The organism is Microbacterium sp. ZKA21 (assembly GCF_050434165.1).
Classification (GTDB): domain Bacteria; phylum Actinomycetota; class Actinomycetes; order Actinomycetales; family Microbacteriaceae; genus Microbacterium.
The window spans coordinates 1-57402 of sequence record NZ_JBNPVV010000007.1; the positions used below are offsets into that span (position 1 = coordinate 1).

General features: G+C 69.2%; 53 protein-coding genes (1 of these 53 only partly in view). 21 read left to right on the forward strand and 32 right to left on the reverse strand.

From position 1 onward, the window contains the following. Window positions 1–141 precede the first annotated feature (141 nt). From M2317_RS14090 to M2317_RS14105, 4 genes are all read left to right on the forward strand, one after another. On the forward strand, window positions 142–987 hold the full coding sequence (locus M2317_RS14090) for a carbohydrate ABC transporter permease (protein WP_429461590.1): 846 nt from the start codon (window positions 142–144) through the stop codon (window positions 985–987). Between the two features lies 1 nt (window position 988). Further along, a complete protein-coding gene (locus M2317_RS14095; protein ID WP_429461175.1) occupies window positions 989–1882 on the forward strand; it encodes a carbohydrate ABC transporter permease in 894 nt (297 codons plus the stop codon). Window positions 1883–1917: 35 nt separating this feature from the next. Continuing rightward, the gene (locus M2317_RS14100; protein WP_429461177.1) at window positions 1918–4950 is read left to right on the forward strand and encodes an alpha-mannosidase; all 3033 of its coding nucleotides are present in this window, start codon (window positions 1918–1920) and stop codon (window positions 4948–4950) included. A gap of 133 nt (window positions 4951–5083) precedes the next feature. Next, window positions 5084–5356, forward strand: a complete 273-nt coding sequence (locus tag M2317_RS14105) for a GlsB/YeaQ/YmgE family stress response membrane protein (protein ID WP_429461179.1) — start codon at window positions 5084–5086, stop codon at window positions 5354–5356. 36 nt (window positions 5357–5392) lie between these two features. Here M2317_RS14105 and M2317_RS14110 read toward each other — a convergent pair whose 3' ends face one another. Beyond that, a complete protein-coding gene (locus tag M2317_RS14110) occupies window positions 5393–6670 on the reverse strand; it encodes an RNA polymerase sigma factor (protein ID WP_429461181.1) in 1278 nt (425 codons plus the stop codon). Window position 6671: 1 nt separating this feature from the next. Continuing rightward, window positions 6672–7097: a YciI family protein gene (locus M2317_RS14115; protein WP_406246277.1), complete on the reverse strand. Its 426-nt coding sequence runs from the start codon at window positions 7095–7097 to the stop codon at window positions 6672–6674. A 191-nt stretch (window positions 7098–7288) separates the two neighbouring features. Here M2317_RS14115 and M2317_RS14120 point away from each other — a divergent pair, with 191 nt between their 5' ends. Further along, window positions 7289–9256, forward strand: coding sequence for a TPM domain-containing protein (locus M2317_RS14120; RefSeq protein ID WP_429461183.1), 1968 nt, complete (start codon window positions 7289–7291; stop codon window positions 9254–9256). A 156-nt stretch (window positions 9257–9412) separates the two neighbouring features. Here the strand turns inward: M2317_RS14120 and guaA are convergent, their stop codons facing one another. The 6 genes from guaA to M2317_RS14150 form a co-directional block, all read right to left on the reverse strand. Beyond that, on the reverse strand, window positions 9413–10990 hold the full coding sequence (guaA, locus tag M2317_RS14125) for a glutamine-hydrolyzing GMP synthase (protein WP_429461185.1): 1578 nt from the start codon (window positions 10988–10990) through the stop codon (window positions 9413–9415). Continuing rightward, window positions 10987–11514 carry a DUF3817 domain-containing protein gene (locus M2317_RS14130; RefSeq protein ID WP_429461186.1) on the reverse strand — a complete coding sequence of 176 codons (528 nt, stop codon included), beginning with the start codon at window positions 11512–11514 and terminating at the stop codon, window positions 10987–10989. Before M2317_RS14130 ends, guaA begins: the two co-directional genes overlap by 4 nt. Before the next feature lie 62 nt (window positions 11515–11576). Next, window positions 11577–11846 (reverse strand): HPr family phosphocarrier protein, encoded by a 270-nt coding sequence (locus M2317_RS14135; RefSeq protein WP_429461188.1) that lies wholly within the window; start codon window positions 11844–11846, stop codon window positions 11577–11579. Between the two features lie 48 nt (window positions 11847–11894). After that, entirely contained in the window at window positions 11895–13940 is a 2046-nt protein-coding gene (locus M2317_RS14140) for a PTS fructose transporter subunit IIABC (RefSeq protein ID WP_429461190.1), read from the reverse strand. 20 nt (window positions 13941–13960) lie between these two features. Continuing rightward, window positions 13961–14905 carry a 1-phosphofructokinase family hexose kinase gene (locus M2317_RS14145; RefSeq protein ID WP_429461192.1) on the reverse strand — a complete coding sequence of 315 codons (945 nt, stop codon included), beginning with the start codon at window positions 14903–14905 and terminating at the stop codon, window positions 13961–13963. Then, on the reverse strand, window positions 14902–15699 hold the full coding sequence (locus M2317_RS14150) for a DeoR/GlpR family DNA-binding transcription regulator (RefSeq protein ID WP_429461193.1): 798 nt from the start codon (window positions 15697–15699) through the stop codon (window positions 14902–14904). Before M2317_RS14150 ends, M2317_RS14145 begins: the two co-directional genes overlap by 4 nt. A 123-nt stretch (window positions 15700–15822) precedes the next feature. On the opposite strand from M2317_RS14150, the gene M2317_RS14155 reads away from it, so the two are divergent. Beyond that, window positions 15823–16425: a glyoxalase gene (locus M2317_RS14155; protein ID WP_429461195.1), complete on the forward strand. Its 603-nt coding sequence runs from the start codon at window positions 15823–15825 to the stop codon at window positions 16423–16425. Between the two features lie 62 nt (window positions 16426–16487). Here M2317_RS14155 and M2317_RS14160 read toward each other — a convergent pair whose 3' ends face one another. The 3 genes from M2317_RS14160 to M2317_RS14170 form a co-directional block, all read right to left on the reverse strand. After that, window positions 16488–21095 carry an ExeM/NucH family extracellular endonuclease gene (locus tag M2317_RS14160; RefSeq protein WP_429461196.1) on the reverse strand — a complete coding sequence of 1536 codons (4608 nt, stop codon included), beginning with the start codon at window positions 21093–21095 and terminating at the stop codon, window positions 16488–16490. A gap of 207 nt (window positions 21096–21302) precedes the next feature. Continuing rightward, window positions 21303–22058 (reverse strand): SURF1 family protein, encoded by a 756-nt coding sequence (locus M2317_RS14165; protein ID WP_429461591.1) that lies wholly within the window; start codon window positions 22056–22058, stop codon window positions 21303–21305. A 55-nt stretch (window positions 22059–22113) separates the two neighbouring features. Beyond that, the gene (locus M2317_RS14170; protein WP_429461593.1) at window positions 22114–23232 is read right to left on the reverse strand and encodes a GuaB3 family IMP dehydrogenase-related protein; all 1119 of its coding nucleotides are present in this window, start codon (window positions 23230–23232) and stop codon (window positions 22114–22116) included. A 66-nt stretch (window positions 23233–23298) separates the two neighbouring features. Between M2317_RS14170 and M2317_RS14175 the strand changes: the two genes are divergently transcribed. Then, the gene (locus tag M2317_RS14175) at window positions 23299–24384 is read left to right on the forward strand and encodes an FAD-dependent oxidoreductase (RefSeq protein WP_429461198.1); all 1086 of its coding nucleotides are present in this window, start codon (window positions 23299–23301) and stop codon (window positions 24382–24384) included. Window positions 24385–24393: 9 nt separating this feature from the next. On the opposite strand, the gene M2317_RS14180 is transcribed toward M2317_RS14175, so the two are convergent. The 5 genes from M2317_RS14180 to M2317_RS14200 form a co-directional block, all read right to left on the reverse strand. Next, window positions 24394–26082 carry an ABC-F family ATP-binding cassette domain-containing protein gene (locus tag M2317_RS14180; protein WP_429461200.1) on the reverse strand — a complete coding sequence of 563 codons (1689 nt, stop codon included), beginning with the start codon at window positions 26080–26082 and terminating at the stop codon, window positions 24394–24396. 75 nt (window positions 26083–26157) lie between these two features. Then, a complete protein-coding gene (locus M2317_RS14185; protein ID WP_429461202.1) occupies window positions 26158–27615 on the reverse strand; it encodes a pyridoxal phosphate-dependent decarboxylase family protein in 1458 nt (485 codons plus the stop codon). Next, complete coding sequence (locus M2317_RS14190; protein WP_429461204.1) at window positions 27612–28970, reverse strand: MFS transporter; 1359 nt, start codon at window positions 28968–28970, stop codon at window positions 27612–27614. Before M2317_RS14190 ends, M2317_RS14185 begins: the two co-directional genes overlap by 4 nt. A 4-nt stretch (window positions 28971–28974) precedes the next feature. Further along, window positions 28975–29700 (reverse strand): helix-turn-helix domain-containing protein, encoded by a 726-nt coding sequence (locus M2317_RS14195; protein ID WP_429461206.1) that lies wholly within the window; start codon window positions 29698–29700, stop codon window positions 28975–28977. Beyond that, window positions 29697–31178 (reverse strand): APC family permease, encoded by a 1482-nt coding sequence (locus tag M2317_RS14200; RefSeq protein WP_429461208.1) that lies wholly within the window; start codon window positions 31176–31178, stop codon window positions 29697–29699. Before M2317_RS14200 ends, M2317_RS14195 begins: the two co-directional genes overlap by 4 nt. A 261-nt stretch (window positions 31179–31439) precedes the next feature. Between M2317_RS14200 and M2317_RS14205 the strand changes: the two genes are divergently transcribed. From M2317_RS14205 to M2317_RS14240, 8 genes are all read left to right on the forward strand, one after another. Beyond that, window positions 31440–32024, forward strand: a complete 585-nt coding sequence (locus M2317_RS14205) for a MauE/DoxX family redox-associated membrane protein (RefSeq protein ID WP_429461210.1) — start codon at window positions 31440–31442, stop codon at window positions 32022–32024. A 36-nt stretch (window positions 32025–32060) separates the two neighbouring features. Next, entirely contained in the window at window positions 32061–32687 is a 627-nt protein-coding gene (locus tag M2317_RS14210; protein WP_429461212.1) for a redoxin domain-containing protein, read from the forward strand. 65 nt (window positions 32688–32752) lie between these two features. After that, on the forward strand, window positions 32753–33448 hold the full coding sequence (locus M2317_RS14215; RefSeq protein WP_429461214.1) for a methylamine dehydrogenase light chain: 696 nt from the start codon (window positions 32753–32755) through the stop codon (window positions 33446–33448). Further along, window positions 33445–34743 carry a hypothetical protein gene (locus M2317_RS14220; protein ID WP_429461216.1) on the forward strand — a complete coding sequence of 433 codons (1299 nt, stop codon included), beginning with the start codon at window positions 33445–33447 and terminating at the stop codon, window positions 34741–34743. Before M2317_RS14215 ends, M2317_RS14220 begins: the two co-directional genes overlap by 4 nt. Then, window positions 34740–36347 carry a multicopper oxidase family protein gene (locus tag M2317_RS14225; RefSeq protein WP_429461217.1) on the forward strand — a complete coding sequence of 536 codons (1608 nt, stop codon included), beginning with the start codon at window positions 34740–34742 and terminating at the stop codon, window positions 36345–36347. Before M2317_RS14220 ends, M2317_RS14225 begins: the two co-directional genes overlap by 4 nt. 13 nt (window positions 36348–36360) lie before the next feature. Next, on the forward strand, window positions 36361–36732 hold the full coding sequence (locus tag M2317_RS14230) for a plastocyanin/azurin family copper-binding protein (protein ID WP_429461219.1): 372 nt from the start codon (window positions 36361–36363) through the stop codon (window positions 36730–36732). Beyond that, window positions 36729–37079, forward strand: a complete 351-nt coding sequence (locus tag M2317_RS14235; RefSeq protein WP_429461220.1) for a cupredoxin domain-containing protein — start codon at window positions 36729–36731, stop codon at window positions 37077–37079. Before M2317_RS14230 ends, M2317_RS14235 begins: the two co-directional genes overlap by 4 nt. Before the next feature lie 21 nt (window positions 37080–37100). After that, a complete protein-coding gene (locus tag M2317_RS14240) occupies window positions 37101–37964 on the forward strand; it encodes a hypothetical protein (protein WP_429461222.1) in 864 nt (287 codons plus the stop codon). Between the two features lie 36 nt (window positions 37965–38000). Here M2317_RS14240 and M2317_RS14245 read toward each other — a convergent pair whose 3' ends face one another. Then, window positions 38001–38276 carry a DUF2277 domain-containing protein gene (locus M2317_RS14245; protein ID WP_429461223.1) on the reverse strand — a complete coding sequence of 92 codons (276 nt, stop codon included), beginning with the start codon at window positions 38274–38276 and terminating at the stop codon, window positions 38001–38003. A gap of 123 nt (window positions 38277–38399) precedes the next feature. On the opposite strand from M2317_RS14245, the gene M2317_RS14250 reads away from it, so the two are divergent. Next, the gene (locus M2317_RS14250; RefSeq protein WP_429461225.1) at window positions 38400–38786 is read left to right on the forward strand and encodes a DUF4190 domain-containing protein; all 387 of its coding nucleotides are present in this window, start codon (window positions 38400–38402) and stop codon (window positions 38784–38786) included. A 65-nt stretch (window positions 38787–38851) separates the two neighbouring features. Here M2317_RS14250 and guaB read toward each other — a convergent pair whose 3' ends face one another. Further along, complete coding sequence (guaB, locus tag M2317_RS14255) at window positions 38852–40354, reverse strand: IMP dehydrogenase (RefSeq protein WP_429461227.1); 1503 nt, start codon at window positions 40352–40354, stop codon at window positions 38852–38854. A gap of 229 nt (window positions 40355–40583) precedes the next feature. On the opposite strand from guaB, the gene M2317_RS14260 reads away from it, so the two are divergent. Genes M2317_RS14260 through M2317_RS14275 form a run of 4 tightly spaced genes read left to right on the forward strand, consistent with a single transcriptional unit; the run spans window position 40584 to window position 44657 of the window. After that, window positions 40584–41954, forward strand: coding sequence for a branched-chain amino acid ABC transporter permease (locus tag M2317_RS14260; protein ID WP_429461229.1), 1371 nt, complete (start codon window positions 40584–40586; stop codon window positions 41952–41954). Window positions 41955–41957: 3 nt separating this feature from the next. Then, complete coding sequence (locus tag M2317_RS14265; RefSeq protein ID WP_429461231.1) at window positions 41958–42935, forward strand: branched-chain amino acid ABC transporter permease; 978 nt, start codon at window positions 41958–41960, stop codon at window positions 42933–42935. Beyond that, window positions 42925–43917 (forward strand): ABC transporter ATP-binding protein, encoded by a 993-nt coding sequence (locus M2317_RS14270; RefSeq protein WP_429461233.1) that lies wholly within the window; start codon window positions 42925–42927, stop codon window positions 43915–43917. The genes M2317_RS14265 and M2317_RS14270 overlap by 11 nt, the downstream gene beginning before the upstream one ends. Then, on the forward strand, window positions 43914–44657 hold the full coding sequence (locus M2317_RS14275; protein ID WP_429461235.1) for an ABC transporter ATP-binding protein: 744 nt from the start codon (window positions 43914–43916) through the stop codon (window positions 44655–44657). The genes M2317_RS14270 and M2317_RS14275 overlap by 4 nt, the downstream gene beginning before the upstream one ends. Window positions 44658–44716: 59 nt before the next feature. Here the strand turns inward: M2317_RS14275 and M2317_RS14280 are convergent, their stop codons facing one another. The 3 genes from M2317_RS14280 to groES all read right to left on the reverse strand — a co-directional run bounded on the left by M2317_RS14280 (window position 44717) and on the right by groES (window position 47478). Further along, a complete protein-coding gene (locus M2317_RS14280; RefSeq protein ID WP_429461237.1) occupies window positions 44717–45982 on the reverse strand; it encodes an ABC transporter substrate-binding protein in 1266 nt (421 codons plus the stop codon). A 135-nt stretch (window positions 45983–46117) separates the two neighbouring features. Further along, on the reverse strand, window positions 46118–47047 hold the full coding sequence (gene rarD / locus M2317_RS14285; protein ID WP_429461595.1) for an EamA family transporter RarD: 930 nt from the start codon (window positions 47045–47047) through the stop codon (window positions 46118–46120). 134 nt (window positions 47048–47181) lie between these two features. Continuing rightward, window positions 47182–47478 (reverse strand): co-chaperone GroES, encoded by a 297-nt coding sequence (gene groES, locus M2317_RS14290; RefSeq protein ID WP_067242196.1) that lies wholly within the window; start codon window positions 47476–47478, stop codon window positions 47182–47184. Window positions 47479–47637: 159 nt separating this feature from the next. Between groES and M2317_RS14295 the strand changes: the two genes are divergently transcribed. Then, complete coding sequence (locus M2317_RS14295) at window positions 47638–48900, forward strand: class I SAM-dependent methyltransferase (protein ID WP_429461238.1); 1263 nt, start codon at window positions 47638–47640, stop codon at window positions 48898–48900. Between the two features lie 6 nt (window positions 48901–48906). On the opposite strand, the gene M2317_RS14300 is transcribed toward M2317_RS14295, so the two are convergent. The 11 genes from M2317_RS14300 to glmS all read right to left on the reverse strand — a co-directional run. Then, complete coding sequence (locus tag M2317_RS14300; protein ID WP_429461240.1) at window positions 48907–49263, reverse strand: hypothetical protein; 357 nt, start codon at window positions 49261–49263, stop codon at window positions 48907–48909. Between the two features lie 9 nt (window positions 49264–49272). After that, complete coding sequence (locus tag M2317_RS14305) at window positions 49273–50403, reverse strand: hypothetical protein (protein ID WP_429461242.1); 1131 nt, start codon at window positions 50401–50403, stop codon at window positions 49273–49275. Next, on the reverse strand, window positions 50400–51527 hold the full coding sequence (locus M2317_RS14310) for a hypothetical protein (protein WP_429461244.1): 1128 nt from the start codon (window positions 51525–51527) through the stop codon (window positions 50400–50402). Before M2317_RS14310 ends, M2317_RS14305 begins: the two co-directional genes overlap by 4 nt. Before the next feature lie 4 nt (window positions 51528–51531). Next, window positions 51532–51984, reverse strand: coding sequence for a hypothetical protein (locus M2317_RS14315; protein ID WP_429461246.1), 453 nt, complete (start codon window positions 51982–51984; stop codon window positions 51532–51534). Beyond that, on the reverse strand, window positions 51981–53054 hold the full coding sequence (gene tsaD, locus M2317_RS14320; protein ID WP_429461248.1) for a tRNA (adenosine(37)-N6)-threonylcarbamoyltransferase complex transferase subunit TsaD: 1074 nt from the start codon (window positions 53052–53054) through the stop codon (window positions 51981–51983). Before tsaD ends, M2317_RS14315 begins: the two co-directional genes overlap by 4 nt. Continuing rightward, window positions 53051–53626: a ribosomal protein S18-alanine N-acetyltransferase gene (gene rimI, locus M2317_RS14325; protein ID WP_429461250.1), complete on the reverse strand. Its 576-nt coding sequence runs from the start codon at window positions 53624–53626 to the stop codon at window positions 53051–53053. The genes tsaD and rimI overlap by 4 nt, the downstream gene beginning before the upstream one ends. Further along, window positions 53623–54246 carry a tRNA (adenosine(37)-N6)-threonylcarbamoyltransferase complex dimerization subunit type 1 TsaB gene (gene tsaB, locus M2317_RS14330; protein WP_429461251.1) on the reverse strand — a complete coding sequence of 208 codons (624 nt, stop codon included), beginning with the start codon at window positions 54244–54246 and terminating at the stop codon, window positions 53623–53625. Before tsaB ends, rimI begins: the two co-directional genes overlap by 4 nt. A 174-nt stretch (window positions 54247–54420) precedes the next feature. Then, window positions 54421–54903 (reverse strand): tRNA (adenosine(37)-N6)-threonylcarbamoyltransferase complex ATPase subunit type 1 TsaE, encoded by a 483-nt coding sequence (gene tsaE / locus M2317_RS14335; protein WP_429461253.1) that lies wholly within the window; start codon window positions 54901–54903, stop codon window positions 54421–54423. Beyond that, entirely contained in the window at window positions 54900–56006 is a 1107-nt protein-coding gene (gene alr, locus M2317_RS14340) for an alanine racemase (RefSeq protein ID WP_429461255.1), read from the reverse strand. The genes tsaE and alr overlap by 4 nt, the downstream gene beginning before the upstream one ends. Then, window positions 56003–56362 carry a holo-ACP synthase gene (locus tag M2317_RS14345; protein ID WP_429461256.1) on the reverse strand — a complete coding sequence of 120 codons (360 nt, stop codon included), beginning with the start codon at window positions 56360–56362 and terminating at the stop codon, window positions 56003–56005. Before M2317_RS14345 ends, alr begins: the two co-directional genes overlap by 4 nt. Before the next feature lie 149 nt (window positions 56363–56511). Continuing rightward, window positions 56512–57402: the final stretch of a glutamine--fructose-6-phosphate transaminase (isomerizing) gene (glmS, locus tag M2317_RS14350; RefSeq protein WP_429461258.1), read on the reverse strand. Its footprint extends 957 nt past the window's final position; only the last 891 of its 1848 coding nucleotides appear in the window; its start codon lies off the right edge, out of view; it ends in the stop codon at window positions 56512–56514.

Here is a 57402-nt window from a genome sequence, read left to right on the forward strand (position 1 = left end):
CGCCGCCCGCCGGCGCCCCCAAACCCCCCCCCGCGGGGGACTCCCCCCCCCCCCCCCCCCCCCCGGGGGGGGGGGGGGGGGGGGGGGGGGCCCCCCCCCCCCCCCCCCCCCCCCCGCGGCCCCGGCCTCGCCCTCGTCCGCCTGCTGCCGCTCGTTCCCGCCGTGCTGCTGCTGGCCGCCTTCATGCTCGGCCCGATCGTCTATTCGCTGTACGGCTCTCTCACCGACCGCGCATTGACCGGCCCGCGCGCCGCGAACCCGCAGTTCATCGGGCTCGACAACTACATCGAGCTGTTCGGCTCCGCCGACTTCTGGAACGCACTCGTCCTCACGGTCGTGTTCGTCCTCGCATCCGCCGTCATCGGCCAGAACGTGCTCGGGATGCTCCTGGCCGTGCTCATGCGCACCTCTTCGACGGTCGTGCGCTCCCTCGTCAGCGGAATCGTCGTCCTCGCCTGGGTGCTTCCCGAGATCGTCGCGGCATTCGCCCTCTACGCCTTCTTCTCGAAGGACGGCACGCTCAACGCGGCGCTGAGCTGGTTCGGCGCTGAGCAGACCGCTTGGCTCTACCACCTCCCCATGCTGTCGGTCATCATCGCGAACATCTGGCGGGGGACGGCGTTCTCGATGCTCGTGTACAACGCGGCACTCGCCGAGGTGCCGCCCGATCTCATCGAGGCCGCGACCATCGACGGCGCATCCGCCTGGCAGCGATTCACCCAGGTGACGCTGCCTGTGATCCGCCGTTCGATCTCCACCAATCTCCTGCTGACGACACTCCAGACCCTGGGGGTGTTCACCCTCATCTGGGTCATGACCGGTGGCGGCCCCGGCACAGCCTCCGCGACGCTGCCCGTGCTCGCATACCAGGAGGCGTTCAAGTTCGCCCAGGTCGGGTACGGCACGGCGATCGCCACCGTCACCCTCCTCATCGGCGCGGTGTTCTCCATCATCTACATTCGAGTGCTCAAGCCGGAGGTGGACTGATATGGCCTCGCAAGCAATGACGGAGACGCGCACGCTCCTCACCCGAGGGAGCACATCGCTCAGCGTGTCGGCGCCGCGCAAGCGCGCTCAGACGGTGACGATGTCCCTCATCCTGAGCGTCATCGGCGTGCTCTTCCTCGTCCCGCTCCTGTGGGTCGTCTTCGCCTCGTTCGACGCGAATGCCACCGTCTCGATGCGGATCCCGGAGACCTGGACGCTCGAGAACTACACGAGCGTCATGACCTGGGAGCTCGCGTGGCTCCCGCTGCTCAATTCAGTGCTGATATCGCTCGGCACGGCGGTCATCACGGTCATCGTCTCGCTGCTGGCGGCCTATCCGCTCTCGCGGTATGCGGCGCGCTACCAGAAGCCGTTCATGTACGCGATCCTGTTCGGCACTGGCCTGCCGATCACGGCCATGATGGTCCCGGTGTACTCGCTGTTCGTGGCCTTCGGCATCCTCGATTCCACGTGGGGCGTCATCGTCTTCATGTCGGCGACGTCCCTGCCGATGGCGATCTGGATGCTGAAGAACTTCATGGACTCGGTGCCGATCTCCCTCGAGGAGGCGGCCTGGGTCGACGGCGCCAGTTCGATGCAAGCGCTCGCGCGCATCGTCGTTCCCCTCATGAGGCCCGGCATCGGCGTGGTGTTCATCTTCGTGTTCACGGGCGCCTGGGGGAACTTCTTCGTCCCGTTCGTCCTCCTGTTCACGTCGGATCGTTTTCCGGCCGCCGTATCGATCTTCAACTTCTTCGGGCAGTACGGCACGATCGCGTACGGCCAGCTCGCGGCCTACTCCGTGCTGTATGCCGCGCCGATGGTCATCCTGTACGTCATCGTCCAGAAACTGTCCGGCTCGTCCTTCGCACTCGCCGGTTCCGTCAAGGGCTGACCCGGTCCTCTCCTCTCAGAAAGCTCTTCATCCTCATGCATGACCGTTCTCGCCTTGCCCTCCTCCGCGTCGACCGCTTCATCCGCGAGCGACTGCAGCCGCACGTCTATCGCGCATCCGCACCGATTGCGGCGACGCGCTGGGAAGCGGCCGGCGAACCCGTCTCCTTCGCCGAGGCCGCGGAGGGCGTGTACTCTCCGATCGCACCAGGCGATCTCTGGGGGCGCCCCTGGGGGACGACCTGGTTCCGCGTACGCGGTTCCGTACCGGAGTCGTGGCGAGGGCCGGACGGATCCCTGCCTCCGCGTACGCGACCCGAGGTCGTCGTCGACCTCGGATTCACCCAGGGCCAGCCGGGTTTCCAGTGCGAAGCCATGGTGTGGGATGTCGCCGGCCGGCCGGTCCGAGGAATCGCGCCGCTCAACAATGCCGTCGCGGAAGCCGTGGACCAGGCGGGCGATATCGATGTGTACATCGAGGCGGCCTCCAATCCGGATGTCGGGAGCCTCTTCACATTCGATCCGACCCCGGTCGGCGATCTCGCGACCGTCGGCACCGCGCCGATCTACACGCTCCGCGAACTCGACGTGCGCCTGCGCGACCTCGAGGTGACCGACCTGCTTGCCGACACGCTCGCACTGCGCGGTCTCGCCGAGCAGTTGGACGACGGCTCCCCTCGGCGCGCCGAGATCCTCGTCGCACTGGAGCGGATGATCGACCTCGTCGACCCCGATGACGTCACCGGGACCTCGACCTCCGGGCGCGAGGTTCTCGCCCCGGTGCTGGCGAAGCCGGCATCCGCCTCCGCTCACACTTTGCATGCCGTCGGCCACGCGCACATCGATTCCGCCTGGCTGTGGCCGGTGCGCGAAACCGTCCGCAAGGTGTCGCGGACCTTCTCGAACGTCCTGTCGCTCATGGATGAGGACCCCGACTTCGTCTTCGTCGCCTCGAGCGCGCAGCAGTATGCGTGGATCAAGGAGTACTACCCCGACCTGTTCGACCGGATCCGCGCCCGCGTGGCCGAGGGCAGGTTCATCCCGGTGGGAAGCATGTGGGTCGAATCCGACACCAACATGCCCGGCTCCGAGGCGATGGCGCGCCAGTTCGTCGCAGGCAAGTCCTTCTTCCTGCGCGAATTCGGGATCGACACACCAGAGGCATGGCTGCCCGATTCGTTCGGGTACTCGGGTTCGCTGCCGCAGATCGCCAAGGCGGCCGGCATCCGCTGGTTCCTGACCCAGAAGATCTCGTGGAACGAGACGAACAGATTCCCCCACCACACGTTCGACTGGGAGGGGATCGACGGCACGCGGCTCTTCACGCATTTCCCACCTGTCGACACCTACAACTCCCGCGTGACGGCCGATGAGCTCGCCCACGCCGAGCGCAACTTCGCCGACAAGGGGCGCGCCACGGTGTCGCTCCTTCCGTACGGCTACGGCGACGGCGGCGGCGGGCCGACGCGCGAGATGACCGCGGCTGTCTCCCGCACCGCATCGCTCGAAGGATCGCCCCGTGTCGTGCACAGCACCCCACGAGCCTTCTTCGAGGCCGCCCAGGCCGAGTACCCCCGGCCGGAGGTCTGGTCGGGCGAGCTCTACCTGGAGTTCCATCGCGGTACGTACACGAGCCAGCTCGCCACGAAACAAGGCAACCGGCGCAGCGAGCATCTGCTGCGGGAGGCCGAGCTCTGGGCCGCGACGGCGACCGTGCGCCTCGGCATCCCCTATCCCGCGGAGCGGCTGCAGCGGGTCTGGGAGACGGTGCTGCTGCAGCAGTTCCATGACATCCTCCCCGGGTCGTCGATCGCCTGGGTCTACCAGGACGCCGAGCGCAACTACGCGTTCGTGGCGCGTGAGCTCGAGGAGATCATCGACAGCAGCCTGCGCGCTCTTGCCGGGGACGGCGACCGGACGCTCATCGCGAATGCCTCCCCGCACGCCAGACAGGGCGTCCTCGCTCTCGGCGCCGCTGTTGCGGATGGCGGCGAGGACGCTGCGCCGCGCCGCGATGGTGCCGCCGGATGGGTGCTCGACAACGGCATCGTCCGCGCGACGGTGGACGACCGCGGCCTGGTCGTCTCAGCCGTCGACCTTCGCACGGGACGAGACGTCGTCGCCCCTGGTCGGGCCGCCGGCTTGCTTCAGCTGCACCGCGACACTCCGACGCAGTGGGATGCCTGGGACGTGGACGTCCACTATCGCAACACCGTCACCGACCTGACGGAGGCCGTGTCGATCGCGGTCGAGGGCTCGGCCATCGTCGTCGAGCGCCGGTTCGGTGCGTCGACGGTGATCGAGCGGATCAGTCTGCGCTCCGGCTCGCGCGTCCTGTCGTTCGCCCTGGAGCTGGACTGGCACGAGAAGCAGAAGATGCTCAAGTTCGCCTTCCCGCTCGACCTGCACACCGACCGCGCCACGTCCGAGATCCAGTTCGGACACATCGAGCGGGCGACGCATACGAACACATCGTGGGATGCCGCACGGTTCGAGACCGTCGCGCACCGGTGGATCCGTGTCGCCGAGCCGGACTTCGGGGCGGCGATCGTCAACGACTCGACCTACGGCCACGACATCACCCGCGAACAGCGCGACGAGCGCGGCGGCACGATCACGATCGCCCGACTGTCGCTCATCCGCTCCGCACTGTTCCCCGACCCGACGCAGGACGAGGGCTCCCACGTGGTGCGGGTCGGCCTCGTGATCGGCGCGGATGTCGCCACGTCGGTCGCCGAGGGCTACCACATCAATCTTCCCCCGCGTCGTGTCGCGGATGCCGGGGTCGATGCGATCGAGCCGCTCATGCGCGTCGACAACCCCGGAGTCGTCGTCGAGGCGGTCAAGCTCGCCGAGGACGGCAGCGGTGACGTGGTCGTGCGCCTGTACGAGGCGCTCGGCACCCGGGCGCACGCGACTCTGACCGCCGGATTCTCCTTCACGGATGCGCGGCAGACCGACCTGCTCGAGCGCGACGTCAGCGCCGACGGCTCCGCTGTCGCCGATGACGGCGTGCGGCTCGACCTGCGCCCCTTCCAGATCGTCACCATCCGCTTCAGCCGCGCCTGAGCCCGACACGGCTCTCGGCGAAGCATCGAACGGCCCGTCCCCTCGGAGGCGGGTCGTTCACGTTGTCAAGGGGTTGCCGTGAAGTCGCGCCCCCGCGAGTCTGGGGACACCGACTACAGAAAAGGAGCACACCATGAGCTTCCTCGGATTCCTCCTGCTCGGACTCATCGCTGGCGCGATCGCGAAGCTGATCCTGCCCGGCAAGCAGGGCGGTGGCTGGTTCGTCACTCTTCTCCTCGGCGTCGTCGGAGCGATCCTCGGCGGTTGGCTGGGCAGTCTGCTGCTGAATCGCCCGCTGACCGAGTTCTGGGATCTCGGCACCTGGTTGCTCGCCATCGGCGGCGCGATCATCGTGCTGCTGATCTACGGGCTCATCGTCGGCCGCGGCCAGAAGGTCAACGACTGACCCAAGCCCGACGCACGGGACGGACTGCGCTATCGCTCAGCCGTGTGCTTTGGCCTCCAGAATGGCGCGTTCGCGGTCGTTGCCCGCCAGTCGGGCGGCGACCGCGAACTCCGCGCGCGCCTCGGCATCCCTTCCCATCCGCCGCAGGAGTTCGCCCCGGGTGGCCGGCAGCAGGTGGTAGCCCTTCAGAGCTCCGGATGCCGCGAGCCGGTCGATCTCGCGCAACGCGGATGCGGGGCCCGTGGCCATCGCGATCGCGGCGGCGCGGTTGAGATCGACCACCGGTGACGGCGCGATCCGGCCGAGGGCCTCGTAGAGCACGACGATGCCGTCCCAGTCCGTCTCGTCGATGGATGCGGCGACGGCATGGCACTCCGCAATGGCCGCCTGCAGGCCGTATGCGGTGCGGGCGCCGAGAGCATCCGCGCGGGCGAGCGCCGTACGACCGGCTGCGATGCGCCCTCGGTCCCAGCGGCGGCGGTCCTGATCGGCGAGCAGCACCGGATCGCCCTTCGCGTCCACGCGTGCGGGGAAGCGCGCCGCGGTGAGCTCCATGAGAGCGAGGACGCTGTGCGCATCGCGGTGCTTCGGCAGCAGTGCCACGAGGACGCGCGCAAGACGGATCGCCTCGAAGCTGAGCTCCGGGCGCATCCAATCCGGACCACTCGACGCCGAATGCCCCTCGTTGAAGATGAGGTAGAGCACGGCGAGCACGGCGCCCAGGCGCGCGGGCTGCTCTTCCCGCGCGGGCACCTCGAACGGCACGTTCGCGGCAGCCAGGGTCTTCTTCGCCCGAACGATGCGCTGCTGCACGGTCGCGGTCGGGATCATGAACGCGCGCGCGATCTCCTCGCTCGACAGCCCGGCGACGACGCGGAGCGTCAACGCCACCTGCGCCTCACGCGAGAGTACCGGGTGGCACGAGATGAAGACGAGCCGGAGCACGTCGTCATCGATCTCGTCCGGGTCCCAGGGGTCGGCGTCGACGGCATCCGCCTGTTCGCGCTCGAGGTCGTGCGCGATCGCGGCGACGCGGTCGTCGAAGCGCTCCTGTCGACGCCAGGCATCGATCGCCCGTCGCTTCGCCACGGCCGTGAGCCAGGCCGCCGGGTTGCGCGGGACCCCCTCGGACGGCCACTGCTTGAGCGCCTCGACGAGCGCCTCCTGAGCAAGGTCCTCGGCCAGCGAGAAATCCCCGACCATGCGGGTGAGGGTCGCGGTGATCTTGGCGGACTCGATCCGCCACACGGCGGCGAGGGCGCGCTCCACGTTCTCCGCGGAGTGCGCCCTCGGCGCGAGCGAGCTGTCGGACATGTCAGCCCTGGGCGCGCTGCGCCTGCTCCTCGCGCCAGCCCTCTTCCTTCTGGATCCATTCGTTGTCCTCGGGGAAATCGCTCATCTCGGTGACGCGACGCACCTCGAGGAACGCGCCGGCTCCGAGCGGTGCGCGCTTGGCCCACTCGACGGCCTCTTCGCGAGACGAGACCTCGATGATCCAGAAGCCGTTGAACAGCTCCTTGGTCTCGCCGTAGGGGCCGTCCGTGACGAGCGGCGTCTCGGCGGAGTAGTCGACGACGAAGCCCTCGGCGGCATCGGTCAGGCCTTCGCCCGCGACGAGCACTCCCGCCTTCATCATCGACTCGTTGTACTTCCCCATGGCCTCGATGATCTGCTCGAAGGGGATCTCCTGATACGCCTCGACGCCGGAGTCGTCCGCGCGCATGATCAGCATGTACTTCATGATGGTTCTCCTCGATCGTGGGGCCGTGTTCCGACCCTCTCACTGAAGACGTCGAACGGGAAGACGCCGGATCGACACGGCATCCGAAAAACTTCTGAGATGTGTCAGACCTCACGCGCGCCGAGCGCGACGCAGCCCCGTGGCATGATTGCCCGGAGCCGAATTGCCGAGGGGATGCGATGAAGAATCGGATGCGACGTTCGACTGTCGTGGGACTGGCCGCCGTGCTGAGCGGGTGCCTCATCGGCGGTGCCGCCGCCGCACACGCCGAAACGCCTCTCGACCTCGACGACGGGCACATCACGGACGTGTCCGGCGTGCTCAGCGATGCGGATGAGGCCCGACTCGAACAGCGGCTCGGCGAGCTCGCGGCCGCCGATGACCGCCCGGAGCTCTTCGTCGTCCTCGTTCCGGACTTCTCGGATCCGGGCAACGCCCTGACCTGGGCGGACGAGACAGCGCTGCGCAACAACCTCGCGCCGGACCAGTATCTGCTGGCGATCGCCACGGACGGCCGCAGCCTCGCCATATCGGCGGAGTACGGCGACGGCGGCCCCGAAGCAGGACCGCTTTCCGAGGCGCGCGTGCTCGACATCGAGGACGAACTCGGCGCTTCCCACCTCGCCGACGAGGACTGGGCGGGGGGAATCGATTACGTCGCCGACGAGTTCGACACGGTCCCCTGGCCGTGGTGGGTCTGGTTGCTCGGGCTCGCCGGGCTCGCGCTGATCATCTTCCTCGTGACGCAGCTCGTCCTGTTCCTGCGACGCCGTGCGGCCCTGGCGGCTGAGCTGCGGACGCTGGAGGGCCAGAAGAAGCGCGCCGCGCGTCAGCTGGTGCAGACCGATGAGGCGGTGCGCACGAGCGAACAGGAGCTCGGCTTCGTGACGGCGGAGTTCGGTGAGGAGACGACGGCCGAGTTCGCCGCCGTTCTGACCGACTGCCGGTCCCGGCTGCAAGAGGCCTTCCAACTGCTCGAGAAGCTTCAGGATGCCGAGGAGGACAGCACTTCCGAGACCCGCTCCTGGACGGACACGATCATCCGGTTGTGCCGCGAGGTGGACAGCGCCCTCGAGGGGCGCAAGCGGGAGCTGGCATCGCTTCGGGCCCTGGCGGACGGAGCGGCGGAGACACTGGCCCGGCTGAGGTCCGAACGGGAAGCCGCCGCGGCCTTCGCGGGCGAAGCGACCGATCGTCTCGCTTCTCTCGCAACGGCGTTCACTGCCGCCGAACTCGCCGGTGTGGCGGACAATCCTGACGAGATCAGCGCTCGGCTGAATGCGGCCGACGTCCAGCTCGACGCTCTGCGGAAGGCCGTCGAATCCCGCAGACCGAAGGCCATCACCCCGGCCGTGCACGAGATCGAACGGCTGCTCGCCGAGGCGAAGGATCTTCGGGATGCCGTCGGCGCCGAGGCGGACGCGCTCGCCGCGCGGGCCGGGGCGCCGACAGGGACCAGCGCGATGGATGCTCCGGCAGAAGGCGCTGTCGAGTCACCAGCGTCGATGCTCGACAGGGCGAAGGCGGCCGTGAGAGCCGCCGAGCTCTCGGTGCAGGCCAGGCCGGGCCAGGTGGGCTCGTTCCCACTGAGCCGCCTGTACTTCGCCCAGCGGCAGCTGAGCGAAGCGCTCGCGGCCGGCGGAACCGATGACGCGGAGATTCGCGCGGCATCCGCTCTCGCGGCCGCGGAGCAGGTGCAGAGCCTCGTCGCCTCTCCCGTCGCCGCCGAGAGCCGACGGTTCGCCCGGTCCTCGCCGTCCACCGAGCGCACGGCCGTCATGTACGATCCCCCGTCCTCCGACACGAGCGGACGATCGGAATGGAAGCGCACGTACGCCTACGAGGAGGATGAGGGCCGTGGCGGGAAGGCCGTCTGGGGCGGCGTGGGCGGCGGGGCCGTCGGACTGGTCAGCAGCCTGAGCATCGCCGGCGACGAACCAGGGCTCGTCGTGATGTTCGTCATCGGCGGCGTCGTACTCGGCGCTCTCTCCGGCGCGTTCGGGCGCGGGGGCGATGGCGGCGGCAGCTCGTCCGGATGGGGCGGCTCGTCGCGTTCCTCGTCCTCGCGCTCCTCGTGGGGCGGGTCCTCGCGCTCGTCCTCGAGCCGTTCGTCCGGCGGAAGCCGCTCCTCCGGGCGCTCGGGCGGCCGCCGCTTCTAGACGTGTGCGGGCATCCCCGGATCGGATAAGCACCCGACGTCGGACGCAATTCCATCCACGCGTCCGACCCACGGGATCTCTCCGACGCCCGGGTTGCGCACGGGACGCGAAAACGACACAGGAGCGGATGCCGAGGCATCCGCTCCTGTGATCAGATCACTCCCACTCGATGGTCCCCGGCGGCTTCGACGTGACGTCGAGCACGACCCGGTTGACCTCGCGCACCTCGTTGGTGATGCGGTTGGAGATCTTCGAGAGCACGTCGTAGGGCAGGCGCGTCCAGTCGGCGGTCATGGCGTCCTCGCTGGACACCGGACGCAGCACGATCGGGTGGCCGTACGTGCGGCCGTCGCCCTGGACGCCGACCGAGCGGACGTCGGCGAGCAGCACCACGGGGCACTGCCAGATCTGCTGGTCCAGCCCCGCTTTGGTCAGCTCCTCGCGCGCGATGGCGTCGGCCTCACGCAGAAGCTCGAGGCGGTCAGCGGTGACCTCACCCACGATGCGGATGCCGAGGCCGGGGCCCGGAAACGGCTGGCGGCCGACGATCGCCTCGGGGAGTCCCAGGTCGCGTCCGATCTGACGCACCTCGTCCTTGAACAGGGTGCGCAGCGGCTCGATGAGCTCGAAGTCGAGGTCGTCGGGGAGGCCGCCGACGTTGTGGTGCGACTTGATGTTCGCGGTGCCCGTGCCGCCGCCGGACTCGACGACGTCCGGGTAGAGCGTCCCCTGCACGAGGAACTTGACCGGCTCGCCGGATGCCGCAGCCTCTGCGACGAGCTCGCGCTGCACCTTCTCGAACGCGCGGATGAACTCGCGCCCGATGATCTTGCGCTTCTCCTCGGGATCGGTGACCCCTGCGAGGAAGCCGAGGAAAGTGTCCGCGGCATCCACCGTGATCAGACGGACACCGGTCGAGGCGACGTAGTCCTGTTCGACCTGCTCGCGCTCGCCCTTGCGCAGCAGCCCGTGGTCGACGAAGACCGCGGTCAGCTGGTCGCCGATCGCCCTGTGCACGAGCGCGGTCGAGACGGCGGAGTCGACGCCGCCGGAGAGCGCCGAGATGACACGGGCAGAGCCGACCTGCTCGCGGATGCGTGCGACCTGCTCCTCGATGACGTTGCCGCTGTTCCAATCGGCGGCGAGACCCGCGGCCTTGTGCAGGAAGTTCTCGATGACCTCCTGGCCGTGATCGGAGTGCTTGACCTCGGGGTGCCACTGCACGCCGTAGAAGCACTTCTCCGTGTTGGCGAAGGCGGCGACGGGCGTCGCGTCCGTGGAGGCCAGCACCTCGAAGCCCTCCGGAGCCTTGGCGACCTGATCGCCGTGACTCATCCAGACGTTCTGCGTGTTCGGCTGTCCGCCGAGCAGGACTCCCCCGTCTCCGGTGAGCGCGGCATCCGTGGCGCCGTACTCGCGCAGGCCGGTGTTCGCGACCTCGCCGCCCAGCGCGCGCGCCATGATCTGGAAGCCGTAGCAGATGCCGAGGGTCGGGATGCCGAGGTCGAAGATGCCGCCGTCCAGTGCCGGCGCCCCTTCCTCGTATACCGACGACGGGCCGCCGGACAGGATCAGCGCAACCGGGTTCTGCGCCGCGATCTCGGAAGCCGTGACCGTGTGCGGGACGATCTCGCTGTACACGCCCGCTTCGCGGACGCGGCGGGCGATCAGCTGGGCGTACTGGGCGCCGAAGTCGACGACGAGCACGGGACGCTGGGCGGTGTCAGCGCTCATCGCGCGGCCTCCTGGGTTTCTGAGGTCGAGGCGGCGATGGCCGCCTCACGGGAAGCGAGGTAGATCTTCACCTCACGGGAGACCTTGGCCTCCATGAAGAACGACAGCAGCGGCACGATGCCGCCGAGTGCGAGCAGGATGAACCGCGGGAAGGCCCAGCGCATCAGACTCCACACCCGGAAGCACGCGAACAGGTACACGACGTAGAACCAGCCGTGCGCGACGAGCACGAACAGCGAGAGGTTCACTCCCCCGGCGGTCTGACCGGTGGATTCGAGGTCGCACCCCATGCCGCCGGGAACGAACAGCGAGTACCACTGGCATCCGTCGCCGACGATGACCGGTGCGAACCAGAGGAAGCCGCCCGAACCGCCGGCGAAGAGCTCGACATGGGTGGGGCTGTATTTGAGGATCATCTCGGCGAGCAGCAGCAGGAGCATGACACCGGTGATGATCGACGCGATCTGGTAGAACTTCAGCGCCCCGCGGATCTTCGGGAAGGAGGCGGCTTTCGGTTCGGGCATGGCGTCCAGTCTACCCGGGGACGGACGGGCATCCGGCGCGCCGGACACCCGCCCTCCGGCGGTCACTCCGCGTCGTGATCCGTCTCGAGCAGCGCCACGAGCTCATCGAGCGCCTGCTCCGCCCCATCGGCATCCGAGCGCAGCGTCACGACGGATCCCTGCGACGCGCCGAGGCCCATCAACGACAGGATGCTCCCGGCATTCAGCTCGGCGCCGCCGGCGGCGGAGATCGTGATCGGGATGCCCTTCTCCTGGACAGCCGCCACGAAGAGCTTCGCGGGGCGGGCGTGCAGTCCCTGGCTGCTGGCGATGGTGGCCTGTCGTTCGGTCATGTCAGTTCTCCTTCGGTGAATCGGTGATGGTTCAGTGGGTGCTGATGGTCAGGCGGCGACGGGCGCGGCCGTCGCCTCGCTGAGTTCTTTGGGCGCCACGAAGCGCTTCAGACCGACGACGGCGAGCGCGCTCACGATCGTCCCCGCAGCGAGCGCGATCAGGAAGCCCCAGATCGGATTGATCGCGAAGAACACGAAGATGCCGCCGTGCGGTGCGAGCGACTGCACGCCGAACAGCATGCTCAGCGCTCCGGTGATCGCTCCGCCCAGCATCGAGGCTGGGATGACGCGCAGCGGATCCGCCGCCGCGAAGGGGATCGCGCCTTCGCTGATGAACGAGGCCCCGAGCAGCCAGGCGGCGACGCCGTTCTCGCGTTCGACCGTCGTGAACAGCTTCCGATCGAGCACGGTCGATGCCAGCGCCATCGCAAGCGGGGGCACCATTCCGGAGCACATCACGGCCGCCATGATCAGGTACGGCGTCGGATTGTCCGCGGATGCCGCGGCGAGCCCCGCGGTCGCGAAGGCGTACGCCGTCTTGTTGACGGGTCCGCCGAGGTCGAAGCACATCATGAGACCGAGGATGACGCCGACGACCACGATGCCCGAGGTGCCGGCGAGACCGGTCAGCCAATCGTTGAGCAGCTGCATCAGCGATGCGATGGGGCGCCCCAGGAACAGCAGCATCAGCCCGGATGCCACGATCGACGCGACCAGCGGGATGATCACGACGGGCATCAGGCCGCGCAGCCAGCGCGGCGCGTCGATGCGCCCGATCGCCCACGCGACGTATCCCGCGAGGAGGCCGCCGATGATGCCGCCGATGAAACCGGCGTTCATGAGCACGGCCACGGCACCGGCGACGAATCCCGGCGCGATGCCCGGCCGGTCGGCGATCGCGAACGCGATGTATCCGGCGAGCGCCGAGACGAGGAAGCCCATCGAGGTGGCGCCGATGACGTACAGCACCGAACCGATGTACTGCCCGAGCCCGCCGGCCGGAAGCGTCCACAGTGCGTTCTCGAGGACGACTGTGAACGCCTGATTGTCCTGGTTGACCTCGTAGCCGCCGAACAGGAACCCGAGAGCGATCAGCAGACCGCCGCCCGCGACGAACGGGATCATGTAGCTGACGCCGGTCAGCAGGATCCGCTGGATCCGGGCCGCGGCCGACTGCGGAGCGGCCGCGGATGCCGAGGCCGTGCGTGCGCCGCTGGCCGCGGAGACGCGGGCGGCCGACGGGTCCTTCGATGCGGCGATGGCCTCGGCGATGAGCTGCTTCGGCTCTTCGATGCCGCGCTTCACGCCGGAGCGCACGACCGGCTTGCCTGCGAAGCGGTCCTGCTCGCGCACGTCCACATCGACTGCGAAGATCACGGCGTCGGCCTCCTCGATCACATTCTGCGGCAGCGCCTTGTACCCGCTCGAACCCTGCGGCTCGACGACCAGGTCGACGCCTTCCGCGCGTCCGGCGGCAGTGAGCGCATCCGCAGCCATGAAGGTGTGCGCGATGCCGGTGGCGCACGCGGTGACGGCGACGATGCGCGCCCTCGGTGCGGTGACGGCCGTGGCGGCGGCCTTCGGCGCGGTCGGGGCTTCGGCTGCGTCGGCGGGCTGAGCGGCGGCGGCCGCGGCATCCGGATCATCGCCGATGGCGGCGTCGACGATCGCGACGACGTCCTGCGGCGTCCCTGCGGCGCGCAACGCGCCGGTGAAGTCGTCCTGCATGAGACTGCGTGCGAGCTTCGAGAGCATCGCCAGGTGCGCCTCGGCGGCGGTGTCGGGCGCCGCGATCAGGAAGACGAGGTCGGCCGGCCCGTCCGGTGCCCCGAAATCGACCCCGGGACGCAGCCGGGCGAACGCCAGCGACGGGGTCGTCACCGTCGCGCTCTTGGCGTGCGGGATGGCGATGCCACCGGGCAGGCCGGTCTCGTCCTTCTCCTCGCGCGCCCAGGCATCGGCGAACAGCTGCTCGGCGCTGCCCGCGCGGCCCTGCGCGCTCACGAGTTCGGCGAGAGCGCGGATGACGGCGGCTTTGTCTGCGCCGAGGTCAGCGTCGATGCTGACGAGTTCGGCGGTGATGGTCTCGGACACGATGACCTCCAGTGGTGGGATTACAGGGATCGGACAGGGATGGCATCCGTGCCGAGATCGGCAGGTGCCGGTGCTTGCGTGCCGCCCAGGGATGCGGCAGCGGCTCCGTAGCGGATCGCGGAGCGCAGGCGATCCGCGGCATCCGCGCCGGACGCGTCGGCGATGAGGTAGCCGGCGAGGGAACTGTCGCCTGCGCCGACTGTGCTCGCGACGCGGATACGGGGGGCGCCGGCGGACCAGGTGCCATCGGCCGTGGCCAGCACGGCGCCGGCACCGCCGAGCGTCACGAGCGCCGCGGCGACGCGGTCGGGGACGATCCTGCGCGCCGAGACGTGCGCGGACGCGATGAGATCCTTCTCCGCGGGCTTGGTGGTGCCGGTCAACTCGGCGAGCTCGTCCTCATTCGGCTTGATGAGGTCCGCTGCCCCGTGCGCGACCACCGCGCGCAGGGCTCCGCCGGACGTGTCGACCGCGATGCGCGGTGCGTCCGTCGCCCACCGCGCCCGAACCGCCGCGATCACGTCGACGTAGAACGTGTCGGCGACGCCGGCCGGAAGCGAGCCGGCGAGCACGAGCCAGTCCGCCTCGCCGCTCGCCTCGACGACCGCGGCGATCAGTGCGTCCGCCTCATCAGCGGTGAGCGCGGCACCGGGCAGATTGAGCTTGGTCGTCTCTCCGAGCGGGTCGGTGATCGCCGTGTTGGTGCGCACATGGTGCGCCACGAGGACGGCGCGGATCGGGATGCCGGAGGCCTGCAGGACTCCGCGGTACGGGTCATCCGCCGCGATCGGCAGGACGGCGACCGTGTCGAGCCCTGCGGCGGCGATGGCACGCGAGACGTTGACGCCCTTGCCGCCGGCATCCTCGCGCAGCGCCAGCGCCTGCTGCACTTCGCCCGGCCGAAGCGCGGCGGCGAGCGTGATCGTCCGATCGAGTGCGGGGTTCGCGGTCAGGGTGACGATCATGCGAGCCACACCTCGACTCCGGCATCCCGGAGCGCCGCGGCGAGCTCGCCGGGCGGGTCGGCGTCCGTGACGAGAACGTCGATGTCGCTCAATGCGGCGAAGCTGACCAGCAGATCGGTCTCGTGCTTGCTCGCGTCGGCGACCACGATCACGCGGCGGGCGGCGCGCACGATGGCGGACTTGACGGATGCCTCGTCCGGATCCGGCGTGCTGAGACCGAAGGCAGCGGAGACGCCGTTCGTTCCGACGAACGCCACATCCGGACGCAGCCGTCCGATCGCGGCGACGGTGTCCGCACCGACGGCTGCGGCTGTGATGCCGCGGATGCGTCCACCGATCACGCTCAGCGAGACGCCGTCGGCCGCCGCGAGCGTCGGGGCGATCGTCAGCGAGTGGGTGACAGCCTCGATACGCTCCTGCGCATCGCCGTGGCGGGTGCCGAGCCGTCGGGCCAGCTCGTCGGCGACGGCGGCGGTGGTCGTACCCGCGTCGATGAACACCGACCCTCGGAAGTCTTCGCCCAATGCGGTCAGTGCCCGCGCGGCGATGGCGCTCTTCGCCTGGCCCCGGCTGCCGGCCCGCTCGAGGACCGTCGATTCGCGCATGCTGTCGGCGCCCTTCGCGACGGCGCCGCCGTGCACTCGGACGAGAACGCCGGTCTCCTCGAGCGCTGCGAGGTCCCGCCGGACGGTCTCGGTCGTGACGTCGAATCGACGAGCGAGATCGACCACGGCGATCCGTCCCTCAGCGAGGAGGATCTGCTCGATCGCCTGCTGGCGCTCCATTGCGTACATATCGACTCCATTGCCCGTGAACGATTCCCACAGAGTACAACACAAACCAACATAAACACAACCAGCACGATGGGTCAGGAATCGAGAAGCGCACCTCCGCCTCGCGCTCGTAGCGTGAAGCACATGAACAGCATCGACACCCTCACCCTCGAAGTCGCCGACCTCGCGGCGGCTCAGAACTTCTACTCGCGCGTCTTCGGCCTCGGAGATCGCCTCCGCCTGCGCGAATCGGATGCCGCGACCGCCGGGTTCCGCGGATTCACGCTCTCGCTGATCGTCGCCCAGCCCGCCGACGCCGTGCTGCTGCTGGATGACGCGATCGCCGCCGGCGCCACGGTCCTCAAGCCGGCCGCGAAGTCGCTCTGGGGCTTCGGCGGTTCCGTGCAGGCTCCGGACGGCGCCGTGTGGAACATCGCGACCTCGAGCAAGAAGGACGTGAAGCCTGCGAGCCGGACCATCGACGACATCGTCCTGCTGCTCGGCGCCGAGAACGTCGCCGAGAGCAAGCGGTTCTATACCGAACGCGGCTTCGCCGTGAAGAAGAGCTTCGGCAGCTACGTGGACTTCGACACTCCGGAGGGCTCGATCGGCCTGGGCCTGTACAAGCGCGCAGCTCTCGCGAAGTCGGCGGGGATCGCCGCCGATGGCGGCGGCTCGCATCGCCTGGTGATCAACGGGACCGACGCCGAGATCACCGATCCGGACGGTTTCGCCTGGGCCGTCTGACCCTGGTGCACGACGGAGGCCGCCGGGATCGCTCCCGACGGCCTCCGTTGCGGTTCAGGGGATCAGAACCAACCGGTGATCAGATCCCAGATCCAGTCCAGGATGTCGCGCACCGCGCCGCCGCCCCGGTTGACGGTGACGGTCGCCGTCGCGCTGTCACCATCGGCCTGCGAGACCTCGACGGTGTACTTGCCCGGCTGAGTGCCCTTCGGCACGGTGACGGATGCCTGGAACGATCCGTCCTCGCCCACGACGACCTCGCCGAGGTCGATCGCCGCGCCCTTCTTGGGCTGCAGTCGGACCGTGACCGTCTCCCCCGGCTCGAAGTCGGCACCGGAGATGCTGAGCTTCTTGCCCACCGAGACCTTCTTGGGCGCCTCGATGGTGCCGGCGAACTCGACCGGCTCGGAGCCTGCGATCGTGAACGGCACCTGGACGCTCGTTCCGGTGTCGGCGACGGATACGGTGAGCGACTGCTCGCCGAACACCCCATCCGGCACCGTGAACGTCAGGCTCGCCCGGCCGACCTCGTCGGTCGTGTCGACGATCGTCGGATCGATCTGCCCCGACACGAGTGCGGTCTCGCCGAGCGACACCGCGACCTCGGCCCCGTTCGCCTCGCCCGCGCTGAAGTTCAGCGAGGAGAGAGCGATCGTCACCTGGTCGCCGGCGCTGTAGCCGTCCGCATCCGCGGGGCTCAGCGTCACGCCGACCGCACGCTGGGCGAGATCGGGCGCGGCAGTGCCGTTCGCGTCGAACCAGTCGACCATCGACGCGAGATCGACCTTGCCGGTGTCGGCCTTGTTCGTTCCGTCGGCGAACGTGGCGAAGTTGTCTCCGCCGGCCGCGAGGAACGAGTTCGCCGCCACCGTGTACGTCGCCGCCGGGTCGATCGGCGTTCCGTCGAGCGTGATCGACATGATCCGCGCCCCCGCCGCCGCGGTCGGGTCGTACGTGTACGCCAGACCCTTCGAGACGCCGAGCTTGAGGAACGGACGACTCGCCCCTGCGGGCTGCCACTGCTCTTCGAGCACGGCCTTCAGCTGAGCTCCGGTGAGATCAAGCGTGACGAGCGTGTTGGCGAACGGCTGCACCGTCGCCGCCTCGCGGAAGGTGACGTTGCCGTCGGGGTCCGCCGCACCGGCACTCGCGTAGGCGAGGTTGGCCCGGATTCCACCCGGGTTCATCAGGGCGATGTCGGCTCCGGTGGCCCACTTCTGCACGTCGGCGACGAAGTTGCCGATCGTGGACTCGCCACCGCGGTTCTCGGAACCGGTCGACTGGCGAGCGCGGTTGAAGTCCGCCGTGATCTCGCCGACCTTCTCGGCACCGAGCACGTCGGCCTCGGCCTTGGCCGCGTCCACGATCGCCTGCACGTCGGTGACAGCCGGGTACAGCGGCTTGCCGGCCTCGGTGAGGGGCTTGATCTCGTTCGTGATCGAGACGAGCTCCTTCGTCTCGGCATCCACCTGCAGATTCATCAGACCGAAGTTCTCGCCGTACTGACCGGCCGAGACGACGGGCCGACCGTCGATCACGTGGTTGTACGCGAGGTGCGTGTGGGCCGAGACGATCGCGCTCACGCTGTCGTCCACACCGGCGACGATCTCGCCCAGAGCGGATTCCGGAGTGATGCTCGCGACGTCCGTGCTGGTCGCCCCCTCGTGGACGAGGAGGATCAGCACATCGGCCTCGCCGTTCGCGGCCTCACCGTCGGTGAGGTCATCAGCGACGGCGTTGACCGAGTCGGCGATGCTGCGCACCTCGAGCTCGGCGATGCCGTCCGGCGACACGAGGGAATCGAGTTCCTCGGTGACAGCCCCGATGAAGCCCACCTTGACGCCGTCCAGCTCGGCGACCCAGGCCGGAGCGAGCGCGGGCTCGCCCGTCTCGGTCACGAACACGTTGGCGCTGATGTACTCCCAGTCCGCACGGTCCTGGATGCGGCCCTCGAGGTCCTCCCAGCCCTGATCGAACTCGTGGTTGCCCGCGGCGCTGACATCCAGCCCCGCAGCGTTGAGCGCGTCGATCGTCGGGTTGTCATCCTGGATGAACGACGTGAACGTCGAGGCGCCGACCAGGTCTCCCGCTGCGGCGAACACCGTGTTCGGGTTCGCTTCGCGCTGCTGCTGCACCGCACCGGCGAGCACGGCGGCACCCGCCGCTGCACCGTCCGCCTCGATCCGACCGTGGAAGTCGTTGATCGTGACGATGTCGATCGACACCGGCGGAATCTCGCTCGAGATGCCGACGATGACCGGGTCGTGATCGCTGGAGCGGAACGGCGTACCCGCCTCGGTGGCGCCGAACGCGTAGCCGCGGTCGCTCCACTCCGGCGAGTTGATGCCCCACACCGCTGTGCCGGTCACGGATGCCGTCAGAGACGGGGACGCGATCGCGTGGTCGAGCGAGCCGAGCTCGCCGTCGAACGTGTAGGTGTGCTGGCCTGCGGCCTTCGCCGGAACCAGGTCGGTCCAGCCGGCCTGCGCGAACACGTCGATCGGGTCCTCCTGGCCGTACGCGTTGAAGTCGCCGAGCAGCAGGATGTCATCGCTGCCGCTCGTCTCGGCGATGGTCTGGGTGAAGGCCAGGAGCGACTGCGCCTGTGCAACACGGTCTGCGTTGAAGAAGCCCTGCCCGTCCGCCGGCTCCGCCCCTCCGCCGGTGGGCGGCGACTTCGACTTGAAGTGGTTCGCGACGACCGAGAAGATCTTGCCGTCCGCGTCGAACGTCTGCGAGATCGGCTCGCGGGCATTGCCCCAGACGGTCTCGTCGACGACAGTGGCGCTGTCGCCGACCGGCGTCACGGCGTCCTTCTTGTAGATGATCGCATTCGTGATCACGTCGGTGTCGGTCTCGAGCAGCGCGGACGGCGTCGGCACGTACGCCCACACCTCGGAACCGGCATCCGCGTTGAGACCGTCGACGAGATCGGCCAGCGCCGAATCCGCCGGCTTGCCGAAGTGGATCGAGTTCTCGATCTCCATCAGCGAGACGACGTCCGCACCCAGCGCATTGATCGCGGTGACGATCTTCGACTTCTGGATCGCGAACTCCTCGGCCGTCTCGGCGCCGCGGGCATCCGGGTTCTCGCCGGACAGCGTCGTGAAGTAGTTGTAGACGTTGAAGGCGCCGACCTGCACGTCTCCGCCGACCTCCGGCGCGGCATCCGTGCGGGGGTTCTGCGCCGTGAAGCTCGCCTTGTAGCCCGCGTCGCTCGCGTCGTCGATCGGGATGACCGGCTGCAGCCTCCAGTCATCGAAACCGTACTGCAGCACGTAGCCGGCATCCGCGAAGTCGACGGCGTCGCCGTTGCGGACCACCGTGTCTGCCGTGAAGTACGGCTGCTCGCCCGGGTGCGCGTTGCTGGTGACCTGGGCGGACCATCCGTCGTCGAGGAGGATGCGCTCGGCCCGGTTCTCGGCGGCGATCGCATTCGCGGCGTCGCCGGGGCGCGTGGTCTCGGTGCTCTTGACGTTCAGCTCGCCCGGGTTCAGCCACAGCGTGCCGTAGTTGTACAGCTGGTGGCTGGAGGCGAGCAGGTACGACCCCGTCGGCGCGACGAGCATGTTCTCGTACGCCTCACGGTCGGCGCCCGTGACGGTGTCCGCGAGCGGGGTCGCGGCCGGCACGCCCGCACCGGCGGTGACGACGGCGACGTCCGACACGGATGCCGGGTTGATCTGCGTCTGCCCGTAGTACTCGCTGACCGTGCCGGTGACGGAGACGAGATCGCCGATCGCGAGCGTCGGAGCGAGCGCGTTCAGGTACACGAAGACGCCGTCCGAGACACCAGGAGTCGCGTCGGCGTCGCCGCCGGACCCCGGAGTCTGGATCGAGACGCCCTTGTATCCGCCGGTGCGGTAATCGCCCGTGACGACACCCTCGACCGTGACGTTCTGTCCGTTCAACGGCGAGACGTCGGCCTGGCCCTGCACCTCGGCGATCGAGACGGCCGTGGGCTCTTCGGGCTCCTCCGGCTCCGTGGCGCCGGAGTTCTGCGGAGTGATGGTCGCTGACAGGGCGAAGTCGGCGCTGTTGTCGTCGGTGTCGGCGGCGTTCGTGCGGTTGAGCGACTTGACGTCGGTGTTCCCGGCCGGCGGTGTGGCGGCAGCGGTCTCGAACGTGTTCGAGGTGCCGTAGCCGAGCAGGTCGACGACGCCGTCGACGCCGGCGACCGAACCGGTCGCGAGGCTCACTGCCGCGGTTCCCTCGACGAGCGCAAGCGTGCCGTTCGTGCCGCTCGGGTTCAGGTTGCCGACGGCATCCGCTGCGGGCAGCGCCTGGCCGTTGGCGCCGTTGCTGCCGCCCTGCACGAGATAGTGGCCGCCCGCGGGGATGACGCCGGTGAGCGGCACGACGCCGTTGAAGGCAGCCATCCCGGTGGCCGAGCGGTACTGCAGCGACAGACCGTCCAGGGTGACGGGTTCGCTCGTCGGGTTGTACAGCTCCACGAACTTGTTCGTGAACTGCGCACCGGCGCTGCCGCCGGACAGGTACGCCTCGTTGATGACGACCGCTGTTCCGGTCGTGTTCGCGAGGGCAGGGGTCGCGACCAGTGCGCCGGCGCCCAGGGCGGCGACGCAGGTCACGGCGAGGACGCGGATGCGCCCCCGACTGCGGAAGGACGCCGGAACCGTGCGGTTCCCGGCATCAGGGGCTGGCATCATCGTTGCTGTCTCCTCGGTCGGGTGGTGCGCCGGCTTTCGTGAATCCGTCGCCGCGGGCGCTCTCAGCGCACGCACATAATCGGGAGCTTAGGGAGGGCCGGGGACAGGATCAACGGTGTTCGCCGAATCGTCATCCTCTGCTCACACAATCGCCTCAGAAACGCTCAGATGCGCATCGCGGCACGCTCAGATGCGCGCCGAAGCGGGTCAGGATGCCGTCGCGGCCGCGTCCTCGATGTCCTCGACCTCGCGCTCCCAGGCATCCTTCGCGAGGCGGTACCAGATGTAGAAGGCGAAGCCGGCGAAGATCGCCCATTCGGCCGCATAGAAGACGTTCAGCCAATTGACCGGGGACTGCTCCTCCGGTGCGGGCGACGAGATGTCCACGAGTCCGTCCGGAGCCTCGGCGCTGGCGAGATACGGCCGGTAGACCGCCAGCCGATCCGCATCGTGCCAGTGGTTCAGCAGCGCCGCCGGCGACATCCGGTCCAGGCGCTGAGGGTCGTCAGCCGGCGGCACCTGCACGCCTTCGTCCGAGATGAGACGGCCGGTGATCGTGACGTCGACGCCGGGGGCGGTCTGCTCGAGAGCGGTCGCCGCGGCATCCGCATCGTCCCGGTCCTGCGCCCAGCCCAGCGCGACCGCGATCGACACGCCATCCGCGACGCGAAGCTGCCCGGTCACCCAGTAGCCTTCGACGTCATCGTTGTACCGCGACGAGACGACGAGGAAGTCTCCGCCGATCCAGGTGCCGGTGGCCTCGGTGCGCTGGCCGACGTACGGCTCCGGAAGGTACTCGCCGGGGACCACGACGTCGTCCAGCGGGCGGACGTCCTCGGTCACGCCGGCCGGCACAGGGTCGGTCTCGATCGCGCGACCGAGCTGCCACTGACCGAGGAACGCGAAGACCCCAGCCACGAGCAGGCACAACGCGAGCACGCCGATCCAGCGCGGCCGCAGCATCACCTCGCGCAGCGTCGGCGGGAAGACCTCTGGTGTCGTCACGGCAGGCGGATGCTCAGCCCTGCTCGTACGGAGCGAGCACGACCTCGACGCGCTGGAACTCCTTCAGGTCGGAGTATCCGGTCGTCGCCATGGACTTGCGCAGAGCGCCGATGAGATTCGCCGTGCCGTCGGCGACGGGGGCGGGTCCGAAGAGGATCTCCTCCAGCGGCGCGATGGCGTCGACGGCCACCCGGCGGCCGCGCGGAAGCTTGGCGTGGTGCGCCTCAGGCCCCCAGTGGAAGCCGCGGCCCGGCGCATCGGTCGCGCGGGCCAGTGCGACGCCCAGCATGACCGCATCCGCGCCCATCGCGAGCGCCTTGACGACGTCGCCAGAGGTGCCGACGCCGCCGTCGGCGATCACGTGCACGTAGCGTCCGCCGGACTCGTCGAGGTAGTCGCGGCGGGCGGCGGCGACATCCGAGACGGCGGTCGCCATCGGCGCGTGGATGCCGAGGGTCGCGCGCGTCGTCGACGCCGCTCCCCCACCGAAGCCGACGAGCACACCGGCGGCACCGGTGCGCATGAGGTGCAGAGCCGCGGTGTACGTCGCTGCGCCGCCGACGATCACCGGCACATCGAGGTCGTAGATGAACTTCTTCAGGTTCAGGGGCTCGGCGGCACTGGAGACGTGCTCGGCCGAAACCGTCGTGCCGCGGATCACGAACAGGTCGACACCGGCGGCGACGACCGTCTCGTACAGCTCCTGGGTGCGCTGCGGAGTGAGCGACCCCGCCACCGTGACGCCACCGGCACGGATCTCCGCGAGGCGCGCCTTGATCAGCTCCGGCTTGATGGGCTCGCTGTACAGCTGCTGCATGCGCTGAGTCGCCTGCTCTGACGCGAGTCCGGCGATCTCCTCGAGCAGCGGCTCGGGGTTCTCGTACCGCGTCCAGAGACCCTCGAGGTCGAGCACGCCGAGACCACCGAGCTGGCCGAGCCTGATGGCCGTCGCAGGGCTCACGACCGAGTCCATCGGCGCGCCGAGCACCGGGATGTCGAAGCCGTAGGCGTCGATGGTCCACGCGGTCGAGACGTCTTCGGGGTTGCGCGTGCGCCGTGAGGGCACCACCGCGATGTCGTCGAACGTGTACGCGCGACGCGCACGCTTGCCCCGGCCGAGTTCGATGTCCATGCTCACCCGTCCAGCCTACCCGGGGCGGCCGCGGCTGAGAGACTGGTCGGGATCGGGAGGTGCGGGATGGCGCAGGATGCCGTGGACATCGCCGTCGTGGGCGGCGGCGTCATGGGACTGGCGACGGCATGGCAGCTCGTGCGGCGCGGTCTCCGACCCGTCGTCCTGGAGCGATTCGCGCGCGGCCACGCGCAAGGCGCATCCCACGGCGCCACGCGCAACTTCAACAACGCCTATGCCGAGGAGCACTACCTCGACCTGCTGGAGCGCTCGCGCGCCGGTTGGGACGCGCTCGGCGCTGTGGACGGCGCCCCGCTGCTGCGCCTGCACGGCCTGGTCACGCACGGCGACGTCGACGTCGCGTCGGTGCAGACGGGACTCGCGCGTCGCGGCATCCCGGCCGACCTGCTGACGGCGGCGGAGGCGCACCGGCGGTGGCCGGGGATGCGCTTCGCGTCGGACGTGCTGTGGTCCGCGGATGCCGGCGTCATCCGCGCCGCCGACGCCCTCCGCGAGCTGGAGCGGCGGATCGTCGCCGGCGGTGGCACGGTCCACTGGGAGACCCCGGTCGAGCGCATCGGCCAGGACCCGGCGAGCGCTCTGCTCGCTCTGGCCGATGGGACCACCCTGCGCGCGGACACCGTGATCGTGACAGCCGGCGCATGGACCTCGACCCTGCTCGGCGGCATCGGGCTGCCGCGGCTGCGTGTCACGGAGGAGACGCCGGCGCACTTCCAACCCGTGACGGATGCCGCATGGCCGTCCTTCAACCACTACGTCGCACCGAGCGACTACCCCGCGACGGTCTACGGCATGCCCACGCCGGGCGAGGGCGTCAAAGTGGGCTTCCACCAGGTCGGCGACGAGGTCGACCCCGACGCACGTCCGCACCGCACGACGCACGCGGACGCACTCCGCTCCTATGTGCGCGAGTGGATGCCGGGGCTGGATGCCGATTCCGCGCTGCACCTGAGCTGCACGTACACGTCGACCGACGACAGCGATTTCGTGCTCGACCGGCGAGGGCGGTTCGTGATCGGCGCCGGCTTCTCCGGACACGGCTTCAAGTTCGCGCCCGGCGTCGGCGCCGTGCTGGCCGATCTCGCGCTCGATCCGGCGGCGCGCGCCGCCGCACCGTTCCGTCTCGGCTGATCGAGCGTCTCAGCGGGCGCGCATGACACGGCGTTCGTCCCACACCGGTTCGTCGGCCGCGTACACCTCGCCGTCCGAGCCGAACACGAGGAACCGATCGAACGATCGGGCGAACCAGCGGTCGTGCGTCACCGCCAGGACTGTGCCGTCGAAGCGGGTCAGCGCGTCTTCCAGTGCCTCGGCCGACTCCAGGTCGAGGTTGTCCGTCGGCTCGTCGAGCAGCAGCAGCGTCGCTCCCGAGAGCTCGAGCAGCAGCACTTGGAAGCGGGCCTGCTGACCGCCCGAGAGCGAGTCGAAACTCTGCTGCGCCTGCCGGACGAGCCCGTAGCGGTCCAGGGCGCTGCTCGCGGCATCCCGCGGCATCCCGGCCCGACGATCGTCTCCGCGGTGCAGGATCTCGAGCAGCGTGCGGCCGACGAACTCCGGGTGCGCGTGCGTCTGCGCGAAAAGCCCTGGCACCACTCGGGCGCCCAGGATCGCGCGGCCCGTGTGCGGGACCTCCGTCACCAGCTCGCCCGTCGACGTCACGTGCCCGAGCGTCGGATCGGGGTCGGTGCCTCCTCTGGCGAGCAGCCGCAGGAAGTGCGACTTGCCCGAACCGTTGGAGCCGAGCACGCCGATGCGGTCACCGAACCAGATCTCGGCGTCGAACGGTCGCATCAGGCCGGTCAGCTCCAGCCGCTCGGCGACCACGGCGCGCTTGCCGGTCCGCGCTCCCCGCAGGCGCATGTCGAAGTCCTGCGCCGGTGGGCGCTCTTCGGGCGGCCCGGCCTCCTCGAACTTGCGCAGCCGCGTCTGCGCCGCCCGATAGCGCGACGCGAACCCGTCGTTCGCCTCGGCCTTCACCTTGAGCGTCGCGACGAGCGTGCGCAGCTTCTCGTGCTGCTCGTCCCAGCGCCGGCGCAACTCGTCCAGGCGATCCATCCGGTCCTCGCGCGCCTGGTGATACGTGGCGAAGCCGCCGCCGTGCACCCATGCGGTGGCACCGGCGCCACCCGGTTCGAGCGTGATGATCCGGTCGGCCGCTCTCGCGAGCAGCTCCCGGTCGTGCGAGACGAGCAGCACCGTCTTCGGCGTCTGCCGCAGCTGCTCCTCCAGCCAGCGCTTGGCCGGGACGTCCAGATAGTTGTCCGGCTCGTCCAGCAGCAGGACGTCGTCCGGTCCCCGCAGCAGCGTTTCGAGGGCGAGCCGCTTCTGCTCGCCTCCGGACAGCGTGACGAGCTCGCGATATCTGGCCCGTTCGTACGGCACACCGAGAGCGGCGACCGTGCACTGGTCCCAGACGGTCTCGTGCTCGTACCCGCCGGCATCCGCGTACTCGGCGATCGCCGCGGCGTACGCCATCTGGGTGTCGTGCTCATCGCGTTCGATGAGCGCGTTCTCCGCCGACTCCAGTGCCTCAGCGGCGGCACGGATGCGGCGCGGAGCGACTCTCGTCAGCAGGTCCTGCACGGTCTCACCGGCCTCGCCATGGCCGACGAACTGGTCCATGACGCCGAGGCCGCCGTCGATCGTGACGACGCCGGAGTCCGCCGCCGTGTCCGCGCGGATGATCCGCAGCAGCGTGGTCTTGCCCGCGCCGTTCGGCCCGATCAGGGCGCTGGTGGAGCCGGCTCCGACGCGGAACGTCACCTCGTCGAGGAGGGGCCTGCCATCGGGCAGGGTCAGCGAGATCGCCGAGACATCGATGTAGCCCACGGTGGGTCGTCCTTCCGCCCACCGCACCCGTCGTGAAGCAAGCCGACCAGGCTATCAGCATCCGCCCCTGGTGGGTCAGCGCGGCTCCGACATCCGCGCGAGCAGTTCGGTGAGCAGCGCCTCCGCCACCGGCGCCGGCAGTTCCTCGATCAGCGCAAGCAGAGTCGCCATCGGCCGGTCCGACGCGATCCTGCCCGCCCCGGCCAGACGCAGCAGTCGCCACGATGCCGCAGGCCCCGGCACCCGATCGGCGCCGTATCCGAGCGCGCGAACAGCGCCCGCGAGGACGCGGCCGTCAGCGGGCCGGCGCCCTCGCACGGCATCGGCCGCCCGCCCGAGTGCGCGCCGGAATTCGGTCAGCGATCGCTCCAGGACCGGCGTCAGCGTGAGATGGGCGCTGCGCGGCAGACGCGTTCCGTCGGACTGCACGAACCCCGGCTGATGCTGGATGCGCCAGCCGTGGCGCGCCAGCTCGTCGGCGAGCCGATGCGGGTCCACCCGCAGCTCCCGCGGCGCGTCGGCGTCGGCGACCAGCGCGATCGCCGGGCCGATCGGGTGGCCCATCACTGCGAGCCCGGGGATGCGCTCGACCTCGTCGCGGATGCCGTCGGCGACCCGAGCGATCGACGCTGTCAGATCGGTGTAGCCGGAATCGCCCAGTCGTTGCACGATCGCCCACGCCGCGGCCAGAGGCGACGCGGATCGCGTGCCCAGCAGCGTCGGATTCACGACCGGGTAGCCCGGCCAGCGGGTCGTGGCGAAGAACTGCGCACGATGCTGCCGCCTCCCTCGATGCAGCAGCACCGAGACGCCCTTGGGCGCGTAGCCGAACTTGTGCAGATCGGCCGACATGCTCGTCACACCGCGCACCCGGAAGTCCCAGTCCGGCACATCGCGCCACCACGGCAGCACGAGCCCGCCGAAGCAGGCATCGACGTGGCACCGGATGCCGCGGGCACGAGCAGCCGCGGCGACGACACGGATCGGATCGAGCGCGCCCGAGGGATACGCCGGCGCGGACACGACGACCAGCGCGACGTCGCCCGCCAGACGTGCGACGAGCGCATCGGCGACCACGACTCCGTCGGACCCGCACGGGACCGGATCGAAGTCCAGATCGAACAGTCGTGCGGCCTTCTGGAACGCGGCGTGCACGGTCACCGGCGCGAGCAGTCGCGGTCGCACGCCGGCGGCCACGGCATCCGGATGCTCTGCTCGCCACAGCTCGCGCGCGGTCTTCACGGCGAGCAGGCAGCTCTCGGTTCCGCCGCTGGTCACGGAGCCCGTGACGTCGCGCCCGCCGTGCACGGCTCGCCGCACGAAACGGATCACTTCGCGCTCCATGGCGGCCACGGAGGGGAAGACGGTCGGGTCGAGTCCGTTGACCGGACGGGCGAGGGATGCCGCGGCATCCGCCAGTTCGTCCAGCTCCGGCATCCCCGAGTCGTAGACGTAGGCGAGCACGTGCCCGCCGTGCGTCGGCGCGTCGGCCGCGCGCAGTCGGCGCAACCGTTCCAGGATGCCGTCGTTCACGCCATCGACCCTGCGATGTCGCGCTCGCGGAGCCGGTAACGCGCGAGCGTCACGAGGCTCAGCGCCATGAGCGCGGCAGGGAGGACGCTGAACGCCACGGCGATGCCGGCGATGGCCGCCGGCGGCTGTGCGATCACGACGCCGGCGGTGGACTCGAGGTAGCCGGTGGCGGCGAGCACGATCGACAGGACGGTCGCGCCGAGGGCCATTCCCGTGGTCTCCCCCGCGGTCCAGACTCCGCTGAACACGCCGGCTCGATTCGCGCCGGCGTGTTCGGACCGATCGTGCGCCATCACGTCCGGGAGCATCGCCATCGGCAGCGTCTGCATGCCTGCGTACGCCGCTCCGGCGAGCGCGACGGGCGCGAGGATCCACCAGCCGGGCAGCCAGGTCATGGCGACGAGGACGAGAGTCGCGAGCAGAAACACGAGGCTCGCGAGTCGGAACGCGCGTTCCTTGCCGACACGATCGGCGATGCGCTTCCAGACCGGAGCCATCAGCAGCGCCGGCGCGATCAACGAGGCGAACAGCGGCGTGACGGCGCCCTCGTCCTTCAGGATCCAGCGCGCGACGAACTGGGCGCCCGCCAGCATGAGACCCGTCGCCAGCCCCTGCAACATGAAGGTGACCAGCAGTGCGCGGAACGGCTGGCTCTCGCGCAGCACGCGGATGCCGGCGCGGTAGTGCGCACCGATGGACATCCCCGCGACGACCGGCAGCGGAGGGCGCTGCGGGGCGACCGACGCGGACACGAGCATCCCGACGGCCAGCACGATGCCGGCGACGAGCGCCATCACGAGGTAGCCGCGCAGCGGGTCATCCGGGAAGAGACCGCGCAGCTCCGGACCGCCCGCGCCGAACAGCAGGATCGCGATGGTCAGCACCACCACGCGCCAGCTGAGCAGGCGAGTGCGTTCGCGATAACTGTCCGTCAGCTCAGCCGGCAACGCGATGTAGGGCACCTGGAACAGGCTGAAGCAGGTCGCCGCGAGCATGAAGGCGATCAGCACCCACAGCGCGGACGCGAGCGGCCCGAGCCCGCCGGGCACGGCGAACGTCAGCACGAACGCGACCGGCAGACCGATGCCGCCGAGAATCATGAAACGGCGCCTCGAGCCCGCTTGCGCGTAGGACCGGTCGCTGAGCCCGCCTATGACAGGGTCGATCAGCACATCCCAGATCTTCGCCGCCGTCACGATCGCCCCGGCGGCGAGCGCCGCGACGCCGAGCGAATCCGTGAGGTAGTAGACCAGCACCAGACCCGGCAGTGTGGCGAAGCCGCCGGTGCCGAGCGAACCGATCGCGTAACGGGCGACCTGGCTCCTGGTCAGCGCCGAACTCCCCGGTGAATCCATGCGCTCACTCTAGTGGCGCACGAGCGGGCGGTCCGGCGTGCTCGACCCACAGAGCGGCGACCTCCTCGGCCGCCGATCGCAGCCGCGGCACGTGGCGCGCTGCTGCGGATATCGCGCTCGGCGCATCGGCGAACGCGATCGCGCCGACGCGCCGCGGCCCGGCATGGACGGGAACGGCCATGCAGGCACGATCCGCCGAGAGCAGGCCGACCTGCTGCGCGTATCCCCTGGCACGGGTCGCATCCGCCAGCGCGCCGGCGCTCGGCGGCACGCTGAGGCCCTGCTCGATGCGCTCGAGGAGCAGCAGCTGTCCGGCCGCCGAGCGCTCCGAAGAAGCGAGGAAACCGCGCATGTCTGAGATCGGATGCAGCGGGTCCTCGTCCATCAGCTCCAATCGGTCGCCGACGAAACGAACGAGGTGGATGGCACCGGCGGTGTCCTGTCGGAGTCTCGCCAGGATCACGTCGTGCCGCCCGGTGCGACGCCCCGTGACATGGCGAGCGAGCTCGACGACACGCACGCCGAGGATGAAGCCCGTCAGGTCCGGCCTGCGGACGAGAAACTCCTGCCGGACCAACGTGTTCAGGACGCGGTACATCGACGAACGCGGGATGTCGAGCGCCGATGCCAGGTCGTTCGCCGAGATGCCGGTGCGATGCTGGGCGACGAGTTCGAGCACCTCCATGGCCAGCTCCAGGCGGTCGCCGCCACCGCCCGGCGTCCGGTTCATGGCGTGGCATCCGCTCTGGGCGGCTGGTTCGCAGCGGTCGCCGGTGTTCCTCCGATCGTGTCGGCGGCGACCGGCAGGTCGTAGATCCCGAGGCGATGCAGCACAGCGGAGCGGCGCTGAGCGTGCAGCATCAGGGTGATGGCCAGCATGGCGATGGACCCGATGGCGACCAGCACGAAGACGATCCGTTCGGTGGGCACCGCTGCCACGTAGTGCCCCAAGGTCACCGCGAGGACGAGGACGACGATGAATGCCGGCAGAGCCGACACCCATCGGAACTCGCCGATGCGCAGGAGGAACAGCGGGGCTGCCGCCGCCACCAGCAGGTAGACGGAGACGTAACCCAGGATCGCCGCCGCGTCGGCGATCTGTCTGACCGCGTTCGAAGCGTCCGGCACCGCTGCGCCCGCCAGAGCGATCGCACCCACGGCCGCAGCAACCAGTGCACCGCCGGCCGCAGGCGTCCCTCGCGCCCCCGTCCGGCCGAAGACGTCTCCGACCAGACCCTCCCGGCTCATCACGAACAGCAGCCGCACGAGCGCTGTGGTCGTCGCCAGCGCGCACGCGAGGAAGGAGAGGATGATGATGACCTCGACGAACGCCGTCAGTCCGTGCAGGCCCAAGCCTGTCGCCGCCATCTCCGAGATCTCGCCGCTGCTGTGGAACGGCGCCTGACCGGCGAGCTGGGCGGTCGCCGCGAGCAGATAGCTGAGCGAAACGGCGAGCACGGTCCAGCCGAGCGCACGCGTCACGGATGCCAGGGGGCGCCGGGTCTCCGGCCCCAGAGCGATCCCGGACTCGAATCCGACGAAGGCGATCAACCCGACGGCGACGCCGGCGAGTACCGCGTGCATATCGAGTCCGACGACCGGTTGCGCCGCGGGGAGCCTGCCGTGCGAACCGACGAGAACCGCGACGGCGATGACCGACACTGTGACCACGGCGAGCGCTTCAACGATCAAGAGCACCCGCGTCGAGATCCGCACCCCCAGTGCGTTCACGGCGGCGATGAGCACGACCGTCGTCACGACGACGAGGATCGCCGCCCCGACGCCGCCACCGGACATGCGTTGCACGCGCGCAGCAGCATCGACGATGCAGACGATGGCGATGCTGCCGTAACCGACACCGAGACAGGCACCCGCGACCACACCGGCGCGCGGGCCGAGCCCGCGGACCACGAATGTATAGAGCGATCCGGCACTCGCGATTCGGCGGGTGAACTGACTCATCACGAAGGCGAGGAGAACGACGACCAGGACCGTCGTGATCACCGAGGCGAGGGCGTACGGCCCCGCCTGCCGGCTGACCGTCCCCGGATTCATCAACGCGACACCAGCCGGCGCGACGGCGGCGAACGACTGCGCGGCGACGTCCATCGGGCCGATGCGTCGACGGCGCAGGCCGTGCAACGGCGAAACGGATGCGATTCCCTCGACGGGAACGCGTTCGGCGATCGCCCGTTCCAGTGCGCGCACTGAGCCTCCTGCTCGCTTTCGCCGTGTCGCCGCCGGCGAGTGCGGCCGGTCGGCACAGCGAATCTAGGCGCGCGCGATTGCGATCTCACGTCGTCCGAGTTTCCGTCGTGTGACGAGAGGTGAGATGCGATGCAGACCACGTCCCACGACATGTCCGTGAAGCGTTACGGCACGGACGCACCACGGAAAAGCCGTTGCGCGAGCATCGCTGTCATCGGTTCCCGCACCCTGTGGGGCCGGAAGATGACGAGGAGCGGACCCATGATCCCCACCGCTGTCTCCGCACTGCTGGGGGGCATGCTGCTGCTGGCAGGCATCCCGAAGCTCCGCGACCGCCGCGGCATGCTCCAGGCCGTGCAGGGCTATCGACTGCTGCCGGCACCGCTGGAACGGCTCGCCGCCGCGGTGCTGCCGCTGGCAGAGGTCCTGCTCGGCGCGTTCCTGGTCGCGGGCGTTCCCGCACCCGTCGTCCCCGCCTGCGCCGCTGCATTGTTCCTGATGTTCTTCGCGGCGCTCGCCTTGAACCTGCTGAGGGGGCGACGCGAACTGGATTGCGGATGCTTCGCCTTCCGGTCCGAGAGCCACACGCCGCGGATCTCCTGGTTCCACGCGATCCGTGCACTGCTGCTCGCGGCGACGGCGGCGGGACTCGCGCTCGTCCCCGGCGGTTACGGAATCGCGGTGACCCCGCTTCCCGAGCAGGCGCTCGGGCTGGCGCTCGCGGCGCTCGTCTTCACGGCGGTTCTCGGCGCGCTGGCCGTCCACGCCGTGATCAATCCGGGGCGCCGCTCCCTCGACTCCCACCTCGCATACGCGCAGCACGAGCTGCGCTCCCCCTCCCGCTGACATCGCCCCCCGCCACGCTCGACAGAAGGAATCCACATGACGCTCTTCCTCTTCATCTCGGTGATCGTCCTGATCGTCGCGGTCGCCTTTCTGTTCCTGACGAACCTCGCCCTGGCACGAGAACTCGGACGCATCCAGGTGCGCTTGGGACCGCTCGGCGCACGGATGATGGACTCCGGGCCGAAGGTGGCCGAAGTCGGCCCGTCGTTCGAGGGGCTCACCGATCATCTCGGACGGACCATCAGCATCGGCGGGCATCGTGAGCGCCCTCAGCTGCTCATGTTCACAGGCCCCAAGTGCTCGACGTGCAAGAGCCTGCTCCCCGGGATCAAGGCCCTCGCGAAGGCCGAGCGCCGCCACCTCGACGTGGTCATGGTGTCCGACGGAACCCCGGCGGAGCACGAAGCCTTCCTCGCCGGTGCCGACATCCGCGACGAACTCGCGTACGTCGACGCCCGTGACGTCGGCATCGCCTACCAGGTGGGGACGACCCCGTACGGCGTCGTCCTCGACGCGCACGGCCGGATCCGCGGCAAGGGTCTGTGCAACCAGCTTGCTCACGTCGAGAGCCTGCTGAACGCGCTGGACACCGGCAGCCCTTCGCTGCAGCACCTGCATGAGCAGTCCCAGACCCGTGTGCCCGGCGGACTCGCCGCGCATTGACCCCCGAGCCGGCGTTCGATTCCTCGCTACGCCGCTGACAGGACGACAGAAAGGAGACCGACCTCATGACTGAGAACCAATACCCGATCGATGAGTCGGCCATGCAGGAGCAGGCCGATTGGATGGCCGGCCGAGGCGGAAGCTGGATCAGCCGTCTCGGACGTCGCCTGAGTGAGACGACCAGTCGGCGATCGATGCTCGGAACCCTCGGACGCGTGGGCATCGGTGCCGCTGGCGTGGCCGTGATCGGGGCGCTCCCGGTGAGCCGAGCCCTCGCCGCGACGAATGCCGAACCGGCATCCGCGGGCCCCGCCTCCCACCCGGCCGCGCTGCCCGATGGCGAGCTGTTCCCCGCATTCGATCAGACCGGGGACTCGTCGACCTGCGAGTACTGGCGCTGGTGCAACATGGACGGCACCCCGTGCACATCCTGCGCCGGGGGCGGAATGACCACCTGCTCGCCCGGGTCCAAGCCCGGCGCCGAGTTCTGGGTCGGCTGCTGCACCAACCCGGACGACGACAAGACCTATCTGATCGCCTACTACGACTGCTGCGGAGCGAGCGGATGCTCGAACACGTTCTGCGGACAGCCCGACAACCAGGCCATCATGTACAACCCGGTATCGGGATCCTTCGATCAGGAGATCATCTGGTGCGTCTCCGACGAGTCGCAGTCGTACACGTGCACCATGGCGCCGATCATCGGCACGGACTGCCAGGTGCGACCCGCTGTGCGTCCCAAGGTGGGGGCCGGATCGTGACGGCGTCGCGGAGGCGGACGATTCGTGCCGCGTCGTTGGTGGCCGCCGCCCTGGCGCTCGCCGGATGCACTGCCGACCCGGCTCCCGCCGAAACCCCTGCGGGCTTCGTCGAACTGCCCGATCAGCCGTGGACCGCCGCCGACGAGGAGACCACGCTCGGGTCCTCGGACGAGGAGATCCCGGATGCCGACGGGATCCCGCAGCCATTGCACGTCGGCTCGATCGACCCCATCGGATCCGACGAAGTCCTGCTGGTCGGGGAGACCTGGAACCTCGAGGTCTCCTCGCAGGTCATCGACCCGGCGACCGGTGAGGCGACCGCCAAGTTCGCCACCGGACCGGGCATCTGGGACGCCGTGATCCATCCCTTCGTCGGCGCTGACGCCGAGGACCCGGCGGTTCTCGCCCAGGAGGTGTGGCGTCCGCGCGGTACCCGAGGCGCTGCGGACTTCACGATCTCCACGTATTCGGGGAATCTCCTCGAACCGGACGAGATCGAGATGGCGGACTACACCCGCGCTCATTCGCGGTGGGGCTCGAGCGTCGTCACCGACGATGGTCGATACTTCGCCTTCTGGGACGACGCGCTCTACGGCATCCGGGTCTACGACCTCGAGACGGGCGAGGAGACCGGCGCCCTGCAGCTGCTCGGCTGCGGCCCGTTCACCTGGGCCGTGGGGCACGACATCTTCTCGGTGTGCGAGGACGAGCGGCAGATCATCCAGCTCTCGATCGGAAAGGACGGCGGGATCGAGGATGCCGGCCGCGCCGATGTGCTGCCCGAGGACTTCGTCAGCAACCGGTACGCGAGTCAGGCGTTCGATGCCGGGCAGTCCCTTCTCGTCTCGGCGAACGGCGACGTCTTCGTGTTCGACCTCGCCGACGGTCTTCCCGCGGACCCGATCGCGCCGATCGGCAACGCCGGCCAGGACTCCGGGAGGTTCGCGCAGTCCTTCATCAACAACCCGGCGACGAGCATGGTGATCAGTTACACCGACTCGGCGATCCACCCGCATTCTGTCGACAGCGGCGATGAGGTGAAGCTCATCCTCTCGGACCCCGCAGACTTCACCACGCTGGCGACGCTGGAGCTGGCCGGAATGGGCCTGACCTCCCTCGATGCCTTCGGATACTCGGTCGACGGCAAGACGCTGCACGTCGTCGGATCCGGCGCGGACGAGTCGCTCACGATCGTCGGCTTCGATGCGCGCACCGGTGCCGAGACGTCCAGAGCGGTCATCGACGACTTCACCGACTCGCCGTCGCGTCTGCTCACCCCGCAGGTGATCGGATGAACCGGCCCGGGTCCGCCCTGCGCGTCGAGACCTCTCGTCGGGCGTTCCTCCGACTCGGCGTCGCGAGCGCCGGCGTCGTCGGTGCGGGAATGCTCGGGTTCGCCGGGTGCGCGGTGGCCGCCCGACCGCAGACCTCGCAGACCGGACCCGGGTACGACTACATCAAGCCGAACGACCCGGAGGTGGCGCAGGCGGAGCGGGACCGCGCCGCCTCCGGCCGGGTCGCCGCCTTCTCCCTCGCCGCCGCACCAGCCGTCGTGGACCTCGCCGGAAGGCAGGTGTCGACGTGGGCGTACGGCGGGGAAGCGGTGGCTCCCGTGCTCCGCGTCGGGCGCGGCGATCGCATGCAGGTCGCCGTGAGCAACGGGCTGCCCGCCGAGACCACTCTGCACTGGCACGGCATCCGGATCCGCAACGACATGGACGGTGCTGCGCCGACGACGCAGCGCCCGATCGCTGCGAACGGTGGAGAGCACGCCTACGACTTCGTCGTCCCCGACCCCGGCACGCACTGGTACCACTCGCACTCCGGCCTGCAGGCCGACCGCGGCCTGTTCGGAGCCCTGATCGTCGAGGACCCCGATGACGCCACCGGCGCGGATGCGGACGTCGTGCTCGTGCTGGACGATTGGCTCGACGGGCTCGGCAGCACCCCGGACGCCGTGCTGCTCGCGCTCAATCCCGCACTCGCAGGCGCTCACGGTCACCACGGCGGCGAGACTCCGGCCGCGACCAGCACGTCCGCCACGGCCTCGGACGACGAGTACGCCGCGGCGCAGAAGCTCATCGCCGACGGACACGGCGAATCCGAGTCGCTGGGTGGAATGACGCAGCACATCGCGTATCCGATGCACCTGATCAACGGGAGACCACCGGCCGATCCGCAGCCGATCGAAGCTCTCGCCGGCCAGCGACTGCGGCTGCGCGTCATCAACGCCGCCGCGGAGACGCCGTACCGTTTCGCCGTCGCAGGCCACGAGCTGACCGTGGTCGCCGTGGACGGATTCGACACGGAGCCCGCCACCGCCGACGCTGTCATCATCGGCATGGCGCAGCGGGTCGACGTCCTGATCACCGCCTCGTCCGGCGCGTGGCCGGTGGTCGCCGCGGTCGAGGGACGGGAGGGACACGCCGCCACGGTGCTCCGCACGGCTGATGCCGCAGTGTCCGCCGGACCGCTGCCGGCCCGGCTCCCAGAGCACGACCGCCGGCTCGTTCTCGAGAGCGAGCTGCGTCCGGCCCAGAGCACCGTCCTCGACGTCCGCGAGCCCGACCGCGACTACCGCGTCGAACTCATCGTCGCCGGCGACCGCTACGCGTGGGGCATGGTCGGCGACGCCGGTGAACTGGTCATGAAACAGGGCGAACGCGTGCGGATCACGATGGCGAACAGCACGCCGATGTGGCATCCGATGCACACCCACGGCCACACCTTCGCCATCCCCGGGTACGGCGGCCTGCGCCGCGACACGGTCAACGTCCTACCGGGGCAGGAGCTGGCGATCGAGTTCGACGCCGACAACCCCGGCGAGTGGATGTTCCACTGCCACAACGCGTACCACTTCGAAGCCGGGATGACCGCGAACCTGCGGTACATCCGATGAGAGGAGCACATCGATGATCACCCGAACCCGCCTTGCCGGTGCCGCACTGGCGGCGAGCCTGGCACTGGCCGCCCTTCTGACCGGCTGCAGCAGCGGAACCGACTCGGCCGCGTCCGCCGCAGGTGACGTGGTGACGGTCACGGTCAAGGACATGTCGTATCAGCCCGCTGAAGTCACCATCCATCCCGGCGACACCGTCGAGTGGATCTTCGACGACGGCGGCATGCCGCACGATGTGTCCGGAGAGGGCGATCTGGAAGGGCTCCTGCAGAGCGAGCTCCTCACCGAGGGCACGTACTCCTACACGTTCGACGAGGCCGGCACCTACGACTACTCGTGCACCCCGCACCCGATGATGGTCGGCACCGTCATCGTCGAGGAATGATCGGGCGCCGGACCATGCCGTTCGCCGCACCGGTGCTGCTCGCCGCCGGGCTCCTCGCGACCGGGTGCTCGCCCACCGAGGCGTCGCCGGCACCGCGCACCGTCGACGTGGAGATCCGCGATCTGCAGTTCGTGCCCGGCGAGGTGGAGGTCTCGGTCGGCGACACCGTGCGGTGGGTGTTCGACGACGGCGGGATGTTCCACCACGTCGAAGCGACAGACGGCTCGTTCGACAGCGAGATCGTCGGCGAAGGGATGTTCAGCGTGACCTTCTCCGAAGCCGGAACCCATCCCTATGCCTGCTCCATCCATCCATATATGACCGGGACCGTCACGGTCTCGGAGTAACCGATCACCATTGGAGGAACCATGACCACCATCGATGCGCCGCTCCGCGAAGCCCTGGCTCATCCCGCACTCGCCGACGATGCGCCGCAACTGCGTCCGACCGTCGGCGAAGCCGTATCCCGCCGCGCCCGGCTGCTCCTGCCCGTGACCGCTGCGGCCGCGGGCATCGGCGCTGCAGTTGCTCTGGCCCCCGCCAGCAGCGGTTTCGCGATGACGGCATCCATCGTCGGTGCCGGTGCGCTGACCGCGATCGCCGCCAACTGGTCGACCTGCGGCATGTCCGTCGCCGGTGTGGTCGCCGCACCCAAGCAGCCAGGACGCAGAGGGACCTCGACCCCCGCCCGCCGGCTCGGATGGCACGCGTTCGGCTCCATCCTCACCGGAACGCCCACCGGCGCGCTCATCGGCGGGATCGGGATGCTGGTCGGCGGCTTCCTGAGCGTCGGGATCGCGCTCGGCATCTGGGCTCTGACCGCCGTGCTCTACGGTCTGCACGAGCTCGGCATGCTGCGCATGCCGACGCCCATGCGTCGCCGGCAGCTCCCCCGGCGGCTTCGCCGCACCATGGAACCGTGGAAGGTGTCGTTCCTGTTCGGCACGATGATCGGACCCGGATTCATGATCTTCATCCGCTCCAGCGCCTACTACCTGCTGGTTCTGGGCCTGATGCTCGCCGGGAATCCGCTGCTCGGTGCAGCGCTGTTCACGCTCGTGTCGCTGGGGCGTTGCCTGCCGAGTCTGGCCGCGATCATCCACACGCGGGCCGGCGGCACGATGCCAGGGTTCCTCTCGGCGATGTGCCTGATCGACCGTCGCGTTCAGGCGATCACCGGCGCCGGTCTGGTCGGCCTTGCGGCATTCGCCGCGGTGGCGATCATCGTCTGACGTTCGGCGATCCGACGGCTTGTCCGTCCCACGCGATCAGGCGGCGTAGCGCCCAGAGGCGATCGCGCGGGCGCGCTTCTTCTCCGCCTCCTGCTCGCGGTTCTTCGGCGGGGTCGTGGCGACGAGATCGTCGAGCAGGTGCTGCGTGATGTGCGCGATCTCGGCGACGGCACGATCGAACGCATCCTGATTCGCTTTGGACGGTTTGGTCGTCCCGGCGATCTTGCGGACGTACTGCAGCGCGGCCGCCTGCACTTCGTCAGAGCTCGCGGCCGGTTCGAAGTTGTGAAGGGTGTGGATGCTTCGGCACATACCGGCACGCTACGCCCGAGCACCGACAGGAGGGAAGAGGTACCCATGTCACGCGGTGGCGCGGCACGCACCGGCTCACTACCCTCGAGAAGGTCACTGCCGTCCGCGAGAAGGAGAGAAACCATGACCGACCCCACGCAGCCCGACTACACTCCTCCTGCCGCTCAGCAGCCGGCGCCGGGGTACCCCGCGCCCGCCTACCCCGGGGCGGCCGCCGCGCCGGCACCCGTTCCCGGTCGCGGCCTGGCGATCACCGGCTTCGTCCTCGCGTTCCTGTTGCCGCTCATCGGCATGATCATCAGCATCATCGCGACCGTGAAGCTGGGCAAGATCGGTGCACCGCGCGGACTCTCGATCGCCGGAATCATCATCGGCGCGATCCTCACGGTCCTCTGGATCGTCATCGCGATCTCGGTCGCCGCAGCCGTGTTCGGCGGCCTCGCCGTCATCTGCTCAGAGCTCGGCCCCGGTGTCTGGGACGTCGACGGCGTCACCTACACCTGCGGCTGAGCCCGCAGTCACAACGACGACGAGGGGGACGGATGCCGCGGCATCCGTCCCCCTCGTCGTACCGTCTACTTCTTGTAGTTGGGTGCTTCGACGACGATCTGCACGTCGTGCGGGTGCGATTCCTTGAGTCCGGCCGCGGTGATGCGGACGAACTTGCCGCGGGTCTTGAGCTCTTCGATCGTGCGCGCACCGACGTAGAACATCGACTGACGCAGGCCGCCGATGAGCTGGTACGCGACGGCCGACACCGGGCCGCGGTACGGGACCTGGCCCTCGATGCCCTCGGGGATGAGCTTGTCGTCACTCGGGACATCCGCCTGGAAGTAGCGGTCCTTCGAGTACGAGGTCTGCTTGCCACGCGTCTGCATCGCGCCCAGCGAGCCCATGCCGCGGTACTGCTTGAACTGCTTGCCGCTCTGGAAGACGATCTCACCCGGCGACTCGTCGGTTCCGGCCAGCAGCGAGCCGAGCATCACGGCATCCGCACCGGCGACGAGCGCCTTCGCGATGTCGCCCGAGTACTGCAGGCCGCCATCGGCGATCACCGGGATCCCGGCCGGACGTGCGGCGAGCGACGCCTCGTAGACCGCCGTCACCTGCGGCACGCCGACACCTGCCACGACGCGGGTCGTGCAGATGGACCCCGGTCCGACGCCGACCTTGACGGCGTCGGCTCCGGCATCGATGAGCGCCTGTGCGCCCTCACGGGTCGCGATGTTCCCGCCGATGATGTCGATGTGCTCGAACGAGGCGTCCGCCTTCAGGCGACGGATCAGATCGATGACGCCCTGCGACTGTCCATTCGCGGTGTCGACCACGAGCAGGTCGACCCCGGCATCCCGCAGCGCCTCGGCGCGCTCCCACGCGTCGCCGAAGAACCCGATCGCCGCGCCGACGCGCAGTCGTCCCTGCTCGTCCTTGGTGGCGAGCGGGTACTTCTCGCTCTTGTCGAAGTCCTTGATCGTGATGAGGCCCGCGAGCTTGCCGTTCTCGTCGATGAGCGGCAGCTTCTCGACGCGGTGCTTCGCGAACAGCGCGATGACCTCACCAGCGGCCACGCCGACCGGAGCGGTCACGAGCCCCTCGCTGGTCATGACGTCCTTCACGAACGTCGTCTGACGCTCGAAACCGGAGACGAAGCGCATGTCGCGGTTCGTGATGATGCCGACGAGCTTGCCGTCCGGGTCGACCACCGGAAGACCCGAGATGCGGTACTTCGCGCACAGCGCGTCGACCTCTTCGACCGTCGCGTCCGGCGTCGTCGTGATCGGATCGGTGATCATGCCCGACTCGCTGCGCTTGACCCGGTCGACGTGCGCGGCCTGATCCGCGATCGACAGGTTGCGGTGCAGGATGCCGATGCCGCCCTCCCGCGCCATCGCGATCGCCATGCGCGACTCCGTGACGGTGTCCATCGCACTCGACAGCAACGGCGTCGCCACCGAGATCCGCCGCGAGATCCGCGACGAGGTGTCCGCCTCGCTCGGAATGACGTCGGTGTGCCCCGGCAGGAGCAGCACGTCGTCATAAGTGAGTCCGACGAAACCGAACGGGTCGTGCTGGTCCATGGATGATCCTCCTGGGGGTGGCGGGGCGCGGCGCGGGGTGTACCAATTCTAAGCGCCGGAGGCCCCCGTGCTATTCCCGCGCGCGAGCCCGGCCCGTGCGGCAATCACCGACAGATCGTGAGCAGATCGTGCATTGGCCGAAACAGAATCGACACACTACGCTCATACCGTCGTACATCAGGGCCGATGCACAACTCCGTCTTGGCCTGTGTACTGGACGGGAGGTTCTGTGAGTCCGACGATCTCGGCGAAACGGAGCGGAATCCGATGGGCGATCGCCCTGATCGGAACGCTCTTCGCTTTCGCCTTCCTGGCCCTCCAGGCGCCGTCGCCCGCCGCCGCCGTCTCATCGGCATCCGCGGAGGAGACCGACGACGGCCAGGAGGTCACCGACTTCTATCTCGCCGGCGTCATCACCTTCGACGACGAACCCGTCGCCGACGTCACCATGTCGGTGGAGGGCGAGGACTTCGAGGCCGAGACCGAGACGGATGCCGAGGGCCGATGGCGCCTCTACGTCCCCGAAGCCGCGACCTACGTGCTCACGGTCGACGAGGACACCCTCCCCGACGGCGTGATCGTCGACGCGACCCAGTTGCCCGAGGGCATGCAGCCCCTCTCAGGGACGACGGCGTCGTTCGAGGTCGAGTTCGGTCTCACCGGGACGAAGATCGTCAACCTGTTCCTCGGCGAAGGCGTCCGGGAGACGACCTCGTTCATCGACCAGCTGCTGTCGCGCATGGTCGGCGGGTTGAACTTCGGTCTGCTGCTGGGACTCGCCTCCATGGGAGCCGCGCTCATCTACGGCACCACGAAGCTGTCGAACTTCGCGCACGGCGAGATGGTCACCTGGGGCGCCGTCGTCGCTCTGCTGGTCACCTCGTTCTGGCATCTTCCGATGTGGCTCGGCATCATCGCCGCGATCGTCGCCGGGGGGCTGCTCGGATGGGCCCTGGATGCCGGGCTCTGGCGTCCGCTCCGACGCCGCGGCCTCGGGGTCGTCCAGCTCATGATCGTCAGCATCGGGCTGTCGCTCGCGCTGCGCTACGCCCTGCAGTACATGATCGGCGGTGGCACCTACCAGCTGCCGGGCGCCAGCCCCACGCCGATCAAGCTCGGTCCTGTGTCGCTGTCGTACATCGACATGATCGCGATGGGTGTGAGCCTCGTCGCGATCCTCGGCGTCGCGTTCTTCCTCACCCGGACCAGAGTCGGCAAGGCCACCCGCGCGATCTCGGACAACCCGCAGTTGGCCGCGGCATCCGGAATCGACGTCGACAAGGTGATCCGCATCGTCTGGATCGTCGCAGGAATCCTGGCGGCGATCTCGGGCATCCTGTGGGCGTACTTCCGCCCCGGCGTGAAGTGGGACATGGGCATGCAGATGCTGCTGCTGATCTTCTGCGCGATCACGCTCGGCGGCCTCGGATCTGCGATCGGCGCCCTGATCGGATCGATCATCGTGGGTCTCGCGGTCGAGGTGTCGACGCTGCTCGGTGTCCCGAGCGACCTCAAGTACGCCAGCGCCCTCGTCGCGCTGATCGTGATCCTGCTGGTACGGCCTCAGGGCCTGCTCGGCCGCAAGGAAAGGTTGGGCTGACGCATGGACTTCGGCAACATCTTCGGCAACACCGCCGCGTATCTGTTCAGCCCGACCACGATGGCGTACGCCCTGGCGGCGACCGGGCTCGCCGTGCACTTCGGGTACACCGGCCTGCTGAACTTCGGCATGGCCGCGTTCATGGCTGTGGGCGGCTACGGCTACGCGATCTCGATCCTCAGCTTCGGTCTGCCCTGGTGGATCGGCATGCTGATCGGCCTCATCGGCGGAGCGCTGTTCGCGTTGATCCTCGGCATCCCGACCCTCCGTCTGCGCGCCGACTATCTCGCCATCGCGACCATCGCGGCGGCCGAGGTCGTCCGGCTGCTGTTCCTCACCGAGCTGTTCAAGGAGTGGACGAACTCGGCCGGTGGACTTTCCGGATATCACCAGAGCTTCCGCGACATCAATCCGTTCCCGCCCGGAACCTACGGCTTCGGCCCGTGGACGTACAACGCGAACGACCTGTGGGTGCGCGTGTTCGGACTCATCATGCTCGCGATCGCCGTCCTGCTGGTGTGGGCGCTCATGCGCAGCCCGTGGGGGCGCGTGCTCAAGGGAATCCGCGAGGACGAGGACGCGGTGCGCTCGCTGGGCAAGAACGTGTTCGCATACAAGATGCAGGCGCTCGTCGTCGGAGGCGTGCTCGGGGCCCTCGGCGGCATCGTGTTCGTGCTGCCGTCCGCGGTGATCCCCGGCAGCTACTCCACGTCACTGACGTTCTTCCTGTGGACGATCCTGCTCCTCGGAGGAGCGGCGACCGTGCTGGGCCCGACGCTCGGCGCCGTGCTGTTCTGGGTCGTGTTCGCCTTCCTCGGCAGCCTTCTTCCGGCCATGGCGGATGCCGGGATGCTGCCGATGACCGCCGCTCAGGCCGACATGGTGCGGTACATCCTGATCGGCGTGGTGCTGATGCTGATCGTGATCTTCCGGCCGCAGGGCATCCTCGGGAACAAGAGGGAGATGACCTTTGTCAAGTGAAACGAACGCCGCGCAGCCGGCCACGCCGGCACCGCGCGCGAAGACCACGGGGCTCGCGAAGGGCCCTGCCGCTCCCGGCGTCGAGAAGGTCGACCCGATCCTCGTCGCCGATCATGTCACCCGCCGCTTCGGCGGCCTGACGGCCGTCGACGTCGATCACCTCGAGATCCCGCGCGGCGCGATCACCGCACTGATCGGGCCGAACGGCGCCGGCAAGACGACGCTCTTCAACCTGCTCTGCGGGTTCGACCGCCCGAACTCGGGCACGTGGTCGTTCGACGGGAAGAATCTCTCGGGAGTCCCCTCATTCAAGGTCGCGCAGCTGGGGCAGGTGCGCACGTTCCAGCTCACCAAGTCGCTGTCCCTGCTGACCGTCCTCGAGAACATGAAGCTCGGCGCGCCGAACCAGCGCGGTGAGGGGTTCTGGGCGAGCCTGTTCCCCTTCCTCTGGCGCCAGCAGGAGGCCGAGATCGAGCAGCGCGCCCGCGAGCTGCTCGCGCGCTTCAAGCTGGACGCCAAGGAGAAGGACTTCGCGGCATCCCTGTCCGGCGGCCAGCGCAAGCTGCTCGAGATGGCACGCGCGCTCATGAGCGACCCCACGCTCGTGATGCTCGACGAGCCGATGGCCGGCGTCAACCCGGCGCTGACCCAGTCGCTCCTCGAGCACATCCTGAGCCTCAAGGACCTCGGCATGACGGTACTGTTCGTCGAGCACGACATGCACATGGTGCGGCACATCGCCGACTGGGTGGTCGTGATGGCCGAGGGACGCGTCGTCGCCGAGGGCCCGCCGGATCAGGTGATGGCGGACCCCGCGGTCGTGGACGCCTATCTCGGCGCTCACCAGGACGTCGACCTCGGCGCGGTCACGGGTCGCATCCCCGTGGTGTCGGATGCCGCGGCCGAGCGTCTGCGCACTCAGATCGAGACCGAGGCCGAGGCGGAGATCGCGTCCGACGAGCCCCAGGAGGAGAAGCCATGACCGAGGACACCCGCGACGTCGTCGTCGAACTGACCGACGTGCATGCCGGATACCTGCCGGGGGTCAACATCCTCAACGGGGCGCACCTGATCGCCCGCAAGGGCGAGCTCATCGGCATCATCGGCCCGAACGGCGCCGGCAAGTCGACGCTGCTGAAGTCGATCTTCGGCATGGTGCAGGTGCGCCAGGGCGACATCACCGTGAACGGCGAGAGCATCGTCGGACTCAAGGCCGACAAGCTCGTCGCCCGCGGTGTCGGCTTCGTGCCGCAGACGAACAACGTGTTCCCCTCGCTCACGATCGAGGAGAACCTGCAGATGGGGCTCTATCAGAACCCCAAGGCCTTCGCGGAGCGCCTGGAGTTCGTCACCGGGATCTTCGCCGAGCTCGGCAAGCGGCTCAAGCAGCGGGCGGGGTCGCTGTCCGGCGGCGAACGCCAGATGGTCGCGATGTCGCGTGCGCTCATGATGGATCCGTCGGTGCTGCTGCTGGACGAGCCGTCCGCCGGTCTGTCACCGGTGCGCCAGGATGACGCGTTAATCCGGGTGTCCGACATCAACAAGGCGGGCGTGACGACGATCATGGTCGAGCAGAACGCCCGGCGCTGCCTGCAGATCTGCGACCGCGGCTACGTGCTCGATCAGGGCCGCGACGCGTACGAGGGATCCGGTCGCGATCTGCTGAACGACCCCAAGGTCATCGGCCTGTACCTGGGCACGCTGGGCACCGACGCCGCGTAGGTCTCGCGCACGAAAAGGGCTCCGGATGCCGCGGCATCCGGAGCCCTTTCGTGTGCGACTTACTTGATGCGGGTCTGCACGTTCTCGGCGTCGAACTCGTAGATGCCGATGTCAGCACCCTTCGGGTCGTTGTTCTCGTCGAAGGTCACCTTGCCCGAGTAACCGTCGTAGTCCGGCGTGCCGCCGGCGTTGATGATCTCGGCGCAGTCGGCGAAGCTCGTGCACGGCTCGCCATCGCCCTCTCCACCGGACACCGTGCGCATGGCGCCGGCGATGTCCTCGCCCTCGACGGAGACCGCGTACAGAGCCGACAGCGCGATGAGCGTCGCTGCGTCGTACGCCTCAGCCGAGTAGGTCAGCGCGTCGATGGGCTCGTTGCCCTCGGCGGTCCAGACCTCGTTGAGCTGGTCGATGAAGTCGTCCGGCAGCTCGGCGCCGGCACGGGTGCCCTTCGAGCCCTCGAGGCTGACGGGCAGGTCCGGCCAGTCCTTGAGGTTGCCGTCGACGAGGTAGAACGAACCGGTGTCGATGCCCGCGTTGCCCAGCAGCGGCGCGATGGTCGCGAACTGGTCGTACGAGACGATGGCCACGGCATCCGGCTTCTCGGCCGCGATCGTCTGCACCTGAGCGTTGAACTGGCCATCGCCCTGGTTGTAGGAGGCGTCGGCGACGACCTCGCCACCGGTGCTCTCGAACGTGCTCTTGATCGCCTCGAACAGGCCGGTGCCGTACGGGTCGTTCTGGTAGATGATGCCGAGCGTCTTGTGCCCGTCCTCGGCGATCTGGTTGCCCAGGACCTCACCCTGCAGCAGGTCGCTCGGCGCCGTGCGGAAGTACAGCGGGTTGATCCCGGAGAAGTCCGGCGAGGTGTTGGACGGCGAGACGGTGAGGATGCCCGCACCGGCGTTGCCGTCGAGGATCAGCTTCGTGACGCTCGAGGATGCCGCACCCACCATGGCCGTGATGCCGGCGCTCTGGAGGTTGGTGATCGAGGTCTCGTACGCCTTGTTGTCGAGGTCGCCCTCGTCCTCACTGGTCAGCTCGACCTGGATGCCGGCATCCGCCTCGTTGATCTGCGCGACCGCGAGCTGAACACCCGCCTCCATCGGGGCGCCGAGGAAGGCGAGAGTACCCGTAGCGGGAAGAAGCGAGCCCAGCTTCAGCGTCAGGTCGACGTTCTCCGGACGCTCGTTGGTCGTCCCCGATCCCTCGGAGGACTCGGGGGCGGGCGGGGTCGTGCTGCATCCCGCGATGACCAGCGCCGATGCTCCCAGCAGGGCGATTCCTGCCAGAAGCTTGGGGCGCGAACCCTGCAAACCGTTCATATTGCTCCTTCGACAACAGCGAACACGGCGACACCGCGCTCGGGTGCTCTAACCCTATGACCGGGCCCGATACCCGCGGGTATCGGTGCGCTAACGATCTTGTTTCGCGTTGATGACGGCGCCCGCCCTGGCCGCTCAGACGAGCTCGGGAGCCGGAGTCCGACGGTGTCGCCGCGCCGCGAGGAGCAGGTCGACGACGAACACGGCGACCGCCACCCAGACGAGGATGAAACCGATCCAGCGTTCGGTCGGCATGGGCTCGTGGAGGATCACCACGCCGATGAGGAACTGCATGATCGGCGTGATGAACTGGATCATCCCGATCACAGTGAGGTTGATCCGGCGAGCGCCGGAGGCGAACAGCAGCAGCGGCACCGCGGTCGCGACACCGGCGAAGCAGAGCAGCACGGTGTGCCACACGCCGTTGTTGCCGATCGTGATGCCGGTGGTCATCCCGACGGCGACGAGCTGGACGACCGCGATCGGGATGAGCCAGAAGGACTCGAGGGTCAGTCCGCTGACGGCATCCACCGATGGACCGATCTTCTTCTTGATCAGGCCGTAGACGCCGAAAGAGAGCGTGAGCGTCAGGGCGATCCACGGGACCGTGTGGTAGGCGACGATGATCACGACGACCGCGAGCGCGGCGATCCCGACGGCCACCCACTGCAGTCGTCGCATCCGCTCGTGCAGGACGAAGACGCCGAGCAGCACGGTCGTGATCGGGTTGATGAAGTACCCCAGCGATGTCTCGACGACCTTGTCGTCGAGCGTGCCGATGAGGAACGCCTGCCAGTTGACGTAGATGAGGAGCCCTGCGAGCGCGGTGAGCCCGAGCAGCCGCGGCTGGCGGACGATGGCCCAGAGCCGCTGCCATCCGCGCGTGATCGCGAGCAGGACCACGCAGAACGCGAGGGAGAAGAGCACTCGCCACGCGACGACCTCCCACGGCCCCGTCGGCACGAGCAGGAGGAAGTACAGCGGAAGGACGCCCCAGAGCAGGTACGCCCCGAGGGCGTAGAGGACCCCGGCCGTCTGCTCGGTGCGTGGTGGGGTCTGCGTGATCACTGATCAACCCTACGACCGGGGTCGGACAGCGGAGGACGCGATCCGCCACCTTGGCAGGAAACGCACGATGCGTGACGCACGAAGGCCCGGATGCCTGAGCATCCGGGCCTTCGAAGCGAAGGTCGCTGAGATCAGCGAACGACGACGGCGAGGACGTCGCGGGCCGACAGGACGAGGTACTCGTCTGCGCCGAACTTCACCTCGGTGCCGCCGTACTTGCTGTAGAGCACGCGGTCGCCGACGGCGACGTCGAGCGGAACACGGTTGCCGTTGTCGTCGATGCGGCCGGGGCCCACGGCCACGACCTCGCCCTCCTGGGGCTTCTCCTTGGCGGTGTCGGGGATGACCAGTCCACTCGCGGTGGTCTGCTCGGCCTCGACCTGCTGGATGACGATGCGGTCCTCGAGCGGCTTGATGGAAACCGACACGGTCTACCTCTTCTTTCTTGACGCTGACACGAAAGACTCGTTCGCACTCTCAACCCGAGAGTGCTAATGCCAGTGTAGGACGTCGGCTGGCACTCACGCAATGCGAGTGCCAGTGAGGCGTAACGCGCTGGGCGAACAGCCGCCGCGTAGGCTGAACCGGTGGAGATGACCGAGCTCGCCGCCCTGCTCACCCCGGGCGGACTGCGTCTGCTCGACGACATCGGAGGCATCGAGTCCACGACGGATGTCGCCAGGGTCGTCTCGCGGCTGCGGGCGGCCGGCCACTCCCCCGAACTCGTGTCGGCCGTCGTCGGCCAGGCACGGCTGCGCACGAAGGCGGCCGTGAAATTCGGCCCGTTCGCCGAGCGGATGCTGTTCACGCAGGCGGGTCTCGAGCAGGCGACCCGGCTCGGCGTGGCGGCACGGCACGCCGGGCGCATGCGGGCGGCCGGCATCCAGCACGTCGCCGATCTCGGGTGCGGCATCGGCGGAGACGCCCTCGCTTTCGCCGGTGCAGGACTCAGAGTGACGGCCGTCGATGCGGACGAGGTCACGGCGGCGATCGCCGCATACAACCTCGCGACGTTCGGCGAGGATGCGTCGGTCTCGCACGGAACGGCCGAAGATGCCGTGCGCACGATCTTCCCTGAGCTTCTCCCCTCGCACCCTGAGCTTGTCGAAGGGCTACCGCACGCATCGACAAGCTCAGCGAACTCCTCCACGGCGATCTGGATGGACCCGGCCCGCCGCACCTCCGGTCACAGCGAGACCAGACGAGTCACAGCATCCGACTACTCCCCGTCGTTGGACTGGGCCTTCGACGTGGCGTCCCGCATCCCCACCGGCATCAAACTCGGCCCTGGGCACGATCGCGATGCGCTGCCCGCGGATGCCGAGGCGCAGTGGGTCTCAGCCGACGGCAGCGTCGTCGAGCTCGTCGTCTGGACCGGAGCGCTCGCACGCGAGGGCGTGCGCCGGGCCGCGCTGGTGATCCGCGGCGACGAGTCGCACGAGCTGACGGCGGGAGCGGATGCCGAAGACGCCGCCGTCCGCCCGCTCGGCGCCTTCCTGCACGAGCCGGACGGGGCGGTGATCCGCGCCCGGCTGATCGGCGACGTCGCCCGGAGTCTGGATGCCGGGATGCTCGACGAGCACATCGCCTATCTGACGGGGGATGCTGCGGTGACGAGTCCGTTCGTGCAGTCCTTCCGGGTGCGCGAGTCGATGCCGGCGAACGTCAAGGCCGTAGGCGCCGCGCTTCGCAAGGCCGACATCGGAACGCTGGAGATCAAGAAGCGCGGCATGGACATCGACCCGGCGGCCTTCCGGAAGAAGCTGAAGCTGAGCGGGTCGCAGAGCGCGACGCTCCTCCTCGCGCGGGTCGGCGACCAGCGGATCGCGGTGCTCGCCGACCGGGTGTGACACAGGTCAGCCGGCTGGCGGGGTCTCCGGCGTGCGAGTGATCACGAGCTGCCGCGACGACTCACCGACGAACGTGAGCTCGAACGTGGTCGTCACCCCGCTGCCGTCGGGCCCAGCCGCATCATGCGAGGTGATGCTCATACGCATCGGCTCGTCCGTCAGATCGTGCGTCGGTGTGCATGTGTCGATGGGTGATCCGAACTCGCCGACGAAGATCAGACAGGTCTGCGCTCCTGGCACGGTCGCGAGCCAGACCGGGCGCTCGTCGAATGCGCCGATCAGCTCAAGCTCCTGGGTGGCGTAGTGCTCTCTGCGCCATTGGCCTGTAGGCCTTCGCGCGCAGCTCGTCGAGTTCGGCGGCATCCTCTTCCGTCACGGCTCGATATCTCCTGTCGTTTCGTCGCCGGCCCCGTCGGGCCCCATTGCCGGTATTCGTTCGATCGTGAGCGTCAGTGGACGCACGTCATGCGCGCTCAGACGGTAGGTCGTGACCCAGCCGTCGCCGACGTCTACCTCCAGTGTCGCGGTCTCAGGATCATTGGGGTGGTCTGCGCAGGCGCGCTCGACCGTGACGTCGAGCGCAGCGATGATGCACGTGCCCGTGCTGAGGTACTCCACCCAGATGGGCCGGTCGCCGTCGTAGCCGATGAGTTCGACGGATTCGCCGCTGATGCCGGTCTCGCGTTCGATCCGATCGAGAGTCGCGAGTTCATCCTCGGTGTATTGCGACCTCCATTCCCACATTCCCGGGGTCCAGAGCTGAACCGCCACATCGAGATCGCCGTCCAATGCCCGGACGACGTTCACGTTGAGGCCGCTCGATTCGCTCTCGACGTCGGCCGGCAGACTGATTCCGGCGTAAAGACCAGCCCCGTGATTGTCGAACTGATCCGTCGAAGTGCATGCTCGTTCGCGACGATCCTCGACCGTGACGAGGACGCACTGCGTGTCGCCGTCGTCTCGCGTGACGTGCCAGATCGTTGCTTCCCGCACCTGTTCGAGCGGCGTGATCGAACCGGGGTCGTACTCGCCCCTGGCCTCCAGCTCCGCCCGCTCGGCACCGACCGAGAGCGACAGTGCCACGGAGCGCAGGACCTCCTGGCCGAACACGGCGAAGCCGACACCGAACCCGAGCAGGAGCGCGATGCCGACAGCCGCATACGGGAACCAACGGCGTGCGACGATACCGCGAACCCCCGCGGCGTGCGCGAGGACGTCCTGCTCCGCGGCAGCATCGCCGTCGCTCTCGGCGAGGTTCGACTCCGCGCGGAGCCGCTCGCCTTCCGCCGACGTCTCGGAAGTCTCGGGAGCAGACGGCTGCAGCACGGCCGCCGCAGCATCCACCGCACCCGGATCGGTGCTCGCGTCCACTGTCGGTGCCGCCCCGCGTGCCCGCTCCTGCAGCTCGTCGAGCCGACGCGCCTGGGCGTCAGTCAGCTCGCCATCCGGTCCATACGCCTTGGCGCGAAGCTCATCGAGTTCGGCGGCATCCGCATCCGTCATTCGATCACCTCTCCGGTCGTGTCGTCGATCACCCCATCCGGTGCCGCAGCCGTGACGCGCTCGATCGTGAGCATCGGCCCCCGCGTATCCGACGCCGTCACGTGATACCGCGTGGCCGTGCCATCGGGGCCGACGACCTCGAGCACGATCGGGGCACTCGCATCCTCTGCGCACGCGCGCTCGACCGAGCCGACCGTTGCGACGATGACGCACCCGCTCGGGCCGCTGAACTCCTGCCAGACGGGTCGATCGTCGTCATAGCCGACGATCTGCAGGAACTCCCCGCCGACGCCGGTCTCGCTCTCGATCCGGTCGATGATGGCGAGTTCGTCCTCCGAGTACTGCGACCGCCAATCCCACATCTCATCCGGCGACCAGACCTGGGCCACGACGGCGAGGCGTCCGTCGACGTCCCGGACCACGGTGACGTTGAGCCCGCTCACGTCGCCGTCGTCGTCCGCAGGCAGACTCATCGAGGCGTAGAGTCCGCCGCCCAGCTGGTCGAACTGGTCGTTCGGAACACACGCCGATTCGTTCCGCTCGTCGATGGTGAGAAGCAGACACTGGTTCTCCCCCTCATCGCGCGTCGCGTGCCAGATCGTCGCGCCGTGCGCCTGCCCGAGCGCCGTGATCGATCCGGGGTCGAAGTCCGCCTCGGCCTCCAGTCTGACCTGCTCGGCACCGACCGCCAGCGAAAGAGCCATCGACCGGATGATGCTCTGGCCGAACACGACGAACCCGATGCCGAATCCAAGCAGCAGGACGAGTCCGACCGCCGCGTACGGGAACCACCGGCGCGTGAGGATGCCGCGGCGGCCGTGGCGACCGACAGGATCCGTCGAGTCAGCACCATCCGTCACCTCGACGGCGAGCCCAGCACTGCGGTCGACGTCATCCGTGGGTCCGGCGTCCCCGGATGCCCCTGAATCGACGGCATCCCCCGCGGACCCGCCGACGGCGGCGGTGTCTCCGGCCTGCGCCTTCTCCGGCGACATCGCCGCTGCGACCCGCTTGTCCTCGAGATTGTGCAGGCGAGCGGCATCCGCCGCCGACAGGCTCCCGCCCGGGGCATACGCCCGGCGATGCAACTCCCGAAGCTCGACCGCCTCCCCCGACGACAGCATCCGACTACCCGAATATCCCGGGCTGCATCGCCGCCCAGATCAACCAGCCCGCGCTGTACAGCGTCGCGATGCTCCCGAGGACCAGAGCCCAGATCGCGACCGCCCTGCTCTCCAACGGCCGACGCAGTGCCATGATCGCGGCGACCACCGCGACGATCGCCACCGGGATCCCCCAGCCGACGAAGAACGACGCCACGAGCGCGACGATCGCCGCCAGGAGGGCCCACGGCGCGAGGCGCGAGGCGTCCTGTTCGGTCGGCGCCGTGACGGTGGGCTCCCAGGCTCCGACGGCATCCGGGTCGGGGCCGCTCGCAACGACCGGCTCGATGCCGACCGGCCCCGTTGGCAGCTTGGAGTATCCCTCGCGCCGCGCGCCGGGCAGCCGCGCGGTGCCCGCCGGCTTCTCGACCTCGGGGCTGGCACCCTCGACGCGCGGCTCGCGCGGCAGATCGCTCATGCCGCGGCCTCCGCCTGCGGTGCCACCTGGATCTCGGTCACCGGCAGCGTCGAATCCGCACCGAAGGCGAGTGCGGACGGCTGACGCCCGGACGAGATCAGCTCGGCGGCGAGCGCGGCGATCATCGCACCGTTGTCGGTGCACAGCGAGAGAGGCGGGATCCGCACTGTGACGCCGGCGGCCTCGGCGCGGGCCAGTGCGACCTCACGCAGGCGACGGTTGGCGATCACCCCGCCGCCGAGCAGCAGTCGGGGGACGCCGAGGTCGTGGCAGGCGGCGAGCGCCTTGGTCACCAGCACGTCGACGACGGCCTCGCGGAAGCTCGCCGCGACATCGCCGACCGGCACCGGCGCCCCGTCGGCCTCGCAGCGCTCCACCCAACGGGCCACCGCGGTCTTCAGGCCGGAGAACGAGAAGTCGTAGCGGTGCTTCGCCATGTCCGACGCGCGCGACAGCCCGCGGGGGAAGCGGATCGCGGTGGGATCGCCGTCGGCCGCGGCCCTGTCGATCTCGGGCCCGCCCGGGTACGGCAGCGACAGCAGACGCGCCACCTTGTCGAAGGCCTCCCCCGCCGCGTCGTCCATGGTCTCGCCGAGCAGTTCTACATCGGTGGTGAGATCGCGCACGTGCAGCAGCGACGTGTGCCCGCCGGACACGAGCAGCGCGATCGTCGGATACTCCAGCGGCTCGGCATCCGGTGTCAGGATGTCGGCCGCGATGTGCCCGACGAGGTGGTTGACCGCGTACAGCGGCTTGCCGAGCGAGACGGCGAGGCCCTTCGCCGCCCCGACTCCGACCATGAGCGCCCCGGCGAGCCCAGGTCCCGACGTGACCGCGACGGCATCCAGATCCTCCAGGCGCACCTGCGCCTCGGCGAGCGCGGCCTCGATCGAGGGCTGCAACGCCTCCAGGTGCGCGCGTGCCGCGACCTCGGGCACGACGCCGCCGTAGCGCGCGTGCGCGTCCATGCTCGAGGCGATCGTGTTCGACAGCAGCGTGCGCCCGCGGACGATGCCGATCCCGGTCTCGTCGCAGCTCGTCTCGATCCCGAGCACCAGGGGTTCGCTCATGCCGTGGTCTCCTTCGGTGTCGCCGCGTCATCCGATCCGGAGGAGTCCGCTCGATCCGGAGGAACGGTCCGCCCGTTCGAGTCCTCCGGTTCGCGAGTCGTCCTCCCGTTCGGATGCCGCGTCTCCCACGCCCGCAGATCCAGCCGCATGACGATCGCGTCGACGCCGTCCGGCTGGTAGTACTGCGGGCGGCGGCCGAGCTCGGTGAATCCTTCGGACAGGTAGAGTCCTGCAGCCCCCGGGTTGTCGGCGCGGACCTCCAGGAACACCTCGCGTGCGCCCCGGACGGATGCTTCGGCCAGCAGCGCGGTCAGCAGGGCACGTCCGCGACCTGCCCCGCGGTGCGCCTCGAGCAGAGCGATCGTCTGGATGTCGGCATCCGATGATCCGCGCATCGCCCGCAGCCCGGCATAGCCGACGACCTCGCCGTCGTCCTCATCGACGACGTAATGGCCGTGCTCGCCCGCGAGCTCGGCCGCCATGGTCTCCGAACTCCAGGCATCGGTGGGGAAGGACGCGTGCTCGATCGCCATGACGGCGTCGAGGTCCGCTGGTGTCGCGAGACGGATCACGTGCCCACCTTCTTCGGCGCGCCGGGAAGGGTCACGTCCGGCTGGCGCAGATACAGCGGCTCGTGACCGGTCAGGGTCCGGCCCGCTGCGGCCGCGCGCAGGCCGACGCGCGCGAGGGCTGCCGCATCCAACTCGGCGACGTCGATCGCACGGATGCCGGCGAGGTGGGCCTCGGCGTCGACGCGCGGCACGAGAACCGTGTCCGCCACGATGTTCGGGATGCCGTCGGCATCGAGCCCGTCGAACACCGTGATCGCAACCTCGCGGCGACGAGCATCCGTCACGATCGCGAAGGGGCCGGCCGCGGCATCCCTCTCGAGCTCGGTGAGCGCAGGAGCGAAGTGGCTCGGGACCGGGAGGACGTCGATGCCGCGGCCGAGCGCGAACGTGCGCGCGGTGGCGATGCCGATGCGCAGGCCGGTGAACGGCCCGGGCCCCATGCCGGCGACGACGTGCGCGATCATCCTTGCGCCCGCGTCGTCAATCGCGCGTGTCAGCAGATCGCCGATCACCTCGGCGTGGCCGAGCGGGTCAGGACTGGAGGCATCCGAGAGGCGCGCTCCGGTGCCGTCGACGATGGCGACGGCCGAGCCCAGCGAGGTGTCGACGGCGAGGATCACGCTTCCCAGGGTAGTCGGGGCGGCGACGATCCGATCTCGCGGGCCGGGTCGTGCCGAATCGCGGACGGCGCGATGCGCATGCGGCGTGTCTGGTGCCCGCCGACGTGCGACACGCCGTCGGCGCCGGGAAGCGTCCGGAATCCGGCACCTCCGTCCGGGATCCAGGACGCTGGGTCACCGCTCGACGCGGTCGATCTCCACGACGCGCGGGGCATCGGCATCCAGGTCCTCGTCCGCGACGCCCTCGGCGCCGCCGATGGGACGCGAGAGTTCGATGTCCCACCAGGCGTCGGCCACGGCATCCGCCATGCCGCGTCCCCACTCGATCACGACCACCGACCTCGCGAAGTCGATGTCGAGGTCGTCGAGTTCGGCGGCGGAGCCGAGCCGATACGCATCCACGTGCACGAGTGGGGCGCGTCCGACGAGCGACGGATGCGTCCGGGCGATCACGAACGTCGGGCTCTGCACGGGCCCGCGCACGCCGAGGCCCTCCGCGAGCCCGCGCGTGAAGGTCGTCTTCCCCGCGCCGAGGGGGCCGGTGAGGACGAGCAGATCTCCCGCCTCCAGCTGTTCGCCGATGCGAAGTCCGAGCTGCTCCATCTCGTCCGACGTGGCGATCTCGCGGCGCCCGAGGAAGGCCGGATCGACGCTCATGCCCCTCGCCTCGCGACGCGGGGGCCGATGCGGGTGACGATCTCGTAATTGATCGTGCTCGCGGCGTTGGCCCATTCCGTGGCCGACGGCACACCGAGCGTCGGATCGCCGAACAGCACCACCTCATCGCCGACGGCGACGTGCGTGTCGCCGACGTCCACGACGAACTGATCCATCGCGATGCGACCCGCCACGGCGAAGCGCCGCCCGCCGATCGTCACCGGCCCTCGGCCGGAGGCCTGCCGCGGCACCCCGTCCGCGTAGCCGAGCGGAACGAGCGCGAGCGACGTCTCCCGATCGGTGCGATGCGCGTAGCCGTACGAGACCCCCGTGCCGGCCGGCACCCGCCGGACCGCGGCGACGGCGGCGCGCAGCGTCATGGCCGGCCGGAGTCCCAGCTCGCTCGAAGAGCGATCGTCGAACGGCGACAGGCCGTAGAGTCCGATGCCGATGCGGACGGCATCCAGGCGCGTCTCCGGCAGGTCGATCGCCGCGGCCGTTGCGGCGATGTGGCGGATCTCCGGATGGATGCCGAAGGCGGCTGCAGCCTCGACCCCGCGCTCGAACCTGGCCAGTGCCGTGCGATCATCCTGCGGCGACGTGTTGGAGAGATGGCTGAAGAGGCCGACGATCCGCACCCGTCCGATGCGCTCGAGGCGTGCGGCCTCCGCGAACACGCGCTGCCAGTCGCCCGGCGCGATCCCGTTGCGGCTGAGGCCGGTCTCGATCTTGAGATGGATGCCGACCGGACGATCCACGGAAGCCGCGTTGCCCGCCGCCTCCAGCTGATCGAACGACGAGATGCCGACTTCGATGTCGGCCTCCGCGGCCTCGACGAACCGCTCGCCCGGTTGGTGCAGCCAGGCCATGATCGGCGCGTGGATGCCCTGTCGCCGCAGATTCAGACCTTCGGCGATCTCGGCGACGCCGAGTCTGGTCGCGCCGCCCGAGAGCGCGGCGACGGCAGCAGTCGCGGCTCCGTGCCCATAGGCATCCGCTTTGACGACCGCGATGACCTCGACACCCGTGAGCGCCCGGAAGTGCCGCACGTTGTCGGCGATCGCGTCGAGGTCGATGATCGCCTCGCGGAACGGTACGGTCACAGCGGCACTCCTTCCGCCACGACGAATGCGGCCGCGAGGCCGGCATCATGGCTCAGGGACAGGTGGAGGGTGAGGATGCCGCGGTCGGCGACGACGGCCGCCGTGCTGCCGCTCAGCTCGAAGCGGGGTCGGCCGGATGCCTCCGACGCGATCTCGATGTCGATCCAGCGCACGCCGTCCGAGCCGCCGAGCGCCTTGATCAGCGCCTCCTTGGCGGCGTAGCGCGCGGCGAGGGACGGCAGTCGCAGCGACCGCTCCGCGGGGGCGAACAGGCGCTCCATCAGGCGCGGTGTGCGTGCCATCGTGCGCTCGAAGCGCGCGATGTCGACGATGTCGATGCCCGTCCCGATGATCACCGATTCAGCCTACCGGGGCGGGGGCCGCCGACACCGGTCACGCCGGCCGACTCCGGGGGCCGACACGCCAGTTGTCGGACGTTTTCGCGGAGAACGTCCGACATGTGGCGTGTCGGCCCCCGGAACGGCAGGCGAACGAGCCGCCGGGCTCACTCCACCGTGACGGACTTGGCCAGGTTGCGCGGCTGGTCGACGTCGAGCCCCTTCGCCGTCGCCAGCGCCATCGCGAAGATCTGCAGCGGGACGACGGACAGCAGCGGCTCGAACAGAGCGCCGGCGAGCGGGATGCGGATGACCTCGTCGGCGAACGGCAGCACCGCGGCGTCGCCCTCTTCGGCCACCACGATCACGCGAGCGCCGCGGGCGCGGATCTCCTGGATGTTCGAGACGACCTTCGAGTGGATCAGCGCCGAGTGCCGCGGCGACGGCACCAGCACGAACACGGGCTGACCAGCCTCGATGAGCGCGATCGGGCCGTGCTTGAGTTCACCGGCGGCGAAGCCCTCCGCGTGGATGTACGAGATCTCCTTGAGCTTGAGCGCGCCCTCGAGCGCGATCGGGAACCCGACGTGGCGACCCAGGAACAGCACCGAACGGGTATCCGCCATCCAGCCGGCGAGCTGCGCGACGTGCTCCTGCTCGCTCTCGAGGACCTTGGCGACCTTCTCGGGCAGCGCCTGGAGCTCGGCGACATCCGCCGTGGCATCCGTGACCGTGCCGCGGACGCGACCCATGTGCAGACCGAGCAGCAGCAGAGCGGTGATCTGCGCCGAGAACGCCTTGGTCGAGGCGACGGCGACCTCGGGGCCGGCGTGCGTGTAGACGACGGCGTCCGATTCGCGCGGGATCGTCGCGCCCTGGGTGTTGCAGATCGACAGCGTGCGGGCCCCGCGCTCGCGCGCGTACTTGACCGCCATGAGCGTGTCCATGGTCTCGCCGGACTGGCTGATCGACACGACGAGGGTGTCGGCCCCGATCACCGGGTCGCGGTAGCGGAACTCGTGCGCGAGCTCGACGTCGACGGCGACACGAGCCCACTG

What these genes read in the sequence shown, in the direction of transcription:
- M2317_RS14095 (WP_429461175.1), top strand. Translation starts at nt 989, where the DNA reads ATGGCCTCGCAAGCAATGACGGAGACGCGCACGCTCCTCACCCGAGGG.
- M2317_RS14100 (WP_429461177.1), top strand. Translation starts at nt 1,918, where the DNA reads ATGCATGACCGTTCTCGCCTTGCCCTCCTCCGCGTCGACCGCTTCATC.
- M2317_RS14105 (WP_429461179.1), top strand. Translation starts at nt 5,084, where the DNA reads ATGAGCTTCCTCGGATTCCTCCTGCTCGGACTCATCGCTGGCGCGATC.
- M2317_RS14110 (WP_429461181.1), bottom strand. Translation starts at nt 6,670, where the DNA reads ATGTCCGACAGCTCGCTCGCGCCGAGGGCGCACTCCGCGGAGAACGTG.
- M2317_RS14115 (WP_406246277.1), bottom strand. Translation starts at nt 7,097, where the DNA reads ATGAAGTACATGCTGATCATGCGCGCGGACGACTCCGGCGTCGAGGCG.
- M2317_RS14120 (WP_429461183.1), top strand. Translation starts at nt 7,289, where the DNA reads ATGCGACGTTCGACTGTCGTGGGACTGGCCGCCGTGCTGAGCGGGTGC.
- guaA (WP_429461185.1), bottom strand. Translation starts at nt 10,990, where the DNA reads ATGAGCGCTGACACCGCCCAGCGTCCCGTGCTCGTCGTCGACTTCGGC.
- M2317_RS14130 (WP_429461186.1), bottom strand. Translation starts at nt 11,514, where the DNA reads ATGCCCGAACCGAAAGCCGCCTCCTTCCCGAAGATCCGCGGGGCGCTG.
- M2317_RS14135 (WP_429461188.1), bottom strand. Translation starts at nt 11,846, where the DNA reads ATGACCGAACGACAGGCCACCATCGCCAGCAGCCAGGGACTGCACGCC.
- M2317_RS14145 (WP_429461192.1), bottom strand. Translation starts at nt 14,905, where the DNA reads ATGATCGTCACCCTGACCGCGAACCCCGCACTCGATCGGACGATCACG.
- M2317_RS14150 (WP_429461193.1), bottom strand. Translation starts at nt 15,699, where the DNA reads ATGTACGCAATGGAGCGCCAGCAGGCGATCGAGCAGATCCTCCTCGCT.
- M2317_RS14155 (WP_429461195.1), top strand. Translation starts at nt 15,823, where the DNA reads ATGAACAGCATCGACACCCTCACCCTCGAAGTCGCCGACCTCGCGGCG.
- M2317_RS14160 (WP_429461196.1), bottom strand. Translation starts at nt 21,095, where the DNA reads ATGATGCCAGCCCCTGATGCCGGGAACCGCACGGTTCCGGCGTCCTTC.
- M2317_RS14165 (WP_429461591.1), bottom strand. Translation starts at nt 22,058, where the DNA reads ATGCTGCGGCCGCGCTGGATCGGCGTGCTCGCGTTGTGCCTGCTCGTG.
- M2317_RS14170 (WP_429461593.1), bottom strand. Translation starts at nt 23,232, where the DNA reads ATGGACATCGAACTCGGCCGGGGCAAGCGTGCGCGTCGCGCGTACACG.
- M2317_RS14175 (WP_429461198.1), top strand. Translation starts at nt 23,299, where the DNA reads ATGGCGCAGGATGCCGTGGACATCGCCGTCGTGGGCGGCGGCGTCATG.
- M2317_RS14190 (WP_429461204.1), bottom strand. Translation starts at nt 28,970, where the DNA reads ATGGATTCACCGGGGAGTTCGGCGCTGACCAGGAGCCAGGTCGCCCGT.
- M2317_RS14195 (WP_429461206.1), bottom strand. Translation starts at nt 29,700, where the DNA reads ATGAACCGGACGCCGGGCGGTGGCGGCGACCGCCTGGAGCTGGCCATG.
- M2317_RS14205 (WP_429461210.1), top strand. Translation starts at nt 31,440, where the DNA reads ATGATCCCCACCGCTGTCTCCGCACTGCTGGGGGGCATGCTGCTGCTG.
- M2317_RS14210 (WP_429461212.1), top strand. Translation starts at nt 32,061, where the DNA reads ATGACGCTCTTCCTCTTCATCTCGGTGATCGTCCTGATCGTCGCGGTC.
- M2317_RS14215 (WP_429461214.1), top strand. Translation starts at nt 32,753, where the DNA reads ATGACTGAGAACCAATACCCGATCGATGAGTCGGCCATGCAGGAGCAG.
- M2317_RS14225 (WP_429461217.1), top strand. Translation starts at nt 34,740, where the DNA reads ATGAACCGGCCCGGGTCCGCCCTGCGCGTCGAGACCTCTCGTCGGGCG.
- M2317_RS14230 (WP_429461219.1), top strand. Translation starts at nt 36,361, where the DNA reads ATGATCACCCGAACCCGCCTTGCCGGTGCCGCACTGGCGGCGAGCCTG.
- M2317_RS14235 (WP_429461220.1), top strand. Translation starts at nt 36,729, where the DNA reads ATGATCGGGCGCCGGACCATGCCGTTCGCCGCACCGGTGCTGCTCGCC.
- M2317_RS14240 (WP_429461222.1), top strand. Translation starts at nt 37,101, where the DNA reads ATGACCACCATCGATGCGCCGCTCCGCGAAGCCCTGGCTCATCCCGCA.
- M2317_RS14245 (WP_429461223.1), bottom strand. Translation starts at nt 38,276, where the DNA reads ATGTGCCGAAGCATCCACACCCTTCACAACTTCGAACCGGCCGCGAGC.
- M2317_RS14250 (WP_429461225.1), top strand. Translation starts at nt 38,400, where the DNA reads ATGACCGACCCCACGCAGCCCGACTACACTCCTCCTGCCGCTCAGCAG.
- guaB (WP_429461227.1), bottom strand. Translation starts at nt 40,354, where the DNA reads ATGGACCAGCACGACCCGTTCGGTTTCGTCGGACTCACTTATGACGAC.
- M2317_RS14265 (WP_429461231.1), top strand. Translation starts at nt 41,958, where the DNA reads ATGGACTTCGGCAACATCTTCGGCAACACCGCCGCGTATCTGTTCAGC.
- M2317_RS14275 (WP_429461235.1), top strand. Translation starts at nt 43,914, where the DNA reads ATGACCGAGGACACCCGCGACGTCGTCGTCGAACTGACCGACGTGCAT.
- M2317_RS14280 (WP_429461237.1), bottom strand. Translation starts at nt 45,982, where the DNA reads ATGAACGGTTTGCAGGGTTCGCGCCCCAAGCTTCTGGCAGGAATCGCC.
- M2317_RS14300 (WP_429461240.1), bottom strand. Translation starts at nt 49,263, where the DNA reads ATGCCGCCGAACTCGACGAGCTGCGCGCGAAGGCCTACAGGCCAATGG.
- M2317_RS14305 (WP_429461242.1), bottom strand. Translation starts at nt 50,403, where the DNA reads ATGACGGATGCGGATGCCGCCGAACTCGATGAGCTTCGCGCCAAGGCG.
- M2317_RS14310 (WP_429461244.1), bottom strand. Translation starts at nt 51,527, where the DNA reads ATGCTGTCGTCGGGGGAGGCGGTCGAGCTTCGGGAGTTGCATCGCCGG.
- M2317_RS14315 (WP_429461246.1), bottom strand. Translation starts at nt 51,984, where the DNA reads ATGAGCGATCTGCCGCGCGAGCCGCGCGTCGAGGGTGCCAGCCCCGAG.
- tsaD (WP_429461248.1), bottom strand. Translation starts at nt 53,054, where the DNA reads ATGAGCGAACCCCTGGTGCTCGGGATCGAGACGAGCTGCGACGAGACC.
- tsaE (WP_429461253.1), bottom strand. Translation starts at nt 54,903, where the DNA reads ATGAGCGTCGATCCGGCCTTCCTCGGGCGCCGCGAGATCGCCACGTCG.